This window comes from Streptomyces sp. NPDC090108 (assembly GCF_044747185.1).
In the GTDB taxonomy this organism is placed as follows: Bacteria; Actinomycetota; Actinomycetes; order Streptomycetales; family Streptomycetaceae; genus Streptomyces.
This window is the reverse complement of record NZ_JBIVDQ010000014.1, coordinates 1-43,033: the sequence shown is the minus strand read 5'-3', so window position 1 is coordinate 43,033 and position 43,033 is coordinate 1. Positions and strand designations below refer to the sequence as shown.

Below are 43,033 nucleotides of genomic sequence, written 5' to 3'. Positions count from 1 at the left end.
CTTCAAACGCCTCCGCGTTCGCTGGGAGCGACGGGCCGACATCCACGAAGCCTTCCTCAGGCTCGCCTGCTGCCTGATCACGCATCGACAGGTGCTGTCCTTGATCTGACCGGCACTCACACCACGTCGATGGACCGACCCGGCAAACTGATCGCATGAACCGATGCGCCCTGCAATCCGCACTGTCCCAGGATGGCTGCATCTCTGCACACGCAGCTCTGGCCGAGCTGGAGGCAGGCGCGGACTTCCAGGTCTTCCTGAATCAAACGGCGGCGGCGCAACAGCTCTGGGACATCTGGTCCTGGCGGTACGAAGTCATGCTCGACACGGGCGTCACACCTCGGCCCGGACTTGCCGAAGCCATCGCCGGACTCAAAGCCGCAGGAGCAGCCCGGGTCTACATGGCAACGGTCACCGGATCGCAGAGACGTTTCACGATCTTCCTGTCGGAAGACCGCACCCAGTGCGTCGCCTGCTGGTGACCTCACCTCATTGTGTTAGGACCCCTTAGGGCGTGACGTGCGGGGGATCCTCGTGCCGACTTTGTCGGGGGGTCTGGCTTCGTTCACTTCGGAGGACAGCGTTTGTTCAGCAGTCTGGGAGGCGGTTGGCGGTCCGCATGCCCGCCGGTGTTCACGAGAATTGACGGCACTCGACCTTCGCGTCGTTTGCTACTCAGTGGCAATCCGATCGCAGGCTGTGGCTGACTTCGGGGATGATCGAGGAAGGGTTTGAGCATCGTGGAGGGGCGACGGTATGGCGATCAGCGGGCTGCATCCGGAGAGGATCGCTCGGCTTGAGGCGCTCGTCAACGAGTGTCGGCCGCTGCTGACCGGTGACAGCGGGATGGCTGCTGTGCAGCAGCTATTGACCGAGCGCAGAGTCGAGGTGCTCGATGCGGTGGTGATCACGCGCGAGTTGCTTGGGGCGGGCCCCAAAGCCCTTGGCGAGGCGAAGACGATCGTTCTGACGAGTCCAGGTAGGGGCAGCGAGCTGCGGGTGCACGATCAGTTCATGGATGCCGTCGAGCGGAACGGCGACCGCGCTGAACGATGAGGTAGTCCCTCGTTCACGCAGTCATCAGAGTCTGCCGCCCCGGTGGCGGACTCTGAAGGCGGACAAGCAAGAGGTCAGCTGGCTTTGACCGATTCCTCGGCTCGGGCTCGGGTGCTGGCGAGGCGGTAGGAGTCGGTGCCGGTTTCGATGATGGTGCCGTTGAAGGTGAGCCGGTCGACGATGGCCGCGCAGAGGCGGGGGCCAGTGAAGGTCTTGGTCCAGCCATCTGGGGCTGGCACATGTTCCTTTTCGTGGATCGCCGCTGTCACCGGCCCGTATCCATCTCCTGCGGTCCTCGTTGGTCTTCGTGGTGGTGCTCGGATTCTCCAGGTGCTGCCTTGATCGGTCAGGTGCGAGGAAGGTGTGGCGGTGACATCCCAGTTGCGGGTGATCGAGGGTGGTGCCGTCCTGCTGGAGCCGGTGACCGCCGATCCGTGGGAGTTCCAGGCCGAGTGTGTCGAGGCGTTCGTCGCCTCGTGGCGGGCCCGCGGGTTCAGCCCGGTGACGGTCGAGAACGACATCGGCCTGCTGGAGCGAACGCTCACGGCGCTGGGCCGGCCCGCATGGGACGTCACCCCGGAGGACATCGACCGCGTCGTCGGCGACCTGGCCCTCGCCGGGCGGGCGGCATCGACCCGCCGCGAGTATGTGCAGATCTTCAAGGGCTTCCACCGGTTCCTGCAGGTCCGCAAGGCCGTCGAGATCGAGGTCGGGTTCGGTGTCCGTATGGTCTGCCCGGTGGACGAGTTCAACGCTTCGCGTCATGTCGGGGACGATTCCCCGGCTCAGCTGCCGCCATCGACCCCGGAACGGGTGGCGGAGTTCTTCGATTTCCTCAAGTCCCGGATCGCCACCGCTCGCAAATAAGGGCCTGCGGCCCGGGACTATGCGATGTTCCGGACCCTCTATCACGCCGGCCTGCGCTCGGAAGAAGCCTCCCTGCTGGAGCGTCCCGACGTCCACTTCTCGCGGGGCCCGTTTGGGAAGCTCCACGTGCGATTCGGCAAAGGCGCCCGCACTTCCGGCCCCAGGCCGCGCTGGGTGCCCATGCTGGACGGCCTCGACCTCGTCCTGCACTGGTTCCTCGACGACGTCCGCGGCAAGTTCCCCGACTCGCCGGTGCTGTTCGCGGACGAGTCCGGCGGCAGCCTGCACCGCGGGACGATCCGCAACCGCCTGCGCTATCTGATGGAACTCGAAGGACGCCCGGCCACCGACCGGTTCAGCCCGCATGCCCTGAGGCGGGCCTGCGCGACCCACAACTACGAGCGCGGCGTGGACCTCGTGGCGATCCAGCAACTCCTCGGTCACTGGACGGTCAGCTCGACCATGAGATACGTCCGGCCGTCTGCGACGTTCATCGAGGACGCCTATCGCCGTGCGGTGACTACCACGCTGGGCGAACTCACCGCCGAGGAGGGCAGCCCCGCATGAAGATCCGATGGCGCCTGCGGATGGCCGCCGCCCAGCGTGAGGTGTGGACCGGCACCCAGCTGCAGCGGCTTCTGGCCGAACGCGCCGGCCTGCAGATGTCCTCCGCGTCAGTGTCCGCGCTGTTCACCAAGGAGCCCTCACAGGTGAAGATGTCCACCTTGATCGCGTTGTGCACCGCGCTGGAATGCACTCCCAACGACCTGTTCGAGGTCGACACCACTCCCGTCGAGCGTCCTGCCGCGCCACCCCGGCCAGTCGCTGAACTGCCCAAGGCGGCCTCCGCCCGCGGCCGTTCGATGCCGCCGCTGTGACCGGGTGGCATCGTGGGCGTCAAACAGAGTGACTGCATCGGCTGCGGGGCCCCGGTCGGCTTCATCGACCGCCAGTACTGCTGCCGCTGCACGGCCCGGCAGAAAGAGACCGCGGCCCGGGCCGCTTGCCCCCGCTGCGGCCAGCAGCGCGTCCTCCAGGAGGACACCGGCCGGTGCATCACTTGCTCACGCGTGTGCACCGCCTGCGGTCACCCGGTGAGAAACAAGACATCAACGTTGTGCCGGGACTGCTCACGCATGACGGAACGCGACGCCACCAAGGCGCTCTGCCCTCGGTGCGATCGGCCCGGCTATCTGCGCGAGGACACCGGCTGGTGCGGGCATTGCTCGCGTCCTCGCCGGACAAAACAGCCGCCCCGGACCTGCCGCGAATGCGGCCGGGTGCGGCGCCATGCCGGGCTGGGACTGTGCTCCGCCTGCTGGCAGCGTCACCCCGACCGGCCCTTCGTCCGGGTCGAAGGCCTGATCGCCGAACTCGGACAACCTCCGCACTGGCTGCGGGACTTCACCGCCGATCTCGCCGCCAAGTACTGCGTCAGTCGCGCCTGCATGATGATCACCGCCCTGGGGCGACTCCTCCTGGATGACCAGCCCAACCACCCGCAGGCTCTGCTTGAACGCTCTCGTCGTTCCGGACGCTCGATGGGCTCCCTCGCCCGCGCGCTGGAGACCTTCTTCACCGGTCACGGCATGGCCATGGCCACCGATCAGGCCGAGCGGCTCGCGGCCGGCCGCCGACAGCGTCGTATCGATGCCGTCCCCGAGAACCTGCGGCCATCGGTGGAGGCATTCGCAGACTTCATGATGCACTCGCGTGAGAGGGCCCGCCGGGCCGGAACACGACCTCGCAGCGATGCGACCGTCGAGGCGGCCCTGGCCATCCTGCGTGACCTCGCCCGCTTCCTCGTCAACGGACGCGGCAAGCAAGACTGGGCGCTGACCGACGTCCACGATGTCGAAGCCTTCCTCGCCGGCTCGCCCAAGGCATGCAAGCGTCGGCTGGTCGTGCTCGGGCAGTTCTTCCGCTTCGCGCGTTCTCGGAAGATCGTACTCGTCGATCCTTCTCACGGTCTGACTGCCCGAGGTTCCAGCGGCTTCACCGGAGCGACGCTGACACTGGATCAGCAGCGCGTGTTGTTCCGCCGCTGGACTACCGGTCCGGCCGTCTACCCGCACGAGGCCCTGCTGGGCATGCTCGCGCTGTTGCACGGCGCCTCAAGTCGCGAGGTCAAGATGCTGCAGACCGCTGACCTCGACCCTCATGCCCGGACCACCCGGCTCGGAGACCGCCCGCATCCGGTCCCCCTGGACCCGGCGTCATGGGCAGTGCTGGAACGCTGCCTGGCTCACCGCGAAGCCCAGCGGACCGACAATCCCCACGTCATGGTCACCCGCCAGACGAAGTCCGGCCGGGGCCCGGCGTCCACCGCCTATGTCAGCCACGTCCTCGACGCCTGCGGTTTCCCGCCCCGCATGATCCGCTGCACTCGACTACTCGACCTGGTTAACACCATGGACCCCAAACTCGTTGCCGCCGCCTTCGGCATGGACCCCGAGGCCACCATGATCTATCTGTCTGACCGCATCGACGAGACCCGCCTGTCAGGGTGGGAGACAACCAAAGACTGACCTCTGGTCAGAGTTCGAAGGGGTAGAGAGCGACCTTCTCGCGCTCAATGAAGAGCTCGACCCAGGTGCCGGCAACACCGTCGGGCAGCGGATCGGCGAGGTCCAACAGGATAGTGGCGCCGTTCAGGTCCAGCAGGGCGGCACCGTCCTCTGTGAGGCTCAACCGGCCCCGCAGTACAACGCAGTGCCCGCCAGTCCGGAGCCCAGGACCGATACCAGCAGCCGACTTGGCGTTCCGCCCCCAGGCGATGTCCTCGTCGATGGTCCACTCGACGTGGTACTCGCCAGGCTCTGCGGTCCGGTCCCCGCACCAGCGGACTGCAGTGTGACCAAACGCGGTTCGGACATCCGCCAGCCAGGGAGTTCCGGGAAGCTTCGCCACCTTCACCAGTTCGATCAGCACGGGTCGATCATGCAGTACTCGAGGTGCCATCGGAACCTGTGACGTTTCGGCACTGCCTGGCACAGGTTCGCCGGAACATGTGCGCTTTACCGAAGGACTCGTTGGAGGCGATGGCGACGCTGTTCTTCTCCTCTCGTTCGGTCAGGACCTGGAAGAGGAGTTCGGCGCCATGCCGGTCGAGTTCCATGTATCCGAGCTCGTCAATCTATGCCGATATCCGCATAGATCGATCTATGCCGAGACCGCGACTATGCCGACGACTGCGGTGCCGCGCCCTCGTTCGCGTGAACCCTGGCCTTCGGGTCTCTGCATTGTGCCGGGGGTGGGCAGCACCTGACCGCGAGGCAGAGGGTCTTGCAGGAAGGGGGCCGCGATGGCGGGAACACGCAGGAAAGCCAGCGCTCTCGCGCCGCAGGTCGAGGGCTACAGGGCCTGGTTGACGGCGCGGGGGTACACCGAGCTGACGGTCCGGAACATGCTCAAGGATCTGGGCCAGGTCGGGATGTGGTTGTCCCGGCTGGGGCTTGGGATCGCCGATCTCGGCGAGGAGGCCGTGGAGCGGTTCCTGTCGGACCAGCGGGCAGCGGGTCGCCGCCGGCTGCCGGGACCGCGGGGGATGCGGCCCCTGCTTGCGTACCTGCGCGGGGCCGGACTCGTTCCGCCGCCCAAGGGCGAAGTGTCGCCGCTGGACGACGTCTTGGATGAGTTTCGCGACTGGATGACCGGTGAGCGCGGGCTGTCACCGACCACGGTGCTGCGTTACGCGAACACCGCTCGCCGCTTCCTGACCGAGCAGGCGATGCCGGGCGGGGTGTTCTCCCCGGCCGGGTTGAGCGGCGCGGACCTGAACGCGTTCTTGCTGCGGGAGTGCGCGCGAGTCTCGGCCGGCTCAGCAAAGGGGAAGGTCGCCGAACTGCGGTCGCTGATGCGGTTCCTTCACCTGCGGGGGCTGATCCCGATGAAGCTCGGCGCGTCCGTGCCGCCGGTCGGTGGCTGGCGCCTGGCGGCGATCCCGCCGACGATGTCCGCGGCCGATGCCCAGCGGCTCCTGGACTGCGGCCCGCGCACGGGCGGCGTCGGGATCCGCGACTACGCCATCCTGACGCTGCTGGCACGCTTGGGCCTGCGCTCGGTCGAGGTGTCGCGGCTGCGATTGGAGGACGTGGACTGGCGGTCCGGGGAGATCGCGATCCGCGGCAAGGGACGGCGGGAGGACCGGCTCCCGCTGCCGGTCGACGTCGGCGAGGCCCTGGTCGCCTACCTGTCCGAAGGCCGTCCCCAGGTCGGCACCCGCCGTCTGTTCGTCACGGACCGGGCGCCCCGCGGACCGATCCGCGCCGACCTGGTGGGCGACGTGGTAGAACGGGCCTGCAAGCGGGCCCGGTTGCCGACGGTGGGCCGCACCGACTCCGGCACGCTCTGGCCGGGGAGATGCTGCGACAGGGCTCCGGGCTGACGGCGATCAGCCAGGTCCTTCGGCACCAGGACCTGGCCACGACCGCGCTCTATGCGAAGGTCGACTTCACCGCGCTCCGCGCGGTCGCTCGCCCCTGGCCCGGGACGGAGGCGGCATGACCGGACTGCGACAGGCACTGGACGACTACCTTCAGCTCCGACGGTCGCTCGGGCACAAGCTGGCCGAGGCGACCTGGCTGCTGCCGGACTTCGTCGCCTTCCTGGACGAACGCGGGCAGACCACGGTGACCGTCACCGCCGCGCTGGCCTGGGTCCGGGCGCGGGAAGGCGAGGTAGTGACGACCGTGAGCCCGCGCCGGATCACTGCGGTCCGCGGCTTCGCCCGCTATCTCAGCGGCATCGACCCGGCCACCGAGATCCCTCCGCTGGGCCTGCTGCCGCACGGGCAGCGCTGGCGGCAGCCGTTCATCTACTCCGACGCCGACGTCACCGCGGTGATGGGGCAGGCCGACAGGCTCGGCCCGCCGTTGCGCGCGGCCACCTACCGCACCCGGGTCGGGTTGCTCGCCGCCACCGGACTGCGCGTCGGGGAGGCGATCAAGCTCGACCACGACGACATCGACTGGGCTGAGGGCGTGCTGCGGATCCGGGAGACCAAGTTCGACAAGTCCCGGCTGGTTCCCCTGGACGCCAGCAGCGTCGATGCGCTCCGCGCCTACGGCAACCTCCGCGAGCGGGACGCGCCACGTCCAACGGACCCGTCCTTCTTCATCTCTCGCACCCGGCGGCGGCTGATCTACGCCGTCGTCGCCCCCACGTTCCGGCAGATGGTGGCCGGCGCCGGCGTCGGGACCGATGCCCCCAACCTGCCCCGGCTGCACGACCTCCGCCACACATTCGCCGTCCGCACCCTGCTGACCTGGTATCGCACCGGCGTCGACGTCCAGGCGAAGATCCCGTCGCTGTCCACCTACCTCGGACACCGCGAACCATCCTCAACCTATTGGTACCTCTCTGCGGCACCAGAACTGCTGGCCCTGGCGGCCGCCCGCCGTCAGGGCATCGGAAAGGCGCCCCGGCCGTGACCTCGATCGCTCCCACTCTCCAGTCGTTCTTCACGGACCGGCTGGTCCTCCAACGCCAGGTGAGCCCCGCGCACCGTCGCCGCCTACCGCGACGCGCTCCGCCTCCTCCTCGGCTTCGTCCACCAGCGCACCGGCACCACCCCGGAGAGGCTGGACTGGACCGACCTGGACGCCGACGCAGTCTCCGCCTTCCTCAACTACCTGGAGGACGAACGCGGCAACAGCGCCCGCACCCGGAACGTCCGGCTGACCGCGATCCGCTCCCTCTTCTCCTTCGCAGCCCTGCAACACCCCGAACACGCCCTCCTGATCCAACGCGTCCTGGACATTCCGCCCAAGCGGTTCGACAAGAGGAACGTGACCTTCCTGACCGGCGACGAGATCGACGCCCTGCTCTCGGCACCGGATCCGCGGCGCTGGGAGGGCCGGCGGGACAAAGCGATGCTGGCCCTGGCCGTCCAGACCGGCCTGCGGGTCTCCGAGCTCACGAGCCTGGACTGCGACGACGTCACCCTCGGCTACGGCGCGTCCGTCCGCTGCGAGGGCAAGGGCCGCAAACTCCGCGCGGTCCCGCTGGACTGCAGCATCCAGGAACTGCTGCGGGCCCGGCTCGGTGAACGTTCCGGCAAGCGCGGAGAACCGCTGTTCTGCACCCGAACCGGGCGACGTCTCACCCGCGACGCCGTCGCCCAGCGCCTGGCCATCCACGTCCGGGCCGCCACCGAAACCTGCCCGACCCTCCTCGACAAGCGCATCCACCCGCACGTCCTACGCCACAGTTTCGCGATGTCCCTGCTCCAGGCCGGTGTCGACACCACGGTGATCGCACTCTGGCTCGGCCACGCCGGTGTCCGCTCCACCGACGCCTACGTCCACGCCGACATGACCATCAAGGAGAGGGCGCTCTCCCTGGCCGCACCGGTCACCGCCCGCCCCGGCCGCTACCAGCCCGCCGACAAGGTCCTCACGTCCTCGACCGCCTGTGAGCCGTGAGCGGAGCCGGGAGTGACAGTCCGCTTCGATAGCCTGCGGCGATGGCTGATGATTCGTTGAAGTTCCTGATCGATGCCGATCACGGGCAGTTCTATGTCCAAGACCTTGAGCCCTATGACGCATGGATGGCCGAGCACGCGATGGACCCGGACCTGCCGCCGGCCGGCTGGACCGACGAGGCGGTACACGTTCACCGCATCGGGGTGGAACCGCACTCGATCTCCGTCGGCACCGCACGGGATGACATGGTCGAATCGCTGATCACCATCCACACGTCCGTGCCAATGATCGAGTCGGCGGCTGAACACATCGTGGAGGTGGACCTGGCTGCCCCGACTGGCCGACTCGCCGTGTCCAGCCCGGGAGTCCTCCCAGAGGACGGGCCGAGCATGACCGTTCCCGCTGGGCTGTTGCGAGCCCGGGTCTCCTACATCCCATCTGACCCACTGGCTGTCGACACCAACGGCGGCCCCGGCGATCAGTTCCTCTATCGGATCGACCTCTGGCCCGCCGATCAGCCCGACGGGCTCGTCGTCCTCAAGCAGGGCCCGAATCCCTGGGCAGGATAGATCCCCCGCCATCGACTATGCCGAGCAGAACCGCCGCCACACAGCCCACGATCAGGCTTGCCGACAGCCTTCTCGGCATAGTCGCGGTCTCGGCATAGGTCGATGCAGAGCAGGTCGACGCGGCCGTAGCGGGCGATGGTCTTGTTCAGCTGCTTCTCGTCGACGGCCTCGACCAACTCGTTGACCAGCTTCGTGGCCAGCGTGTAGCGGACGTGTTAGCCCTTCATCGCGGCCTCGGTGCCCAGGGTGATCAGCATGTGGGACTTGCCGGTGCCGGAGTCGCCGATCAGACAGAGGGGCTGGCTCTTCTTGATCCACTCGCAGCTCGCGAGGGTGTGGATGGTGGCCGGGTCGATGTTCGGGTTGGCGTCGAAGTCGAAGGACCGCAGGGACATTTCCCGTGGGAAGCCTGCTGCCGTGATCCGTCGCTCGGAGCGGCGGCGGGTTCGGTCGTCGCACTCGGCCATCAGCAGTTCGGCGAGGAAGCCACGGCAGGTCATCTGGTCCTTGGTCGCCGCGGATGCGATGTCGGGGAATTCGGCCCGGATCGTCGGCAGCCGCAGGAGACGGCCGGCAGTGTCGATCGCGGCGTCGGCGGCCTGCTCGGTCATGTTCCGTTGGCGGGGCAGGGTCACTGGGCTTCTCCCTCACGGTGGGTGCTGCCACTGGTGCGGTGGCGGCGGAGCAACTGGTCATAGGGGGTCACCGAGGGCAGCGGCCTGGTGTCCGGCGGCAGGTGAGCGAGCCGCCACTCGTGCAAGGACGTGATGGTCGCCGACGGCTCCAGCGCGACGCCGTCCGCGGTCAAAGCGCCAGCCCGCAGGGCGGTGGCTAGGCCGGCGACCAGGTGCTCGTGCGCGATATGCCGACCCAGCAGCCGCACTGCTTTTCCGGGTCCTGGCTGGACGCGGGGAGTGGTACGGCGTTGTCGTCGCCTCTGGTGAGCGGTTCGGTTCAGCGCACGTGTTCGGGTGTTGCATGATCGGGTGGTGCTGGTCGAGTTGGTGGGTGTGTCGGGGGGTTTCTGGGGTGGTCGGCTGGCCCGGGTCCGGACGCCGTTCGGGGGGACGGTGGTCCGTTGGTGCGGTGACCGGTCCGCGGAGCCGGGTGTGTATCGCGTGGAGTGGACGGTCGACGAGGACATGGTCTGGGGGCGGAACGCGAGACCGGCTGGGGGTTGCGGGCCGGGACTGCGGGCGAGCGGGGACGGTGTTGTTCTGCGTGGACGGCTGGGCCTCACCGTGGACGGTGCCGCGGTGCTGGATTTCGGTGGTACGCGGATTCTGCTGGATGTCGCTGGTCCGCTGCCTGTGGGTGTTGACGGCACGTGGGTCGAGCTTTTGTCGGGCGGGAGGAGATCGCTGTGTATCCGTTCGGGCTCTGAGCGGATATCGGCTCTCGACCGCCGCTCGCCTCGGTTCGCCTCGCGCAGGCGGTCGGGTGCGGTGGGGGTGGCGTGGGGCGGGACGAGGTCCGGGTCGGCTTCGCGCAGGGCTTTGGGCAGGCCGGGTGCCGGGGCCGCGGGCAGGTCGACCACGGTGTGGGCGTGGGCGTGGGCGTGGGTGGTGTCCGCCGAGATGCCGGAGCCGGTGGCGTTCTGCGCGAGGGTGTCGTGTTCGCGTAGGTCCACCAGCGTGGCCAGGGTCCTGTGGTGCGGTGGGATCGTGCGGCGGCGGTCGCCCTCACGGGTGGTGATGAGCGTGGTGGCCCACTCGGCCGGCGCGTGCGGCAGGAAGGGGAGCCGGCGAGACTCCTGCGTCGGCGGGTCGGGACTGCGAACACCTCCCCCCCGACGGCACAGGAGCTTCGTGCGTTGCGGGTCCCCCGCCGTGTTGTGGCTTTCCTCGGTGCTGCGGTGCTGCGGTGCTGCGGTGCTGCGGTGCTGCGGTGCTGCGGTGCTGCGGTGGCGTGGTCCGGCGGGGTTCGGTGTGGGGTGTCAGGTGAGGGTTCCGGCTCCTACGGTCTGGTGGGTGGTGTCGTCGATGAGGATGAAACCGCCCATGGTTCGGTTGTGCTGGTAGGGGTCGTAGGTGAGGGGGGTGGTGGTGCGGAGGGTGATGTGGCCGATTTCGTTGACGTTGAGGGTGGTGGCGGGTTCTTCGTTCAGGGTGTTGATGTCGAGGCGGTGGTGGAGTCGGTGGATCGTGGCGCGTGCGGTGCGGGTGGTGTGTTTGATGGTGTAGGTGCGGGTGGGGTCGAGGGGGCGGGTGGCGTCCATCCAGCAGATCAGGGCTTGTAGTTCCTGGGAGACCGTGGGTGTGTCGTGGGGGTGGCAGAGGAGGTCTCCGCGGGAGATGTCGAGGTCGTCGGCGAGTTGGACGGTGACGGACAGGCCTGCGTGGGCTTCGGGGACGGGGCCGGAAGGGGTGTCGATACGGGTGATGCGGGTGGTGGAGCGGGACGGCAGGATCATGATCTCGTCGCCGGTGCGGAGTGTTCCGGCGGCGATCTGGCCGGCGTAGCTGCGGTGGTCGGTGACGCGGGTGGACTGCGGCCGGATCACGTACTGCACCGGCAGCCGCGCCCCCGTACCCACGGAAGACCCTCCGCCCGTGCCTACGGAAGACCCCCCGCCCGTGCCTACGGAAGACCCGCCGTTCGTGCCGGCGGAAGACCCCTCGCCCGTGCCGGCGGAAGACCCGCCGTCGGTGGCAGTGGTGGGGTTGCGGGTGAGCGTGGTGGCTCGTGTCGGGCCGGAGTCCGTGCCGGCCTCGGCCTCGCCGGCCCGCGTGGCCCGGGTGGTTGTCGCATGGCCGGTGTTCCCCGCACGGTCGGTGTCCCCGGCACCCGCGGTATGCCCGCCGTTCCCCGCGGTTGCTTCGGTCCCCGAAATCCCGCCCTTCCTCGCGGTTCCGTCACCTTCCGCGGTTCCGCTGCCTCCCGCGAGCCCGGTACTCACTGCGGTTACGTCACTTCCCGTGCACCCGCCGTTCCTCGCGGTTCCGTTGCCTCCCGCGGTTGCGTCGTTCCCCGCGACTCCGGTGCTTTCCGTGAGCCGGTCGTGCTCCGTGGTTGCGTCGCTCCCTGCGGTTGCGTGGCTTCCCGCGGTTCCGCTGCCTCCCGCGGTTCCGTCATTCCCCCGGAGACCGGTGCTTCCCGCGCCCCCGGTGCTTCCCGCGTCCCCGGTGCTTCCGGTGCGCTGGTCGCCTCGTGTCGTCCCGGTGTCTCGGGTGGGTTCGTGGGCTGGGGTGGTGACGGTTTCGAGGTGGGTGAGGAGTGGGGGGCCGTCGTACCAGGGCATACGGGTGGAGGCGTGGACGATGTTGTCGCCGTGGAGGGCGGACACGGGGATGACGGTGATGTGGCCGGCGCCGATTCCGCCGGCGTAGGCGGTGAATTCGTCACGGAGCCGGGTGTAGCGGGTTTCGCTGTGGTCGACGAGGTCCATCTTGTTGATGCACAGCACGAGGTGCCGTACGCCGAGGAGGGTGCAGAGCAGGGCGTGGCGGCGGCTTTGTTCGACGAGTCCTTTGCGGGCGTCGGCGAGGACGATGGCGAGGTCGGCGGTGGACGCCCCGGTGATCATGTTGCGGGTGTACTGGGTGTGGCCGGGGGTGTCGGCGACGATGAAGGACCGGCGGGGGGTGGAGAAGTAGCGGTAGGCGACGTCGATGGTGATGCCCTGTTCGCGTTCGGCGCGCAGGCCGTCGGTGAGCAGGGACAGGTCGGTGTAGTCGTCGCCGCGGGCGCGGGAGACGGCCTGGACGGCGGCGAGCTGGTCGTCGAAGAGGGATTTGGAGTCGTGGAGCAGGCGGCCGATCAGGGTGGATTTGCCGTCGTCGACGGATCCGGCGGTGGCGAAGCGGAGCATGTGCATCAGAAGTACCCCTCGCGCTTGCGGTCCTCCATGGCCGAGTCGCTGACTTTGTCGTCGCCGCGGGTGGCGCCGCGTTCGGTCAGCCGGGTGGTGAGGATCTCCTGGATGACGTCCGCCGGGTTCGCGGCGGTGGAGGCGACGGCCGCGGTGCAGGAGGCGTCACCGATGGTGCGGTAGCGGACCTGTGCGGTGAACGGTGTCTCACCGGCCCGGGCCGGCAGGTGCGGGTGGACGGCGTACAGCATGCCGTCGCGGTCGACGACGGGCCGTTCGTGGGCGTAGTACAGGGCGGGCAGTTCGATGTCCTCGCGGGCGATGTACTGCCAGATGTCGAGTTCGGTCCAGTTGGACAGCGGGAAGACCCGGATCGATTCGCCGGGGTGGATCCGCGCGTTGTACAGGGACCACAGTTCGGGCCGCTGGTTCTTGGGGTTCCACTGGCCGAAGTCGTCGCGGAAGCTGACGACGCGTTCCTTGGCGCGGGCTTTCTCCTCGTCGCGGCGGGCGCCGCCGAACAGGGCGGTGAGCCGGTGCGCGCGGGCGGTGGAGAGCAGGACGGGGGTCTGGATGGCGTTGCGCATGCCGGTGGGGGGTTCGGTGACCTGGCCGGTGTCGAGGGCGTCCGGGACGCTGCCGACGATCAGCTGGGCCTCGAGGCGGGCGGTGAGTTTGTCGCGCAGTTCGAGGACTTCGGTGAAGTTGTGCCCGGTGTCGATGTGGAGGAGAGGGAACGGCAGCCGTGCGGGCGCGAACGCCTTGCTCGCCAGGTGGAGCATGACGATGGAGTCCTTGCCGCCGGAGAACAGCAGCGCGGGGCGTTCGGATTCCGCGACGACCTCACGGAGGATGAAGACCGCCTCGGCTTCGAGGGCGGTGAGGTGTCCGGTGTCCGCGCCCGGCACGGCACCGGGGGGATCACGGTCAACGCTGGGGGGCATGGCGGTCCATTTCTTTCGCGTCGGGAAGCCGGTCGCGGCGGTCCTCGGGTGGTGGCCCCTGCGGCACCGGAAGCAGCCGGTGCAGGAGCGGCCCGGTCATGGCGGTCGTCACCAGCGCCATGCACACGAACATGGCGAACAGGCGGTCGTCGAGCACGCCCAGCTGGACACCCAGGCTGAGGACGACGAGTTCGGTCAGTCCCCGGCAGTTCATCATCGCGCCCAGGGCCAAGGCCTCGCGCCGGGTGTGTCCGCCGGTGGCGAGGGCCGCGGCGCCCGCGCCGGCCATCTTGGCGGTGACGGCGACCACGGTGATCAGCGCGCAGGCCGCCCACGCGGCTGCGCCGTCCAGGGCGCGCAGCTGTGTGTTCAGGCCGACGCTCACGAAGAACAGCGGCAGCAGCAGCCACACCGTCACCCCCTGGATCCGGGAGCGGAGTTCACCGATCAGGGGGGAGGTGCGGGGCATGACGACACCGGCCATGAACGCGCCGAAGATCGCGTGCACGCCCATCCGGTCGGTGGCCAGCGCCGAGAGCAGGATCAGGCAGACCAGCGCGGCGCACACTGCGTCGGCGGACAGCCGGCCCTGTTCGGCGCGTGCGACCGCCCTGGCGACCAGGGGGGCGACGGCCGTCCACATCACCAGCGCGAACGCGGTGACGAACACCACCGCGAGACAGGCGGCCGTGAGTGAGGTGCCCCGCACGAGGGCGATCACGACCGCGAGGAGTCCCCACGCGGTGGCGTCACCGACCCCGGCCGCGGTCAGTCCCGTCACCCCGACCGGAGTGTGCAGGAGCCGGCGTTCGGACAGGACGCGGGCCAGGACGGGAAAAGCGGTGATGGAGAAGGACAGGGCGACGAACAGCAGGTACGCGGTCCGGCCGGTGTGGGCGGGGGGATAGCGTCCGTGCAGCCACCAGGCCATGAGCAGCCCGGCCAGGAAGGGCACCGCGATCGAGGCGTGGCCGATGACCAGCCCGGCGGGCCCGCGTGTGCGCAGCGTGCCGGAGGGGACCTCCGCGCCGACCAGGAACATGAAGAAGACCACGCCGAGCTGGGCGAGGGTGTCCAGGTGCGGCAGCACCGGCGCGGGGAACAGCCATTGCTGCGCGCGGGGCGCGCACGCGCCGAGCAGGGAGGGGCCCAGTGCCAGACCGGCCAGCAGTTCCCCGACGACCGCCGGCTGCCCGCAGCGCCGCGCCACCGCCCCGCCCAGCGCGGCGGCGCCGGCCACGACGGCGGCGGCCACCAGCAGCTGGTACGGCTGCACCCCCCCAACCCCCGCCCCCGCCCCGGCACCTGCGGCGGGGCCGGTGGTGTGGGTGGCGGGGCCGGCGTGTCGTGTCAGGGTGGCGAGGACGGCCGCCGCGGCGAGGACCGGCAGCACTACGATGAGCGCGTAGACACCGAGATAGCGCCTCATGGCCGGGCATCCTCGCGGCGTGGTGCGGGCGGACACGGCGGCCGGTGCCGCGCGGTGCCGGCCGTCAGGGGCGCACAGCGCCGGCGTGACGCCGGCGGGGGGAGGGACCCAGGTTGAGCACACTCGCAGTTGTCTCGGGCGCGGCCACCGGCATCGGCAGGGCGGTCGCCGCGGCCCTGGCGGCCGGCGGAGCCGACGTCGTGATGATCGGACGCCGCGCGGACCGTCTGGCGGCGGCCGCCGCCGAACTGAACGAGGCCGTGGGCGCCGCCCGGGCCCGGCCCGTGACCGCGGACCTGACCGTCCCCGAGGACGTCGAACGGGCCGCCAAGGACATCACCTCCACCGGCCGCACCGTGGACGTCCTGGTCAACAACGCCGGAGGGAACTTCGCCCCGGCCGCCGCCGGCGACCTGAGCGGCGTCCGCCACGACTGGCTCCTCAACCTCGGCGGCAACGTGCTGCCCACCGTGCTGCTGACCCACGCCCTGCTCCCGGCCCTGAGCCGGCCCGGCGGCCGCGTCGTCACCATCGGCTCCGTCGCCGCCCTGCGCGGCTCGGGCTCCTACGGCGCCGCCAAGGCCGCACTCCACCCCTGGTCCACGGAACTGGCCGTGCGCCTGGCCCCCGAGGGGATCACCGTCAACGTCGTCGCACCCGGCTACATCCAGGACACCGAGTTCTACGGCGAGCGGATGTCGCAGGAGTTCCACGCCGGACGGTCCCGGCAGGCACCCGCCGGCCGCGGCGGCACCGTCGGAGAGGTCGCCGCGACCGTCGCGCACCTGGCCGGCCCCGACGCCGGATTCATCACCGGCCAGATCATCCAGATCAACGGCGGCGCGGTCACCGGCCGAGGCTGAACCCCACCCCGAGCACCCCCCGACACCGACACCGACACCGACACCGACACCGACACCGACACCGACACCGACACCGACACCGACACCGACACCGACACCGGCACCGGCACCGACACCGGCACCGGCACCGGCCGCCGAAACAGCGGCCGGTCCGACACCCGCACCCGGAACAGAGCCCGACACAGCACCCGCACCCCGAGCAACACCCGCGCCCGGCACGGCACGTGAACCCGAAGCCGCCCCCGACACAGCACCCGCGCCCGAAACAGCACCCGCCCCCGGCACGGCACCCGCGCCCGGAACAACGGCCGCAGCCGCGCCCGCGCTCGAAGCCGCACCCGGAGCAACAGCCGTAGCAGCGAACGCGCTTGAAGCTGCGGCTGGAGCAACGGTCGCGTCCGCGTCCGGCGCCGCGCCGGCTCCGGATGCCGCGTCTGCTGCGGTGGCGGTGTCGGGAGGGTTCACAGGGGGTCCATGGCGAGTGATTTGCGGGCCTCGGCCACGGTGCGGGCGGTCAGGACGGAGGAGGCTCCCAGGTAGCTGGCCGCGTCGAAGATCTCTTCCAGTTCCTCCGGTCCCAGCTTCCCGCTGATCTGCGGGTATTCCTGCAGCAGGGTGCGTACGAGACGGCCTTCCTGCTGGGCGCGCTGGGTGAGTTCGTAGACGAGTTCGTGGGCGCGCTGTTTGCCGATCTGCTTGCCCAGGCTCAGCATGAGCCGTTCGGACATGATGTGGTCGGCGGCGGCTTCGGTGTTGCGGCGCATCCGCTCGGTGTGGACGAGGAGTCCGCCGACGCTCTCGGTCATCATGTCGCAGGCGGCCAGGCAGTAGTGCGCGATGTCGGGGATGCACGCCCACTCGATGCGCAGGGCGCGCGCGTCGCGTTCGTGGTCGCCGATCATCGCCGAGAGGCTGGCGCCGGCCTGGGCGTTCGCCAGCCGTGCCATCACCACGACCTGTTCCAGGCGTTCGGGGTTGCGTTTGTGGGGCATGGTGCTGCTGCCGACCTTGCCCGGCCGCCAGGCCTCGGCGACCTCGGCGAACTCCGGCCGGGACAGGGTGCGCAGTTCGTCCGCGATCCGGGCGAGGGTGGCGGTGACCATCGCCAGGGCGAGGACGAACTCGGTGGGCCTGTCCCGGGCGGCGTGCCAGCCGGTCGTCGGCACCCCGAGGCCGAGCCGGTGGGCGAAGCGTTCCAGGACGGCCGGTCCCAGGTCCCCGAACCCGGCCATGGTGCCCGCCCCGCCGAACAGCTGGGCCACGACCACCCGGCGGCGTACCTGTTCGAGACGGTCGTGGTGGCGCAGGAGCTCGTCGGTCCAGCCGGCCACCTTCAGCCCGAAGCTCATGGGCAGGGCGGGCTGGGCGTGGGTGCGGCCCAGCGCGACGGTGTCGGCGTGCTGCCCGGCGAGGCCGGCCAGCTCGTCGATCAGGCGGGCCAGGCGGGGCTGCAGGACGTCCAGGACGTCACGGATCTCCAGGCTCTGCCCGGTGTCCTGGATGTCCTGGGTCGTGGCACCGTAGTGGATGAACTGGCCGGCCTCGGGCCCGCAGGCCGCCTCGAACACGCGCAGCAGGCCCACCAGCGAGTGCCCGGACTTCTCGATCTCGCGCTGCACCGCGTCGAGGTCGATGAGTTCCATACGGGCGCAGGCGGTGATGCCCTCCGCCATGTCCATCGGGATCAGGCCGAGTTCGCCCTGCGCCAGCGCCAGCGCCGCCTCGATGTCCAGCCAGCGCTGGTTGCGGCAGACGTCGCAGAAGATCCGGCGGCTGTCGGGGGAGGCGTAACGGTTGCCGTAGAACCGGGAGTCGGTGATGTGGCCGCGTTCGTGGCGACAGGCCGCGTCCGGAAGGTGCGGATGTGTGCTCATGAAGTCCCCTCATGTCCCCTTGTGGACGGGTGCCCGGCGGGCGGGCGACGGTTCAGGTCCGGGCGCCGCCGGCCGTGAGATACGGGCACCGCCCGTACGCGGGGGCGTCCGCGTCGGCCTCGGTGCGCGCGGCCAGCCGCAGCGCGGCCCGGCGGGGGGTGGTGGCGTGCCGGCGGGCGGTGGCGAACAGGTCGTCGACGAGGCGGCGGGCCAGGCGGGCGGAGCCGGCCAGGACCTGCTCCGCGGCCGGGGGCCGGGCGGGGCCGAAGAGCAGCTCCATCGACGCCGAGCCGCCGATCCCGCCGATGAAGTCCGGCACCACCAGCACCCCGCGTTCGTGCAGGGCCTGTTCCGCGCTCTCGGCGAGGCCGTAGTTGGCGCCGACGGCGACCGCCGGGCAGGGCAGGCGGTCCGCGGCCTGGACGGTGAGGGCGTCGGCGCCGGCCGCCAGGACCAGCACGTCGGCTTCGGCGGTGAACAGCGACTCCCGCTGCGGGCGCACCCGGTCGGGAGCGAGCCGGGGCACGGGCGTGCCCGGCTCGGTGGCCAGCATCCGTGCCAGGTCCAGGCCGTGCGGGTCGGCGACGCAGCCGTGCTCGTCGGCGACGGCCACCACGGGGACGTTCTCGTCGAGGAAGCCGTGCGCGGCGGCCCGCCCCAGGGTCCCGAACCCCTGCAGCGCGACACGGACCGGGCCGTTGACGCCCGCCGCGCGGGCGGCGCCGATCGCCGCGTGCGTCAGGACGTGCCCGGCCCGCCGCTGGCTGAGCGTCAGCAGACCCACCCGGTCCTCCAGGCAGGCCATCCGGGCGAAGAAGTCCTCGTCGGTCAGCCTCTGGGCCTTCTTCACCGCGTACTTGATGGAGGGGATCCCGCGGGCGGCGGCGAGCCGTTGCAGGGTGTCCCAGCGGGTGCCCATGTCGGAGCCCATGCTGAAACGCCGGTGCAGTTCGTCGTGGAGGAACGCAAGGAAACCGCCCAGCGCCTCCTGCGCGCCCGGCGCGCGGGGGTCGTAGTCGATGCCGCACTTGGCGCCGGTGACGTTCAGCCCGAGGACCCGCTGCTTGAGCGTCATCGCCGAGGCCAGCGCGCTCAGTTCGCCCGCGCTCAGGCCCGGCTGCATCCGGCAGCCGCCCGCCGCCAGCGGCGCCGAGGCGCTGTCGTAGGCCAGCCAGCCGCGGACCTCGCCGGAGGCGTCCTCGTAGCTGAGGATCTGTGTCATGGTGCTCCTCTTCTCGCCATGGGCCGGTGCCGCTGCCCGCCGTGGGCCGGTGCCGCTCACACCAGGAGGGCCAGCACGTCGCCGGCGGTGATCAGTGCCTGGGGACGGCCGCCGGCGACGGCGACGGCGGCCCCCGCGCGGGCGAGGACGTCCCGGATCTCCGCCAGCGGCTGGCCGGCGCCGACGACGGGCGGGGGCGGCGACATGTGGGCGGCGACCTCGTCACCGGCGCCGAGGCGGCCCTGGGCGAGCCGCTCGGCCAGCACGGATCCGGTGAGGACGCCGAGGATCTCGGGCAGCCGCACCGGCGGTTCGGCGCCGGCCACCAGCAGATGGGTCAGTCCGTGCTCGCGCATCGTCTTCACCGCGCCCGCCACGCTCTCGGCGGGGTCCACGAACCGCAGCGGCCCGCCCCGGGCACCGTGCTGCAGCAGATCCGCCACGAGCGGGCCCGGTCCGGGCCGGTCGGTGAAGCCCAGGCGTTCGGTCCACTCGTCGTTGAAGATCTTCGACAGGTAGCCGCGGCCGGAATCGGGGACCAGGACCACCACGAGGTCCTCGGGCCCCAGGTCACGGGCCACGGTCAGGGCCGCGGCGACCGCCATGCCGCCGGAACCGCCGGTGAGGATGCCCTCCTCGCGGGCCAGGCGGCGGGTCATCCGGACGCAGTCCGCGTCGGACACCGCGAGGATGCGGTCGGGGACGTCCGGGTCGTAGGAGCCGGGCAGCGAGGGCTGGCCGACCCCCTCCACGACATAGGGACGCCCGGTGCCGCCGGAGTAGACCGAGCCGTCGGGGTCGGCGCCGACGACCCGCACCCGCCCCCCGGAGGCCTCCTTCAGGTAGCGGCCGGTGCCGGAGATCGTGCCGCCGGTCCCGACACCCGCGACGAAGTGGGTGATCCGCCCCTCGGTCTGCTCCCAGATCTCCGGGCCGGTGCTCAGGTAGTGCGAGGCGGGGTTGGCCGCATTGGCGTACTGGTTCGGCGAGTACGCCCCGTCGGTCTCGGCGGCCAGCCGCGCGGCGGTGCTCCGGTAGGAATCGGGATGGCCGACGGGCACCGCGGCCGGACACACCCGCACCTCCGCGCCGTACGCCCGCAGCAGCGCGATCTTGTCCGGGGACACCTTGTCGGGGCAGGTGAACACACACCGGTAGCCGCGCTGCTGGGCCACGAGGGCCAGACCGGTCCCGGTGTTGCCCGAGGTCGGCTCCACGATGGTGCCGCCCGGGCGCAGCAGACCCGCCTCCTCGGCGGCCAGGACCATGCGCAGCGCGATCCGGTCCTTGGCCGACCCCCCGGGGTTGAAGAACTCCAGCTTGGCCACGACCGCCGGCGCCAGGCCCCGGCTCACCTGCCGCAGCCGCACCAGGGGAGTGCCGCCGATCAGGTCGACGATGGATTCATGGACGTCCACAGCTACCTCCCCTCCCGCCACCCGCACCCACCACACCCGCCGCACCGCCCGGCCCCGCCGCACCGGCAGACCCTGCGCCGCCGCCCGCACCGCCCGGACCTGCCGCACCAGCCGGACCGCCCGGTCCCGCCGAACCCACCGCGCCGCCCGGACCTGCCGGACCCGCCGGGCTCGCCGTACCGCCCGGCCCCGCCGTACCGGCAGACCCTGCGTCGCCGCCCGCACCGCCCGGAGTTGCCGCACCCGCCGGACCGCCCGGTCCCGCCGGACCCACCGCGCCGCCCGGACCCGCCGGTCCCGCCGGTGCGGCTGTCGTGCCGGTGTCCGTGCGCCGTCGGTAGGCGTGGGCGTACTCCAGGCTCGTGCGTACCTCGACCACCGCCGGCCCGCCGCAGGCGAGGGCCTTGGCCAGGGCCGGGCGGACGTCCTGCGGGCCGTTCACCGTCAGCCCCAGCGCCCCGAACGACGCGGCCAGCGCCGCGAAGTCGGGATTGGCGAGGTCGGTGGCGATCGTCCGGCCGGGGAAGTCCTTGTCCTGGTGCAGCCGGATCGTGCCGTAGCTGCCGTTGTTCGCCACCACGAACACCACCGGCAGCCGCCGCTCGCAGGCGGTGATCAGCTCGCTCCCGTTCATGAGGAACCCCCCGTCACCGGCCACGGCCACGGTCGGGACCGCGGGCCCGCGCAGCGCGGCACTCACCGCGGCGCCGACGGCGAACCCCATGGAGCTGGAGGAGATCCCCAGCAGCCGGCCCCGCGCACCGAACCGCAGATGCCGGTAGGTCCAGCCGGTGAAGGTGCCCGAGTCGACGACCACGGTGACCTCCCCGCCGGTCAGCTCGTCCAGCGCGGCGGCCACCTCGCCGAAGACCACACCGTCGCCGGCCTCCACGGGATGCCACAGCGCCTTGTCCGTCTCGAGGGCGTGGAGTTCGGCCGTCCACCTGTCCCGCCCGCCCGCGTCGCCGCCGCCGGTGCCGTCCGGTCCGGCGGCGGGCCAGGAGGCCAGCAGCCGCAGGAACGCCTGCGGGTCGGCCGCGACCGCGACCTCGGGCCGGTGGAACAGGCCCAGGCGGGCGGCGTCCGGGTAGACGTGCACCAGGGGCTGGTCCGCGGCCGGGAACCGGCGCCGGCCGGTGGTGCTGTTGTCCAGGCGTGTGCCCACGGCCAGCACCAGATCCGCCCGCCCGAACGCCGCGAACTGGCCGGCCTGGGTGTTGTTGTGCAGATGGCCGGCGTAGGAGGGATGCCGGTTGGGCAGCAGGTGCTGGTTCTTGTTGCTCGTCACCACCGGCAGCCGGTGCCGCTCGGCCACTTCCCGGATCAGGGCCCGGCCCCGCGCGCCCTCCAGCCGTGACCCGGCCAGCAGCAGCGGGCGGCGGGCCGCGGCGAGCAGCTCCCGGACGCGGCCGGCGGTGCCGGTGTCGGGGACGGCCGGTGCGCACACCGTGCGCCCGGGCGCGGCGCCCGGCCCGGCGGGCAGGTTCCACACGTCCTCGGCCACGGCCAGCACGACCGGCCCGGGCGTGCCGGACTCGGCCACCCGGAAGGCACGCGTGAGGAACTCACCCGCGGCCGACGGCTCCTGCAGCCGCCACACCGCCTTGGCCATGCCGCCGAAGCACCGCCCCAGATCGATCCCCTGGAACGGCTCCCGGTCGGTCTCCGCCACCGGCACGTCCCCCACCAGCAGCACCAGCGGGGAGGCGTCCTCGGCCGCGGCGTGCACCGCCACCGCCGCGTTCGCCGCGCCCGGACCGCGGCTGACCAGACACACCCCGGCCCGCCCGGCCAGCTTCGCGTCGGCCAGCGCCATGAACGCCGCCGACCCCTCGTGCCGGCAGGTCACCACATCCACCCCCGGCCGGTCGTACAGCGCGTCCAGCAGCGGCAGATAACTCTCTCCCGCCACACAGAACACACGGTCGACGCCGTGCCCGGCCAGCGCGGCCGCCACCCGGTGCGCCACGGCGGGCGGCCCCTCGCCCCGGTCGGTGCTCATCTCTGGCGGCACGCTCGCTCCCCTCGGCACATCAGCACGGCGGCCCGGCCCGGCTCAGGACGCCGACGGCGGCAGGTAGGCGGCGGTCGCGGTCCGCGGCGGGTGGATGATCGCCGAATCGTCGAAGCTCTGCTCGAACTCCTGGTACTGCAGCAGCGCCAGCTCGGGGGCGTTGTGATGCCAGTGCGCCGGACCCCGCTCGAACCGCAGCGGCCCGCGCCAGGTTGCGAACTCCATCGTCTCCAGCGCGTCCAGGAGATCCTCACGGCTGTCGGAGCGGGCCGCGTCCAGCGCGGCGGCGATGATCGTGACGTCCGTGAAATGCGTCAGCGCCGTGTCCGGCGGGAACGTGCCGTACCGCTCGACATAGCGGTCGATGAACCACCGCCCGATGTCGGTGAGCCCCTCCCAGGACGGCCGGTAGCGCATGGCCGGCCACATCGTGCCGACCCCGTTCTTCCCGCTCAGCCGCCAGAAGTCGTCCGAGCGCAGCGGGAACCCGAAGGTCACCATCATCGGCACCGCCGGCCGCAGCCCCACCTCCGCGGCCTGCTCCACGATCATGTAGTTCGTCTTGATGACCGCGCCGTTGATGAACAGGTCGGGCCCGAAGTCCTTGATGGCCCGCAGCTCGTCACGGAAGTCGGTGGTGTCGTCCTGGGCGAAGTCGAACCGCAGGAACTCCATGCCGTGCCGGCGGCGGCCGTACTCCACCAGGGTGTCGGCCATCTGCGCCCCGAACACGGTGTCCGCCGCGAGCAGCCCGATTCGCCGCATCCCCTGCGAGGCCGCGAAGTCGAGCATCACCGGCACCCGGTCGGCGATCGAGAAGTACGACCGGAACACGTTGCGCCGCTTCTGCGCGGTGATCAGACTGTGCCCGTTCTCCACGAACACCGGCAGCCCGTAACGGCTCGCCACGTCCACCACCCACGGAGTGGTCCGCAGGTGCCACTGCCCGATCGCCGCCACCACCTCGTCCACCACCGCCAGCTTGGCCATCTGCGCCGCCGACGACCGCGCCATGCCCTCCCGCGCCGCGGTGGCCTGGTCGTCGTAGAGGACGAACTCGATCTGCCGGCCGCCGCGCGTCCCGCCGTGCTCGCGCACGTACTCCGCGCCCAGGCAGGCACCCCGGGTGACCAGCTCGCCCGCGGTCGGATCCCCCGGCTCGCTGAGCGGCGTCACGATCCCGATACGCACCGGGTCGCTCCCCGCCTGCTGGTTGACCTGCTCGACAAGGTCTCGAGCGCGTTCCTCGTGCGTGCTCTGGGCGCTGCCCACGGCATTCCTCCTGCTGTTTGAAGCGAACGTCAGATGCCGAACTCGGCCAGGTACGGCGCGAACCGCTCCTGCAAGTCCTTCTCGGTCAGACCGAAGTCCTCCGGGGCGTAGCGGTGCCGGCCGGTGCTCCCGTCGTTCTCCGCCGCCATGAAGGCGCGCATACGACGGCGGGCCTCCGCGGTCAGCGGCACCCCGATGAAGTCGCACACCCGCTCGGCGGCGCCCAGCGGATCGCCCACCACCTCGCGGAAGTCCAGATCGAGCGGAGCGACCGCCCCTGGCCCCGCACCCCGCCGCAGACCGTTGAGAGCGCCGGCGGCGGACTCGAGCCAGTAACGGCCGATCTCCTCACGGTCCACGTGATCCGAACGCGCCGCGCGCACCGTCGCGGTCAGACTGCACACACTGGGCACCGCCACGGCCGGCGACCGGTGCAGACGGACCACCCGGGCCTGCGGATACACCTCCGCCAGATCCCCGGCGTGCCACAGATGCGAGGGGCACTTCAGCAGCACCGGCGTCCCCGGCCGCCGCCACAGCACACACCGCAGCTGCTCCTGGTGGAACCGGTACGCCGGCACCATCGACCTCCCGCGCAGCCACCGCGCATAGCCCGGCACCCGGTAGCGCAGCGCGTAGATCGAGTGCCGGAAGGAGTTCGCGGTCAGCCGGTGACACTCCTCCGGCAGCCGCGCCCGCAGCAGATGGATCGACCGGAACCCCGGAGCCGCCCGGTAGTACTCCTCGATGTACGCCTCGCACGCCGCGATCAGCTCACCGGGCTCCTCCGGCGCGGCCGGCGCCTGCGTCTCCCACAACTGCGGCGCACGCAGGTCCGGATGCTGGGCCAGCAGATGCTGCAGGAACGTCGTCCCGGTGCGCAGCAGCCCCGTGATGAACACCGGCCGGACCGGGATCCGGGCGATCTCCGGGACCGCCGCCGTCATCCGCCGCACCCGGATCTGCGTCACCAGCGCCGACACCAGCGCCGCCCGCGCCCGCGCCCGGCCCCGCTCGTGCAGCCGCGCCTCGCTGTCGACGGCCCCGGCCAGCACCGTGAGGTCCGGCAGGAAATCCAGACGGATCCCGCCGTCGTCCCCCGCGATCGCACGCGCCTCGGCCACCAGGGACGCCGGATCGAGATCCAGGGCGTTCCCCGACGGCCGACCGGACGTGTCCAGCACCATGCGCCCCCGCCTTCCGAAGGATATTCACACCGACAAACGCGCCGACGAACGCGCCGGTAAACACACCGGCGAATGAGTGCCCGCACAGGCGGAACCGGCAGACACCGCACAGCCCCCGCCGGCCCGGCCGCAGATCCCTTTCGGGAAAAATTCACGCCGAGAATCCCCGAGGCTTCCGCAATCCCCTTGCGCAGCCCCTCCGGCATCGGCCACGTACATGCTAGTAGCCCGCTCCTGACATGCCGCTGACGCACAACTGACCTGGCTGGAGCTCCACAAAGCCTTGTGGACCCGTCGACGGCTGTGCGATAACTGAAGGAATGCCGAGAGGCCATGATCCGACGAGAACGGAGGTGAGCATGGCTACCGCCATCACCGAGTCCAACAAGGCACTCGACGCCATTCAGAGATACACGATCGCAGACAATCCGAGTGCTTTCCTCGCGGTCAACAGCGGAAACAGCTACTTCGAATCGGCGGATTCGCCGGGAGTCATCGTCTACCGCACGGCGGGACGATATCTGGTCCAGTTCGGCGGACCGTTCGCACCGGCCGAATCCCGTGCACGACTGCTCCAGCAATTCGTCGCACACGCCGGCGCGCAGAACCGCCGGATCGTCACCGTGCAACTCCAGGGAGCCGACACCGACCCCTACCTCCAGCAGGGATTCACCGTCAATCAGATGGGCGCCTCGTACGCCATCGACCTCGACGGATTCACCCTGCGCGGCACGGCGTTCATGCAACTCCGCAACAAGATATCCCGCTCCCTGCGCAGCGGCCTGAAGATCAGCGAGGTCCCCCTCGCCCCCTGGTACGACCAGATGCAGGAACTCGACAAGAGCTGGCTCGGCACGAAGGGCGAGGGAGCCAAACCGCTCGAGTTCCTGATCGGCCAGTACGGCGGCGAGTACCAGTCCCTGCGCCGGCTGTTCGTCGGCGTCCTGGACGGCCGGCTCGTCGGCTACATCACCTACTCACCCGTCTACGGCGCCCAGGCCGGCTGGCTCCACGACCTGACCCGCCGCCACCCCGACGCGCCCCCCGGAGTGATGGAGGCCATCAACAAGACCGCCATCGACACCTTCAAGGCCGAGGGCACCCGCTACCTCCACTTCGGGTTCACGCCCTTCACCTCGCTGCAGGTGCGCCCCCAGCTGCCCGGACACAGCGAGGCCTTCCACTGGTTCATGGGCCACCTGTGGCGCCACGGCGAAGCCGTCTACCCGGCACAGACCCAGCTCGCCTACAAGGAGAAGTGGGCCCCCGACATCATCCTCCCGGAATACGTGGCCTTCCAGAACGGCGCGAGCATTCCGGCACTCGTGCACATCTTCCGTGCCTGCAACGCGGTGTGACGATTCGAACGCGCTTTTCGGCAAGCCCGAGACGACGAGGAGTGTTCCAGAGATGTCCGACCGGATCGAGTCCGCTGGGCAGCACGTCTTCGAACTGTTCGGAGCGGTGGCCGCGGCTCCCGACGACGAAGAGGCCGGAGCCGCCGCCGACGAAGCACTCGCCGAACTCGACGCCCTGCTGCGCGCGGCGGCGATCGAGTCCGTGCCCGAGTAACCGCACCACCGCGCCCACAAGGGGGGTCCGGGGCCGCCGGAGTTCAGCTCGACGGCCCCCGCCTGGCCTCCTCCAGCGCCTCCCACAGGTACCAGCACGCCACCGAGCGGAACGGACGCCACAGCGCACCGCGTTTCTCGATCTCCTCGACGCCGGCCGGAGCCGTCCCGCCGAAGGCGATCGAGAAGCCGTGCCGCAGGCCCAGATCGTCCACCGGCAGCACGTCCGGCCGGCCCAGACGGAACATCAGGAACATCTGGGCCGTCCACCTGCCGATGCCGCGCACCGACGACAGACACGCGACGACCGCCTCGTCCTCCATCTCCCGGATCGCTTCCACCTCCGGCAGCATCCCGGTGTCCACCCGGTGGGCCAGGTCGCGCAGCGAGGCCACCTTGGGCCGTGACAGGCCCGCGGACCGCAGCAGTTCGTCGTCCGCCCCGAGGACGTGCTCCGCCGACAGCCCGCCCGCACCGGGGAACAGCCCGCGCAGCCGGCCGTGGATCGTCGCCGCCGCCTTCGTCGACAGCTGCTGGTGGACGATCGCCTCGGCGAGCGCGGCGAACACGCTCGCCGCCGCGTTCAGCGGCATCGCGAACGGACCCGTACGGTCCATCACCGCGGCCAGCCCCGGATCCGAGGCACGCAGATAGGCGACCGCGGTACCCGGATCGAACCCGTAGCCGTACCCCGCACCCTGCCCCGGCCCGCCGGCTGCCGGACCCCCGGCTGCCGCACCGCCGGCTGCCGCCGTCCGGGCGGCGCTCTCGAGCGCCCGCAGCCCCGGCCTCCTCGTGACGCCGCCGCCCGCCCAGGCCCCACCGGCCCCGCCGGTCCGGCCGCCCGCCGGCACCACCCGGTGACAGGGCACGACCAGCGCGAACGGATTACGGGCCAGCGCCCGGCCCACCGCCCGCGCCGCCTCCGGCCGCCCCATCCGCTCGGCCACCGCCGCGTACGTCACGCTCTCACCCGCGGGAACCGCCCGGACCGTCTCGTAGACCCGCCGCCCGAACGCCGGCACCCCCGACATGTCCAGCTCCACCGAGGCCAGCCCGCCCGGCTCCCCGCGCAACTGCCGCACCACACCGGCGACGGCCCCGCGCACCGCGGCCGGCGGCACCCCCTCCGGCGTCCCCGGCACCACACGCAGCAGCCGCTCCACGGTCCGGCCACGGTCGCCGTCCGGCAGCTGCACACAGGTCACCCCCCGCTCGCTCCAGGCGATCCCGCAGACCCCGATCACGGTGTCGAACAGAGCGAACCCACGGTTCATCCCCACGCCTCTCCCACGCCTTTCCCGCAACCTTTCCCACGCTTTTCCCGCAGCCCTTTCCCGCGGCTTTTCCCGCGGCCCTTCCGCACGCCCGGAAAAACGGGCCCGGCCACCGCGCCCACCGTGCGGCAACGCGACGGCGGCCCGGCACACCCGTGCCGGACCGCCGTCACACCATGAGCCGCCGGCCGTCAGGCCGCACAGATACAGAACTCGTTGCCGTCCAGGTCCTTCAGCACCACCCAGCCGTCGAAAGAACCGACCTCGGTGGCACCCAGACCCTTCACCCGCTCCACCTCACCGGCCAGATCACCGGTGAAAAGATCCAGGTGCAGACGGTTCTTTCCCTCCGCCTTCTCGGGAACCAGCTGCAGCGACAGACCGGCCGCCTTCTGCTCCGGGTCCTCGAAGTACACCGTGGAATCGTCCGACGACGAAATCTTGTACCCGGTCACCGCCTGCCAGAACTCAGAGGCACGCTTCAGGTCGTTGGTGTCGACACAGACGTTCCCGATCTGGATGGCCATCTCTTGTTCCTCCTGTTGCGGATCAACTCCGTGCCGGATCCGTGCCGCACAGCAGCCGGCCGCCCGGGAACACCGGACGACCGACCGCCACAGGCACGTGTGATGCGGAAAATGTCTACAGGATGCGCGGAGCCCGTGCACGCAGAAGATCGATGGCCTCCGGGATCCCCATGTATTTCAGACGAGATTCGGCCAGTTCGTCATTCCAGCGGGCCGCGAGGTCCCACCGCGACTGCGGAGTGGTGTCCAGCATCCGGCATCCGGGGAACAGTTCGAAATCCGTCAGCAGTTCCCGGTGCTGAAGCATGCCTTCCTGGAAGAGTTCCTCACGGTGCATGACGAACTCACGGTCGTTGATCTCCCCCCACAGCTCCCGGCCGCGGCGCAGGACCCCCATGATGTGCTCACGGTCCTCCGGATGCTCGATCAGATGCTCACGCACGATCGAACTGCCGACCGCGAGATGACGGATCTCGTCGATCGCGGCCCCCCGGGCGATCTCCCCGGCGACCGGGTCCAGGACCCCCCACTTGCGCTCACTGAGCTCGGTGGACGCCGCCAGCACCCCCTCGATGATGACGGCGAACGCCACCACCCCGCCGATGAAGTCGCCCTCCTCCCGCACCACGGTCTGGGCGAACTCCTTGATCGGCCGCAGGATCTGCGCCTCGTAGTCCACACCGACCTCACGGATCCACGGCATCAGCCCGTCCGCCGGCACCCCCAGATCGACCAGGTGGTTACGGAAGATCATGTGATGCCGCGCCTCGTCCATCAGCTGGGTCGAGAAGAACTCCAGCTCCGCCACCCCCGGCGCGGTGGCCACGTAGTCGGCCAGCACCTTGGTCGCGGCCTCCTCGTCCAGCGCCCGGTAGGCCAGCTCCAGCCGCAGCGCCTCACGCAGCGGACCCGGCTCACGCATGTGCTCCGGCGTCAGCGCCGACGGCGCGTACCCCAGCGGCCGGCCACGCAGCGTGCCCTGGGCCACCGCGGAGAACCAGTACGCCAGATCGCACTGCTCGACCGTCAGCGCCAGCGAACCGGCCCCCTCCAGCAGCCCCGGTGCCTCGTCCCAGTCCGCCTCGACGGGTATGTCAGCGGCCATCGCAGTCCACTCCTTCTCCTCAGAGATCTCACGGCGTTCTCAGGTGTCGTCGGGATCCAGGGCCGACAGCCCCTCGTGCCACAGCTGCCCGGCGTACGCCAGCAGCGGAGCCCCCCGGGCCAGATCCCCGGCCAGCACCTCCGCCGTCAGCAGATGGTGATCGCCGATCTCCTGGTCCCCGGTGAGCGCACACGCCATATGGGCCAGACAGCCCTCGATCAACGGCGCACCCGTCAGACCGTCCGTGCTCCACTCCACCCCGGCGAACTGCGCGTCGCCCCGCTCACGGCCGGGCGCCGCGAACTGCCGCGCCACCGACGCCTGCTCACTGGAGAGGACATTGACCGAAAAAGCACCCGCCTCGCAGGCCAGGGCGGTAAACGCCGACGACGACTGCAGACAGGCCCCCAGCACCAGGGGCTTGCGGGAGATCGCCACCAGCGCGCTGACCGTGGTGCCGTGCCGCAGCCCGTCATGATGGACGGTCAGCACACACACCCCCGACGCGAACCGGCGCAGCGCCCGCCGCCCCTCCTCGTCGGAACCGGCGTCCGGCATCCCGCGGGCCGTGGCCACCGCGGCGGAAGGCGTCGAATTCACAGCCCGGCTTCCTGCGCGACACCCGGAGCACGCCCGCCGGCCGCCGGCCCCGGCACCCGGCCCCCGGCCACCTCACCACGCGCCCGCACCGCCGACGCGATCTGGGCGTACAACGGCTCGGCCACCGGCTCGAAGGGAAGCCCGAACGGCTTCAGGAAGTTCCCGAACAGCCCCCGGTCACCCAGCACATGGAACGGGATCGCCAACAGCGCCCACTCCGGCCCCACCAGCCACAGCCACAGCCCCACCACCGCACTCTGCGTCACCAGACTGTGCATGCTGTTGTACAGCACGTAGTAGACCTTGGAGATCCGCCCGTCGGCACTCCTGCGGAACGCGATCGCCCCGGGGATGTAACCGATCAGATCGATGTAGGCGAACAGCGCGATGAACGGGATCCAGCGGATCTCTCCGAAATGAACGACGATCAGCACGATCGACAGCACGAAACCCACAAGATATTCAGCCCGGTGCAACCGGAACGTGTTCGGCGTCTCGAACGGATTCTTTTGATCCACGGTTCCCTCCGGAAAATTCGGCACGTGACGGTGGACGGGAAGATCAGGACAGGTGCAGCGGATTCCCCTCGAAATACGCGACCAATTGCGCCGCGAGACTGCCGCGCGACGGCGGATGGAAGGCCAGCGCCCGCACCGCCGACGCGAGGTAGGCGACATCGGGAGAGCCGACGAACGACATCCCGCCGAGCATCTCCGTCGCCGCGTCCACCGCACCCGCCAGCAGATCCTGGCTCGCGTACCGGGCCACCAGCACCGAGGCCACCGCCTCGTCGCCCCCGACCCCGTCCGCGACCGCCCGCGCGGCACCCTCCTGCAGGTCCACCGCCGCCTGCAGACGCACCCCCAGCGCCGCCCGGTCGCTCACGCTTCCCCGGCCGGCCTCCAGCACCCGGCTCACCAGCGCCGCCGCCACACCCGTGTACGCCGACGTCACCAGCAGCTCGAACCACGTGAACCCGGCCGTCTGCAGATCGTCCAGCCGCCGCTGGTCCTCCGGAGTACTGCTGATGACCAGCTCCCGCGGCACCATCACATCCGTCAGCCGCACCAGATCGCTCTGCGCGGCCGCCAGCACCGGCGTCCCCCAGAACGGCTCGACACTGATCCCGGGGGAGTCCGCCGGGATCAGCAGCAGCGCCAGACTCTGCCGGCCCTCCCCGTCGACCACCGCCACACTCGCGGTCAGCAGATCCATCGCCTGCGACAGACTGCACGGCTTCTTCTCACCGTTGACCCGGTACCCGTCGCCCGCCGGCTCGGCCACCACCGACGGCAGCAGGATGTTCTGGTCCGCACGCCCCTCCGCCCACGCCGAGGACAGCAGCAGCCCGTCCGCCGCGATCGACGCCAGCAGCTTGCGCTGCGCCGCCGTCAGCCGGTCGGCCGTCTCCGCCAGGCTGAACAGCATGGCCACGGTGAAATGGTGCATCACCGTCGCCACCCCCAGCGACGGCGACAGCGCCCCGAGCGCCCGCTGCGCACGCACCGCGCCCAGCGGATCGGCCCCCTGCCCGCCGAACGCCTCCGGCACCAGCAGACCCGCACCGCCATGGGCCCGGAAGATCTCCAGCACCGGACTGTCCACGGCCTCGCGTTCGGCCAGCGGCACAGCCTCGAGAGCCGCCTCCAGACCCGGATGGAATTTCTCACACGCTTCATGCGCGGAGGCAAGGAATCGCATCGCCGCACACCCTCCCTGAACGATGTATGCACGGACGGGACGGCCGTCGTCGAAGGAGTATGTCAGCAGCCGACTGACATCGGCCTGACGCTCAACTGACCCTGAAATCCGCCCCCCACCCGCAATACACCTGTCAGCGCCGGGTCAGCAGCCATGACTTAACTTCGGTGAAATGAATCGTGGTGAAAGGGAAATCCTGGCACGCGCGGCCGGGCAGGCCATGGACTACCTGGCCGGACTGCCCCGGCGGCACGTCGGTGCCACCGCCGGAGCCGACGAACTCATGAAACTGCTCGGCGGCCCCCTGCCCGAACACCCCGCCCCACCCGCCGACACCATCGACCTCCTCGGCCGGGCCGCGGCCGAGGGCGGCGTCGTCGCCAGCTCCGGCCCCCGCTACTTCGGCTACGTCGTCGGCGGCACCCTGCCCGTCGCCATCGCCGCCGACTGGATCACCACCGCCTGGGATCAGAACAGCGGCATCTTCGACCTCGGCCCCGCCGCCGCCACCGCCGAACACATCGCCGCCGGCTGGCTCATCGACCTCCTCGGCCTCCCCGCCCACACCTCCGTCGGCTTCCCCACCGGCTGCGCCATGGCCCACCTGACCGCACTCGCCGCCGCCCGCCACCACGTCCTCGCCCAAGCCGGCTGGGACATGGAACGCCGCGGCCTGCACCAGGCCCCGCCCCTGCGCATCCTCGTCGGCGAACAACGCCACCTCACCGTCGACCTCGCCCTGCGCAACCTCGGCTTCGGCACCGACCAGATCCACGTCGTGCCCTCCGACCCCGAAGGCCGCATGCGCCCCGACGACCTCGAACACCTCCTGGCCGCCGCCGACGGACCCGCCATCGTCTGCGCCCAGATCGGCGACGTCAACACCGGAGCCATCGACCCCGTCGGCGACATCTGCGACATCGCCCACCGCCACTCCGCCTGGGTCCACGTGGACGGCGCCTTCGGCCTGTGGGCCGCCGCCAGCCCCACCCTGCGCCCCCTCGTCGCCGGCACCGAACGCGCCGACTCCTGGGCCACCGACGCCCACAAATGGCTCAACGTCCCCTACGACTGCGGACTCGTCTTCGTCGCCCACCCCCAGGCCCACCAGGCCGCCATGCTCCACACCCGCGCCGACTACCTCCCCGCCGGAGTCCCCGGCGAACGCGACCCCATCGAATGGGTCCCCGAACTCTCCCGCCGCGCCCGCAGCCTGCCCGTCTGGGCCGCCCTGCGCACCCTGGGCCGCACCGGCGTCGCCGACATGATCGACCGCTGCTGCGCCCACGCCCGCAGCTTCGTCACCCAGCTGCGGGACCTGCCGCATGTGCGGATCCTCAACGACGCCGTCCTCAACCAGGTCCTGGTCCGCTTCGGCGACGACGACACCCTCACCCGCAAGGTCATCGCACAGCTCCAGGCCGGCGGCGTCTGCTGGTTCGGGGAGACGACCTGGGACGGCGCCGTCGCCATGCGCATCTCCGTCACCTCCTGGCGCACCGCACAGGCCGACGTCGACCGCACCGTCGAGGAGATCCGCACCGTCCTCACCCGCCTCACCATCACCCCCTGACAGCCGACGGCCGCCACCCGGCCGCCATCCGAGCGCCACCGCGTGCCGGCCGCCGCACCCCCGACCCGACGATCTCCATCGAGGACCGATGGAACCCGAGGAGCCCATCGTGTCCAGGATCTTCGCCTCGTTCGCCGCCACGCCCGCCGACACCGAACTCGCCGCGGCCTCCAGCCGCCAGGCCCACGGAGGCCGGGACGGCCGGGGCATCGCCAAGGGACGGGGGTGGGCACTGGGCTGCAACAGACTCGCCGCCACCGCCCCCGAAACCGGCCGCCAGCCCTACCGCCTGCCCCACCTGCCGGGCATCGTCGCCGTCCTCGACGGAGAGATCTACAACCACCACGGCCTGCGCCGCCGGCTCAGGGCCCGCGGCCACCGCCTCACCGACCACTGCGACGGCGCCCTGCTGCCCGCCCTCTACGCCGAGTACGGCACCGGCTTCGCCCAGCACCTGCAAGGCATGTTCGCCATCGCCCTGGTCGACCTGCGCGCCCGGCCCCGGCTGGTCCTGGCCACCGACGACCAGGGCATCAAGACCCTCTACTACCACTGCGGCCCCGACGGCCAGGTCCACCTCGCCTCCGAACTCCCCGCACTGCTGGCCTTCTCCCAGGTCCCCGCCCGCGAACGCGACTCGGGCCTCGACGAATACCTCACCACCGGCACCTGCCCCGGCACCCGGACCGCCCTCGAAGGCATCCGGACCCTGCCGCCCGCCGCCCTCGCCGTCGCCGAGGCCGGCAGCGGACTGCGCGTGTGGCGGCGCCCCACCCCCACACCCCCCGCCGGCCCGCCCGACGACACCGCCCTGCAGGAAGAAGCCGGCCGGCTCGCCCACGCCGACGTACCCGTCTGCGCGGTCACCACCGACGACCCCGCCTCCCGCCTGCTCACCGCCGCCGCGGCCCGGCACCGCAAACACCTCGACGCCCCGCCCCTGCACAGCTTCCACGTCTCCTACAGCACCCGCCGCTCCAGCGCCGTCCACACCCCGGCAGGCCTCGTGGCCCGCCGCGACGGCGCCGTCCACCACGACGTCGTCATCGGCCCCGCGGACCTCCCCGAACTCCTGCCCCGCACCGTCTGGCACCTGGGCCAGCCCCACGCCGACCCCGCCGCCCTCACCACCTACGCCGCCTTCCGGGCCGTCAGAGCGGCCGGCTTCACCGCCGCCCTGAGCCCGGAAGGCGCCACCCCGCACGCCCCAGGCCCCCGGCCTGCCGGCCCCCACCCCGGCCACTGGATCCCGCCCTACGTCGCCTCACTGGCCGCCGTGCCCCGCTCCCTGCGCGAGACCCTCTACACACCCGAATACCTGCACCACGTGCGCTCCCGCGGAACAGCCGCCGACCACCTGGCCGCCGCCCTCGCCGCCGGCCCGGCCGACCGCGCCACCGCCGTCACCGCCTTCGAGACCGGCCGGCTGCTCCCCGCCCGCCACCTGCGCCGCCTCGACCACCTGAGCGCCGCCTGGGCCGTCCAGGCACGGCTGCCCTACCTCCAGCCGGCCACCCTGACCTCCCGGCCGCCCGACAGCGCAACCCGCCCCGGACCGCACGGAGCCGGGCACGCGCCGCGGCCCGCGACCCCGCCGGCCCGCCCCCGCACCGCCCGCGCCTGCCTGCCCGAGACGATGCTCCGGCCCGGCACCCCGCTGATGGAACTGGCCCACGACACACTCGCCGCCGGCCGCCTGCGCGCCGACGGCCGGCTCGACCCGGTCGCCGTGAAGTCCCTGCTCGCCGACCAGCTCCAGGAGCCCTCCCCGGGCCGCGCCGAAGCCCTGTGGGCGCTGCTCGTCTACGAACTGTGGCACCAGGAACTGCGCGTCCTGCGCCCGGACCGGACCCTCGGCGACCCCCCGCTGCAACCGGCACTCGCCGCCTGACCGCCCCCCACCCCCACCCCCACCCACACCCCCGCCCGGCCCGGTGCCTCCACCGCGCCGGGCGGCCGTACGTCCACCGGCCGGCCGTACGCCCATAGGGTCCCGCGCGTCCACCGGACCGGCCGCGTCCACCGGACCGGCCGCGTCCACCGGGCCGCGGCGACGCGTCCACCGGCCCACGGCACAACACCCGGACAACACCCCGGACAACACCCGGACAACGCACCGGCGATGCCCGGACGACGCCCCGGTGATGCCCGGGCCACGCCGAAAGGGCGCCCGGCACCGCGTGCCGGACGCCCCGAAGGCTTACAGGGGCCCGGTGCCGAAGCCCGGGCCCCCGCGGATCAGTGACCCACCAGCGTGGGCTTGGCCGGCCGGGTCACCACCCCGGTCTCCTCGTAGCCGTCGTTGTAGACGAACGCGGTGGGGATCTTCTCGTGGAACTGGTAGTCGGCCTGGATCCGGCCGTCCTCGGTGAGCAGGACCGTGTTCTGACCCGCCATCTCCACCTCGGCCGTCTCGTCCGAGATCATCACCCAGTTGAACCGCACGAGGTTGTGGTGCCCGACGGCGTTGTAGCACGACTGGAAGTGGTAGCCGAGCGGGAAGTAGATGTCGTAGGTGTACTTGATCTGCTCGGTGATGACGTCATGGCCGTGGAACGGGTCACGCCGGTACATGATGTACGTGGCGTCCGCGGCGTACAGCTTCTCGACGCCCTTCCGCCTCAGGTCCGGGTCGGGTTCGTTCCACAGCTTGACGTACGCCTCCGCCAGCCGGTTCGGAGTGGGCAGCGCCATGATGTCCTCCTGATCGATGGATGGAACGGGGGTCAGCCCGCGATGTGCCGGTGCAGCAGCTGCACCAGGTCCATCGCGATCCCGGGGCCGTGGTCATGGATGAAGAAGTGGCCGCCGGGAAACTCACGGACGCCGAGGAAGCCGTCACCGCGCGACGCCCAGGACCGCAGGGCACCGGGCGCGAGGTAGGGGTCGTCGCGGCCGCCGTAGGCCACCAGCGGGCAGCCGACCCGGGCCCGGTCGTCCCGGTAGCCGGCGCACACGGCGAGGTCGGCCCGCATGCTCGCCACCACCCGCGCCGACAGCTCAGGGTCCAGGTCCCCGCCGGGCAGGGTGCCCAGCTCGCGCAGCAGCGCGACGATCCCCTCGGCGGGCCCCTCGACGAGGGCCCGGCCGGGCATCGAGAACCCTTCCGGCGCCCAGCCCGACACACCCAGGAGCGCGGGCCGCGGCCCGCGGGCCTCCATCGCGACGGCCACCCGGTAGGCGAGCAGCGCCCCCATGGAGTGCCCGAACAGCGCGTAGGGCCGGCCGTCGAGCTCCCGGGAGATCACCTCGCACAGCGCGGTGACGAGCGGGGCGAGCTCGGTGAACGCGAGCTCCTCCAGCCGGTCCTGACGGCCCGGCAGCTGCACGCGCCGGCACTCCACGCTCGGCGGCAGGAAACCGGGCCACCGGCTGTACATCGACACGCCGCCGCCGCTGTAGTGGAAGAGGAAGAGCGCCGCCCGCGCGTCGGGATCGGAACCGGCCGGGCGCAGCCACCCGGCCGTGCTCCGCCGCGCCCGCAGGTCCGGGCTCACTGCTGCCCGGCCGGCTCACCGGCGTACCGGTCGCGCAGGACCCGGCGCAGCACCTTGCCGGTCGGGTTGCGCGGCAGGCTGTCCAGGAACACATAGCCGCCCGGGATCTTGTAGTCGGCGATCCGCCCGCGCAGATAGCGCATCAGCTCGCGTTCGGTCGGCCGCGCCGTACCCGGACGGCACACCACCGCGGCCCGGACGACCTCGCCCCAGCGGGGGTCGCTCACACCGAACACGGCGACGTCCTCGACCGCGGGGAACCCGCGCAGCGCGATCTCGATCTCCACCGGGTAGATGTTCTGCCCCGCGACGATGATCGTGTCGTTGATCCGGTCCCGGAGGAACAGATAGCCGTCCGCGTCGAGATAGCCGGCGTCCCCCATGTACAGCCAGTCGCCCCTGATCATCTTGCGGGTCGCCTCGGGCTGCTGCCAGTACTCCGCGAACCGGGCGGGGCTGCGCAGGCAGATCCGTCCCGTCCGCCCGGCCGGCAGCTCGGTGCCGTCCTCGTCGACGATCTTGACCTCGTTGCCCGGGCACACCCGGCCGGCGGAGGCCATCAGCGGGCTGCCGGGGATGTGCTCGGCCGGCGTCAGGCAGGTCACGAAGCTTCCGGTCTCCGCCGAGGCGTAGGCCTGGGCCAGTTCGCAGCCGAACTCCTTGACGCAGCGCACCATCAGCTCGTAGTCGATGGGGGAGCCGCCGTAGACGATCTTGCGCAGGGACGTGAACGCCGTGGGGCTCGCCGCCGGTTCGTCCAGCATCATCTGCAGCATCGCCGGCGCCGCCCAGACCGTCGTCACCCGTTCGTCCCGGATGAGCCGTACCGCCTCCTCGGCGACGAACATCCGCATGACGACACTGGTGGCGCCGACGTTGAAGCAGTGCAGGAACCAGGCGTAGCCGCCGGCGTGCAGTCCGGGGAAGCAGGTCAGGCTGCGGTCCCCGGGGCGCCAGTCGATCCAGTCCACCCCGTGCTTCTGCATGTTCTCGATGAAGGTGAAGAACGACCGGTGCGGCAGCACCACACCCTTGGGCAGGCCGGTGGTGCCGCTGGTGTACATCTGGGCGATCGGGTCCTCGGGGTCGGTCTCCAGACCCGGGTCGGTGTCCGGGGCACCGGACTTCCAGTCCAGGAAGCCGGCCGCCCGCCCCTGCGCGCCGTCCATCTCCACGACCGTCCGCAGCGACGGCAGCTCGCCCCGCACCCGCTCCACCACATGCAGGAACTCGCGTTCCACGAAGAGGATCTCCGCACGCGAGTCGCGCAGGATGTGGTCGACCTCGTCCCGGATCAGCCGCCAGTTCACGGGCACCAGGACCGTCCCGGCCTTCGCGCAGGCGATGACGAGCTCGTAGTAGTGCTCCGACTCCTTGCCGAGATACGCCACCCGGGCCCCGCGGCCGAGCCCGGCCCGCAGCAGGGCGTGCGCGCTGCGGTTGCTCTCCCGGTGCAGCTCGCCGTAACTCACCTCGCGCCCCTCGGCGACCAGGGCGACGGCGTCGGGCCGCTGCCGTGCGTGCAGGGCGGACCGCGCGCCGACCGTCCTCGCCTCAAGACCACTCATGTCCGCTCCTTCGCGTGCCGCTTGTCCAGAAACTCCACGAGCTGCTCGATGGAGGGGTGGTCGAAGACGACCTGGGCCGGGAGCGACAGATGCAGGGCGCCCTCCAGCACGCCGCGCAGTTCCGCCGCGCCCAGGGAGTCCATCCCGAGGTCCAGGAAGGAGGTGTCCGCGCCGATGTCCTCGGCGCTGTCCAGCCGCAGCAGATCGGCGACGGCCTCGCGCAGCAGCGCCTCGACGGAACCGCCCCGCCCCGCCGGCATTCCCGCCGGGCCGGTGGCCGGCCGCCTCGCCGGCTCCGGGACCGATACGGCTGACGCCGACGCCGACGCCGACGCCGACGCCGACGCCGACGCCGACGCCGTCGTCCGGGCCGGGGCCGTGGCGAGTTCCCGGAAGGCCATGCCCGTGATCTCCAGGACCGGCCGGTTGCCCTCCATCAGCAGCGCGTCCACCACGAACGCCGTCTCACCGCCGTCGCCCGGACCGATCCGCAGCGCGGCCCGCAGCCGCCGCGCACGGGGCTTCTTGAACACCCGCACGCAGGAGACACCCACGGCCATGTAGGACCGCTCACGCTCCACCAGCGCCGCCAGCGCCTGCGTCGCCGCGTCGAACAGCGGCGGCGGCAGATGCTCCGCCTCCACGATGTCCCGGCCGTCGAGCTCACCGACCGCGAAGTCCTTGCCGTACCGCGACACCTCCACGACCCGGGAGAACTGCGGACCGTACTCCAGCCCCACGGCCGCGTACGCCGCGCGCACCTCCTCCGCGTCCAGCCGCTCCCGCGCCCGCACCGGTGCGGAGGCCCGGACCTGCAGGTCCCGGCCGGTCCCGGACGGCACCGACTCCCGCGCCGGAGCGAGCACCGCGGTGGCGTGCCGCCGCTCGGCGGCACCGTCCTGCCCGGCGGTCCGGCTCACGATCTCCACGTCGGCGAACCCGCCGGCCCGTTCGGTGCAGCGGGTGCGCACCTCCACCGGCCGGTCGCCGAGGAACAGCGCCTCGTGGAAGCGCAGTTCCCGCACCGGCCGCGCGGTGGTGCCGTACACGGCGTCCATGAGCGCCAGCACCGTCTCGACGTAGGCGCCCGCGGGCATGAACGGCCGGCCGCGCAGGGTGTGGTCGGCGAGATAGGCCGGGCTGTGCGCGCCGATCCGCGTCACGAACTCCCGCACCCCCTCACCGGGCCCGGGCCGCGTCTCGGCGCCCAGCAGCGGATGCGCCTGCCGGGCCGTGCCGAGGCCGTGCCGGCCGTTCTGGTCGGGCAGCCAGTACCGCTTGCGGTCGAAGGCGTACGCGGGCAGGGCGATACGGCGCCCGCCCCCCGCCTCGTGCACGGCGGGCCAGGCCACCGCGAGCCCCGCGGTGTACGCGTCGGCCAGCGCCTGGTGGATCGCCCGGCCCTCCTCGTCACGCGGCCGCAGACTGGTGAGCCAGCGGTGCCCGCCGTCCGGCAGACAGCGCTGGGCGAGCGCCCCGAGGGCGGAGGAGGGACCCACCTCGACGAAGACGTGGTTCCCGCGGCCGGCCACCGTGCGGACCGCGGCCTCGAAATCGACCGTCTCGCGCACGTGCCGCACCCAGTACTCGGCGGTGGACAGCTCCCGGGGGGTGGCCACCCGGCCGGTGAGGCAGGACACCAGCGTCAGCGACGGCTCCTTGAACGCGACGCGCTCGAGCACCTCGCGCAGCGGATCGAGGATCGTGTCCATCAGCGGCGAGTGGAACGCCGAGGACACCCGCATCGCGGTGACCCGAACCCCCTTCTCCCGCAGCATCCCGGTGACCCGCTCCACCGACGCCGCACCACCGGAGACGACGCACTGCCGGGGGGAGTTGACGGCACAGATCCCCGCGTCGGGCAGCTCCGCCAGCAGCGGCCGCACCTCGCAGACGGGCGCCGCCACCGCGACCATCGCCCCCGGGACCGCCACCGACCCGATCAGCCGGGCGCGCTCCACCAGGAAGGCGATCCCGTCGGCCGGCGTGAACAGACCCGCCACCGTCGCCGCGGCCACCTCGCCGACACTGTGCCCGAGCACCACGTTCGGCCGCACCCCCCAGGACTGCCACAGCCTGGCCAGGGCGTACTCCAGCGTGAACAGCGCCGCATGGGTGTACAGGGTCTCCGCCAGCCGCTCCTCGGCGTCCGGCGCCGTACCGAACATGATCTCGCCGATGGACCTGCCCAGATGCCCGGCGAACAGCCGGTCGCACAGGTCGACCTGCTCCCGGAACACCGGATGGCGGCGGTACAGCGACGCCCCCATGCCCACGTACTGCGACCCGGAACCGGTGAACAGGAACGCCACCTTGCGCAGGTCTCCCGCCCGCCGCCCGCCACCGGCCGGCCGGCGCGCCTGACGGTCCAGCAGCCCGACCACGTCGGCGGTCGTGCGGGCGACACCGGCGACGCGGTGACGGAAGTGCGCCCGGCCCACGTTGCGGGTCAGACACAGGTCGGCGACGTCGGTCTCCGGCGCGGCCGCCAGGAACGCGCGGTGACGCTCGATCTGCCCCTCCAGCGCCGCCTCGCTCCTGGCCGATAGGGTGAACACGTGCGGACCCCGACCGTCCGGGCCGCCCGGCCCCGGCCGGACGGGGGCCTGTTCGAGGACGGCGATACCGATGGCGCCGGCCACCCCGAAGCTGTTGACCATGGCCCGGCGCACCGGCGCCTCCCAGGGCGTACACGCGGTCGGGATCCGCACCGGGTACTTCTCCCACGGGATGCGCCCCGACGGGGTGGTGTACAGGTGCGGGAAGTACACGCCGTCCCGCATCTGCAGGATCACCTTCACGATCCCGCCGATCCCGGCGACCGGCTCCATGTGCCCCAGGTTCGACTTCACCGAGCCGACCGTCAGCGCCTCGCCCTCGCCCTGCGCGCCGCCGAACACGCCGTTGATCGAGCCCATCTCGATGGGATCCCCCAGCGACGTGCCCGTGCCGTGCGCCTCCACGTACTGGATGTCCCCGGGTTCCAGGCCCGCCCGGGCCAGCGCCCGCCGCATCACCGACTCCTGCGAGGTGCCGTTGGGGGCGGTCAGCCCCGCGCTCTCGCCGTTGTGCCCGATGGCGGTCGACCGGACCACCGCCAGCACCTGGTCCCCGTCGCGTTCGGCGTCGGCCAGCCGCTTGAGGACCAGCACCCCGCACCCCTCGGCCCGCGCGTACCCGTCCGCGGCGTCGTCGAAGGTCTTGCAGTGCCCGTCGGGCGCCAGCATCCCGCCCTGCGAGAGGATCGCGAAGATCTTCGGATGGTGCAGCGCGTTGACCCCGCCGCACAGCGCGATCCCGCACTCGCCCTCCCGCAGCCCGGCCACCGCCATGTGCAGGGCCGTCAGCGACGACGCGCAGGCGGTGTCCGTCGTCAGGCTCGGACCGCGCCAGCGCAGGAAGTACGACAGCCGCCCCGACAGCGGATAGGCGCCCATGCCCGTGGCGAGCGCCGCGTCGAGCCGCTCGTAGGGCACCGAGTCCAGCTCCATCGCCTGGTCGAACGGCGTGGCACCGATGTACACCCCGCCGTCGCGCACCCCGGCCGGATCGACACCGGCGTTCTCCAGCGCCTCCCACGCGGTCTCCAGCAGGATCCGCTGCTGGGGATCGACGTAACTCGCCTGCTTGGGGGAGATGTTGAAGAACTGCGGGTCGAACTCGTCGATACGGTCCAGGAAACCGCCCCCGGCGGTACGGATCACCCCCGGCCCGCTGTCGTCGTCCCCGGTGAACGCGTCGACGTCCCAGCGGTCCCGGGGCAGCGGACGGATGCCGCTGCCCCCGTCGCGCAGGAAGCCGGCGAACCCGTCGAGCGTGTCGTTGCCGCCGGGAAACCGCAGACCGATCCCGATGACGGCGACGGCGTCGCCCTGCCCGGTCCCGGCCGGCTCAGGCATCTGCGCCAGAACCTTCCGGGAAGAGATCGACGAGCACCTCGGTCATCAGATACGTCATCAACTGCTCCGCGGTCGGGTTGTTGAACAGGACGTTGGAACTGATGGAACAGTCCAGACGCCGCTCCAGACGCTGCTTGGCCTCGGTGACCCGCAGCGACGTGAACCCCATGTCGAAGAAGCTCTCCGACAGCGGGAACTCCTCGTCCCCCGTCATGAGAAGCGTGTCCTTGAACTCCTTGACGACGATCGACTCAAGGGCCTCCGACCGTTCGGACCTCGGCAATTCCCGGAGCTCCCGAAGAGCTGTACCAGAATCTGTCATATGCCTCGCCCCTTTGTTCCGCTCCGGGCCACTGATGAGGTGCTGAGAGAACACCGATTGAATCAAAGCGGGTTGACATACGACTGATAAGGCGCTGACGCGCGGCCCCACGCCCCACGCGCCCCCCGGTGCGCAGACGCATCAGCAGCGCATCAGCACCGTGTCAGCCGCCCCCTGGCATAGTTTTCGGCAGACGGCGGAACACGGTGGAAACACCGGATCCGCACAGGGGGAGAGGTAGCCGTAGCGGCCTAACGGATCCCTGCCTCGGCAGGGAAGGGCTGTAGTCCTCGCAGGTTCGAATCCTGCCCTCTCCGCAGCGAGTGGTGGGGGGGGGGGGGGGGGGCCCCCCCCCGCGGGGGGGGCGCCCCCCCCCCGCCCCCCCCCCCGCGGGCGGGGGGGGTTGGCGGCCGCCCACCCCCGCGGCACCCGCCGCGAGGGC

At 71.4% G+C, this 43,033-nt stretch carries 35 protein-coding genes, 1 tRNA gene and 8 pseudogenes; 18 read left to right on the top strand and 26 right to left on the bottom strand.

What is annotated here, in order from left to right; all coding sequences use genetic code 11:
• The 3 genes and pseudogenes from ACIPRD_RS32465 to ACIPRD_RS32455 all read left to right on the top strand — a co-directional run.
• A pseudogene (locus ACIPRD_RS32465) lies at positions 1-109 on the top strand (IS5/IS1182 family transposase); the annotation flags it as partial.
• A 46-nt stretch (positions 110-155) separates the two neighbouring features.
• Positions 156-482 (top strand): hypothetical protein, encoded by a 327-nt coding sequence (locus ACIPRD_RS32460; RefSeq protein WP_401568300.1) that lies wholly within the window; start codon positions 156-158, stop codon positions 480-482.
• 274 nt (positions 483-756) lie between these two features.
• The gene (locus tag ACIPRD_RS32455) at positions 757-1,056 is read left to right on the top strand and encodes a hypothetical protein (RefSeq protein ID WP_401568298.1); all 300 of its coding nucleotides are present in this window, start codon (positions 757-759) and stop codon (positions 1,054-1,056) included.
• 74 nt (positions 1,057-1,130) lie between these two features.
• On the opposite strand, the pseudogene ACIPRD_RS32450 reads toward ACIPRD_RS32455, so the two are convergent.
• Positions 1,131-1,280: pseudogene (locus ACIPRD_RS32450) on the bottom strand (ATP-binding protein); the annotation flags it as partial.
• A gap of 145 nt (positions 1,281-1,425) precedes the next feature.
• Here ACIPRD_RS32450 and ACIPRD_RS32445 point away from each other — a divergent pair.
• From ACIPRD_RS32445 to ACIPRD_RS32430, 4 genes and pseudogenes are all read left to right on the top strand, one after another.
• Positions 1,426-1,923, top strand: coding sequence for a hypothetical protein (locus ACIPRD_RS32445; RefSeq protein WP_401568295.1), 498 nt, complete (start codon positions 1,426-1,428; stop codon positions 1,921-1,923).
• A gap of 21 nt (positions 1,924-1,944) precedes the next feature.
• A pseudogene (locus ACIPRD_RS32440) lies at positions 1,945-2,490 on the top strand (tyrosine-type recombinase/integrase); the annotation flags it as partial.
• Positions 2,487-2,801, top strand: a complete 315-nt coding sequence (locus tag ACIPRD_RS32435) for a helix-turn-helix domain-containing protein (protein ID WP_401568293.1) — start codon at positions 2,487-2,489, stop codon at positions 2,799-2,801. The pseudogene ACIPRD_RS32440 and the gene ACIPRD_RS32435, both read left to right, overlap by 4 nt.
• A gap of 258 nt (positions 2,802-3,059) precedes the next feature.
• Positions 3,060-4,451 carry an integrase gene (locus ACIPRD_RS32430; protein ID WP_401568290.1) on the top strand — a complete coding sequence of 464 codons (1,392 nt, stop codon included), beginning with the start codon at positions 3,060-3,062 and terminating at the stop codon, positions 4,449-4,451.
• 7 nt (positions 4,452-4,458) lie between these two features.
• Here ACIPRD_RS32430 and ACIPRD_RS32425 read toward each other — a convergent pair whose 3' ends face one another.
• Positions 4,459-4,854: a hypothetical protein gene (locus tag ACIPRD_RS32425; protein WP_401568288.1), complete on the bottom strand. Its 396-nt coding sequence runs from the start codon at positions 4,852-4,854 to the stop codon at positions 4,459-4,461.
• A 91-nt stretch (positions 4,855-4,945) separates the two neighbouring features.
• Positions 4,946-5,059 (bottom strand): annotated as a pseudogene (locus ACIPRD_RS32420) (ATP-binding protein); the annotation flags it as partial.
• A 168-nt stretch (positions 5,060-5,227) separates the two neighbouring features.
• On the opposite strand from ACIPRD_RS32420, the pseudogene ACIPRD_RS32415 reads away from it, so the two are divergent.
• The 5 genes and pseudogenes from ACIPRD_RS32415 (at position 5,228) to ACIPRD_RS32395 (ending at position 8,917) form a co-directional block, all read left to right on the top strand.
• Positions 5,228-6,429: pseudogene (locus tag ACIPRD_RS32415) on the top strand (tyrosine-type recombinase/integrase).
• The gene (locus ACIPRD_RS32410) at positions 6,426-7,355 is read left to right on the top strand and encodes a tyrosine-type recombinase/integrase (RefSeq protein WP_401568285.1); all 930 of its coding nucleotides are present in this window, start codon (positions 6,426-6,428) and stop codon (positions 7,353-7,355) included. Before ACIPRD_RS32415 ends, ACIPRD_RS32410 begins: the two are co-directional and overlap by 4 nt.
• A gap of 126 nt (positions 7,356-7,481) precedes the next feature.
• A pseudogene (locus tag ACIPRD_RS32405) lies at positions 7,482-7,583 on the top strand (hypothetical protein); the annotation flags it as partial.
• A 129-nt stretch (positions 7,584-7,712) separates the two neighbouring features.
• The gene (locus ACIPRD_RS32400) at positions 7,713-8,348 is read left to right on the top strand and encodes a tyrosine-type recombinase/integrase (protein ID WP_401568283.1); all 636 of its coding nucleotides are present in this window, start codon (positions 7,713-7,715) and stop codon (positions 8,346-8,348) included.
• A 41-nt stretch (positions 8,349-8,389) separates the two neighbouring features.
• Positions 8,390-8,917: a hypothetical protein gene (locus ACIPRD_RS32395; protein WP_401568280.1), complete on the top strand. Its 528-nt coding sequence runs from the start codon at positions 8,390-8,392 to the stop codon at positions 8,915-8,917.
• Between the two features lie 98 nt (positions 8,918-9,015).
• On the opposite strand, the pseudogene ACIPRD_RS32390 reads toward ACIPRD_RS32395, so the two are convergent.
• The 6 genes and pseudogenes from ACIPRD_RS32390 to ACIPRD_RS32365 form a co-directional block, all read right to left on the bottom strand.
• A pseudogene (locus ACIPRD_RS32390) lies at positions 9,016-9,552 on the bottom strand (ATP-binding protein); the annotation flags it as partial.
• On the bottom strand, positions 9,549-9,725 hold the full coding sequence (locus ACIPRD_RS32385) for a hypothetical protein (RefSeq protein ID WP_356409777.1): 177 nt from the start codon (positions 9,723-9,725) through the stop codon (positions 9,549-9,551). The gene ACIPRD_RS32385 and the pseudogene ACIPRD_RS32390, both read right to left, overlap by 4 nt.
• A 1,128-nt stretch (positions 9,726-10,853) precedes the next feature.
• Positions 10,854-11,420 carry an elongation factor 1-alpha C-terminal domain-related protein gene (locus ACIPRD_RS32380; protein WP_356409848.1) on the bottom strand — a complete coding sequence of 189 codons (567 nt, stop codon included), beginning with the start codon at positions 11,418-11,420 and terminating at the stop codon, positions 10,854-10,856.
• A gap of 690 nt (positions 11,421-12,110) precedes the next feature.
• Positions 12,111-12,734: pseudogene (locus ACIPRD_RS32375) on the bottom strand (GTP-binding protein); the annotation flags it as partial.
• Positions 12,734-13,672 carry a sulfate adenylyltransferase subunit CysD gene (gene cysD / locus ACIPRD_RS32370; RefSeq protein WP_356409774.1) on the bottom strand — a complete coding sequence of 313 codons (939 nt, stop codon included), beginning with the start codon at positions 13,670-13,672 and terminating at the stop codon, positions 12,734-12,736. The gene cysD and the pseudogene ACIPRD_RS32375, both read right to left, overlap by 1 nt.
• Positions 13,656-15,101 (bottom strand): cation:proton antiporter, encoded by a 1,446-nt coding sequence (locus tag ACIPRD_RS32365; protein WP_401568277.1) that lies wholly within the window; start codon positions 15,099-15,101, stop codon positions 13,656-13,658. The genes cysD and ACIPRD_RS32365 overlap by 17 nt, the downstream gene beginning before the upstream one ends.
• 113 nt (positions 15,102-15,214) lie before the next feature.
• On the opposite strand from ACIPRD_RS32365, the gene ACIPRD_RS32360 reads away from it, so the two are divergent.
• Entirely contained in the window at positions 15,215-15,964 is a 750-nt protein-coding gene (locus tag ACIPRD_RS32360) for an SDR family oxidoreductase (protein ID WP_356409767.1), read from the top strand.
• Positions 15,965-16,425: 461 nt separating this feature from the next.
• On the opposite strand, the gene ACIPRD_RS32355 is transcribed toward ACIPRD_RS32360, so the two are convergent.
• Genes ACIPRD_RS32355 through ACIPRD_RS32330 form a run of 6 tightly spaced genes read right to left on the bottom strand, consistent with a single transcriptional unit; the run spans position 16,426 to position 24,951 of the window.
• On the bottom strand, positions 16,426-17,838 hold the full coding sequence (locus ACIPRD_RS32355) for an adenylosuccinate lyase family protein (protein WP_356409764.1): 1,413 nt from the start codon (positions 17,836-17,838) through the stop codon (positions 16,426-16,428).
• Between the two features lie 52 nt (positions 17,839-17,890).
• Positions 17,891-19,060 (bottom strand): Glu/Leu/Phe/Val dehydrogenase dimerization domain-containing protein, encoded by a 1,170-nt coding sequence (locus ACIPRD_RS32350; protein WP_401568273.1) that lies wholly within the window; start codon positions 19,058-19,060, stop codon positions 17,891-17,893.
• 56 nt (positions 19,061-19,116) lie between these two features.
• Positions 19,117-20,478, bottom strand: a complete 1,362-nt coding sequence (locus tag ACIPRD_RS32345; RefSeq protein ID WP_356409758.1) for a pyridoxal-phosphate dependent enzyme — start codon at positions 20,476-20,478, stop codon at positions 19,117-19,119.
• A complete protein-coding gene (locus ACIPRD_RS32340; RefSeq protein ID WP_401568271.1) occupies positions 20,465-22,480 on the bottom strand; it encodes a thiamine pyrophosphate-dependent enzyme in 2,016 nt (671 codons plus the stop codon). The genes ACIPRD_RS32345 and ACIPRD_RS32340 overlap by 14 nt, the downstream gene beginning before the upstream one ends.
• 54 nt (positions 22,481-22,534) lie before the next feature.
• A complete protein-coding gene (locus ACIPRD_RS32335) occupies positions 22,535-23,764 on the bottom strand; it encodes an ABC transporter substrate-binding protein (protein WP_356409752.1) in 1,230 nt (409 codons plus the stop codon).
• A gap of 29 nt (positions 23,765-23,793) precedes the next feature.
• A complete protein-coding gene (locus tag ACIPRD_RS32330; RefSeq protein ID WP_356409749.1) occupies positions 23,794-24,951 on the bottom strand; it encodes a sulfotransferase in 1,158 nt (385 codons plus the stop codon).
• Between the two features lie 359 nt (positions 24,952-25,310).
• Here ACIPRD_RS32330 and ACIPRD_RS32325 point away from each other — a divergent pair, with 359 nt between their 5' ends.
• Together ACIPRD_RS32325 and ACIPRD_RS32320 are read left to right on the top strand one after the other, a co-directional pair.
• Positions 25,311-26,309 carry a DUF2156 domain-containing protein gene (locus ACIPRD_RS32325; RefSeq protein ID WP_356409746.1) on the top strand — a complete coding sequence of 333 codons (999 nt, stop codon included), beginning with the start codon at positions 25,311-25,313 and terminating at the stop codon, positions 26,307-26,309.
• A 52-nt stretch (positions 26,310-26,361) separates the two neighbouring features.
• Positions 26,362-26,523 (top strand): hypothetical protein, encoded by a 162-nt coding sequence (locus tag ACIPRD_RS32320; RefSeq protein WP_356409744.1) that lies wholly within the window; start codon positions 26,362-26,364, stop codon positions 26,521-26,523.
• Between the two features lie 43 nt (positions 26,524-26,566).
• Here ACIPRD_RS32320 and ACIPRD_RS32315 read toward each other — a convergent pair whose 3' ends face one another.
• The 6 genes from ACIPRD_RS32315 to ACIPRD_RS32290 form a co-directional block, all read right to left on the bottom strand.
• The gene (locus ACIPRD_RS32315) at positions 26,567-27,799 is read right to left on the bottom strand and encodes a methylated-DNA--[protein]-cysteine S-methyltransferase (protein ID WP_401568267.1); all 1,233 of its coding nucleotides are present in this window, start codon (positions 27,797-27,799) and stop codon (positions 26,567-26,569) included.
• Positions 27,800-27,990: 191 nt separating this feature from the next.
• Entirely contained in the window at positions 27,991-28,326 is a 336-nt protein-coding gene (locus ACIPRD_RS32310) for a VOC family protein (protein WP_356409739.1), read from the bottom strand.
• Positions 28,327-28,441: 115 nt separating this feature from the next.
• Positions 28,442-29,431 (bottom strand): VlmB-like protein, encoded by a 990-nt coding sequence (locus ACIPRD_RS32305; RefSeq protein ID WP_356409736.1) that lies wholly within the window; start codon positions 29,429-29,431, stop codon positions 28,442-28,444.
• A 39-nt stretch (positions 29,432-29,470) separates the two neighbouring features.
• Positions 29,471-30,031, bottom strand: coding sequence for a flavin reductase family protein (locus ACIPRD_RS32300; protein WP_356409734.1), 561 nt, complete (start codon positions 30,029-30,031; stop codon positions 29,471-29,473).
• Positions 30,028-30,549 (bottom strand): hypothetical protein, encoded by a 522-nt coding sequence (locus ACIPRD_RS32295; protein WP_356409732.1) that lies wholly within the window; start codon positions 30,547-30,549, stop codon positions 30,028-30,030. Before ACIPRD_RS32295 ends, ACIPRD_RS32300 begins: the two co-directional genes overlap by 4 nt.
• Positions 30,550-30,592: 43 nt before the next feature.
• Positions 30,593-31,732, bottom strand: a complete 1,140-nt coding sequence (locus ACIPRD_RS32290; protein WP_401568262.1) for an acyl-CoA dehydrogenase family protein — start codon at positions 31,730-31,732, stop codon at positions 30,593-30,595.
• A gap of 172 nt (positions 31,733-31,904) precedes the next feature.
• Here ACIPRD_RS32290 and ACIPRD_RS32285 point away from each other — a divergent pair, with 172 nt between their 5' ends.
• The gene (locus tag ACIPRD_RS32285) at positions 31,905-33,305 is read left to right on the top strand and encodes a pyridoxal phosphate-dependent decarboxylase family protein (protein WP_401568259.1); all 1,401 of its coding nucleotides are present in this window, start codon (positions 31,905-31,907) and stop codon (positions 33,303-33,305) included.
• Between the two features lie 109 nt (positions 33,306-33,414).
• The gene (locus ACIPRD_RS32280) at positions 33,415-35,196 is read left to right on the top strand and encodes an asparagine synthetase B family protein (protein WP_401568257.1); all 1,782 of its coding nucleotides are present in this window, start codon (positions 33,415-33,417) and stop codon (positions 35,194-35,196) included.
• Between the two features lie 347 nt (positions 35,197-35,543).
• On the opposite strand, the gene ACIPRD_RS32275 is transcribed toward ACIPRD_RS32280, so the two are convergent.
• Genes ACIPRD_RS32275 through ACIPRD_RS32255 form a run of 5 tightly spaced genes read right to left on the bottom strand, consistent with a single transcriptional unit; the run spans position 35,544 to position 42,552 of the window.
• Positions 35,544-35,999 carry a nuclear transport factor 2 family protein gene (locus ACIPRD_RS32275; RefSeq protein WP_356409720.1) on the bottom strand — a complete coding sequence of 152 codons (456 nt, stop codon included), beginning with the start codon at positions 35,997-35,999 and terminating at the stop codon, positions 35,544-35,546.
• A gap of 32 nt (positions 36,000-36,031) precedes the next feature.
• Positions 36,032-36,802, bottom strand: coding sequence for a thioesterase II family protein (locus ACIPRD_RS32270; protein WP_401568254.1), 771 nt, complete (start codon positions 36,800-36,802; stop codon positions 36,032-36,034).
• Positions 36,799-38,370, bottom strand: coding sequence for a long-chain-fatty-acid--CoA ligase (locus ACIPRD_RS32265; RefSeq protein WP_356409714.1), 1,572 nt, complete (start codon positions 38,368-38,370; stop codon positions 36,799-36,801). The genes ACIPRD_RS32270 and ACIPRD_RS32265 overlap by 4 nt, the downstream gene beginning before the upstream one ends.
• A complete protein-coding gene (locus tag ACIPRD_RS32260) occupies positions 38,367-42,269 on the bottom strand; it encodes a type I polyketide synthase (protein WP_401568252.1) in 3,903 nt (1,300 codons plus the stop codon). The genes ACIPRD_RS32265 and ACIPRD_RS32260 overlap by 4 nt, the downstream gene beginning before the upstream one ends.
• Positions 42,262-42,552 (bottom strand): acyl carrier protein, encoded by a 291-nt coding sequence (locus tag ACIPRD_RS32255; protein ID WP_401568250.1) that lies wholly within the window; start codon positions 42,550-42,552, stop codon positions 42,262-42,264. Before ACIPRD_RS32255 ends, ACIPRD_RS32260 begins: the two co-directional genes overlap by 8 nt.
• A gap of 270 nt (positions 42,553-42,822) precedes the next feature.
• Here ACIPRD_RS32255 and ACIPRD_RS32250 point away from each other — a divergent pair.
• A tRNA-OTHER gene (locus ACIPRD_RS32250) sits at positions 42,823-42,908 on the top strand.
• Positions 42,909-43,033 lie beyond the last annotated feature (125 nt).

What these genes read in the sequence shown, in the direction of transcription:
- ACIPRD_RS32460 (WP_401568300.1), top strand. Translation starts at nt 156, where the DNA reads ATGAACCGATGCGCCCTGCAATCCGCACTGTCCCAGGATGGCTGCATC.
- ACIPRD_RS32455 (WP_401568298.1), top strand. Translation starts at nt 757, where the DNA reads ATGGCGATCAGCGGGCTGCATCCGGAGAGGATCGCTCGGCTTGAGGCG.
- ACIPRD_RS32435 (WP_401568293.1), top strand. Translation starts at nt 2,487, where the DNA reads ATGAAGATCCGATGGCGCCTGCGGATGGCCGCCGCCCAGCGTGAGGTG.
- ACIPRD_RS32430 (WP_401568290.1), top strand. Translation starts at nt 3,060, where the DNA reads ATGACGGAACGCGACGCCACCAAGGCGCTCTGCCCTCGGTGCGATCGG.
- ACIPRD_RS32410 (WP_401568285.1), top strand. Translation starts at nt 6,426, where the DNA reads ATGACCGGACTGCGACAGGCACTGGACGACTACCTTCAGCTCCGACGG.
- ACIPRD_RS32395 (WP_401568280.1), top strand. Translation starts at nt 8,390, where the DNA reads ATGGCTGATGATTCGTTGAAGTTCCTGATCGATGCCGATCACGGGCAG.
- cysD (WP_356409774.1), bottom strand. Translation starts at nt 13,672, where the DNA reads ATGCCCCCCAGCGTTGACCGTGATCCCCCCGGTGCCGTGCCGGGCGCG.
- ACIPRD_RS32365 (WP_401568277.1), bottom strand. Translation starts at nt 15,101, where the DNA reads ATGAGGCGCTATCTCGGTGTCTACGCGCTCATCGTAGTGCTGCCGGTC.
- ACIPRD_RS32355 (WP_356409764.1), bottom strand. Translation starts at nt 17,838, where the DNA reads ATGAGCACACATCCGCACCTTCCGGACGCGGCCTGTCGCCACGAACGC.
- ACIPRD_RS32350 (WP_401568273.1), bottom strand. Translation starts at nt 19,060, where the DNA reads ATGACACAGATCCTCAGCTACGAGGACGCCTCCGGCGAGGTCCGCGGC.
- ACIPRD_RS32340 (WP_401568271.1), bottom strand. Translation starts at nt 22,480, where the DNA reads ATGAGCACCGACCGGGGCGAGGGGCCGCCCGCCGTGGCGCACCGGGTG.
- ACIPRD_RS32330 (WP_356409749.1), bottom strand. Translation starts at nt 24,951, where the DNA reads ATGGTGCTGGACACGTCCGGTCGGCCGTCGGGGAACGCCCTGGATCTC.
- ACIPRD_RS32325 (WP_356409746.1), top strand. Translation starts at nt 25,311, where the DNA reads ATGGCTACCGCCATCACCGAGTCCAACAAGGCACTCGACGCCATTCAG.
- ACIPRD_RS32320 (WP_356409744.1), top strand. Translation starts at nt 26,362, where the DNA reads ATGTCCGACCGGATCGAGTCCGCTGGGCAGCACGTCTTCGAACTGTTC.
- ACIPRD_RS32315 (WP_401568267.1), bottom strand. Translation starts at nt 27,799, where the DNA reads ATGAACCGTGGGTTCGCTCTGTTCGACACCGTGATCGGGGTCTGCGGG.
- ACIPRD_RS32310 (WP_356409739.1), bottom strand. Translation starts at nt 28,326, where the DNA reads ATGGCCATCCAGATCGGGAACGTCTGTGTCGACACCAACGACCTGAAG.
- ACIPRD_RS32305 (WP_356409736.1), bottom strand. Translation starts at nt 29,431, where the DNA reads ATGGCCGCTGACATACCCGTCGAGGCGGACTGGGACGAGGCACCGGGG.
- ACIPRD_RS32290 (WP_401568262.1), bottom strand. Translation starts at nt 31,732, where the DNA reads ATGCGATTCCTTGCCTCCGCGCATGAAGCGTGTGAGAAATTCCATCCG.
- ACIPRD_RS32285 (WP_401568259.1), top strand. Translation starts at nt 31,905, where the DNA reads ATGAATCGTGGTGAAAGGGAAATCCTGGCACGCGCGGCCGGGCAGGCC.
- ACIPRD_RS32275 (WP_356409720.1), bottom strand. Translation starts at nt 35,999, where the DNA reads ATGGCGCTGCCCACTCCGAACCGGCTGGCGGAGGCGTACGTCAAGCTG.
- ACIPRD_RS32265 (WP_356409714.1), bottom strand. Translation starts at nt 38,370, where the DNA reads ATGAGTGGTCTTGAGGCGAGGACGGTCGGCGCGCGGTCCGCCCTGCAC.
- ACIPRD_RS32260 (WP_401568252.1), bottom strand. Translation starts at nt 42,269, where the DNA reads ATGCCTGAGCCGGCCGGGACCGGGCAGGGCGACGCCGTCGCCGTCATC.